Origin of the sequence: Ochrobactrum sp. XJ1, from assembly GCF_024701725.1 — a bacterium.
Taxonomy (GTDB): domain Bacteria; phylum Pseudomonadota; class Alphaproteobacteria; order Rhizobiales; family Rhizobiaceae; genus Brucella; species Brucella anthropi.
In genome coordinates, this window is record NZ_VDGD01000008.1 from 57,672 (window position 1) to 115,342 (window position 57,671).

A 57,671-nucleotide genomic window follows, 5' to 3' on the forward strand; every position below is an offset into this window, starting at 1 on the left:
GGACAGCCTTCTCGGTGGCGAGGGCGATGATAAACTGTATGGTGGCGCAAGCTCTGACCGGTTATTGGGCGGAACCGGTGCAGACACTCTCAGCGGTGGAACTGAAGCCGATACATTCATTTGGGACAATGCATCACTGCAATCCAACGATATTGATCACGTCACCGACTTTGATGTCCAAGGTGGCGATGTGCTTTTGTTCCGGGATACTGAGGTCATAACTGATTTCGCCAGCTTCGTCGCGGCGTCAGTTGATACACCAGACGGTGTTTTCGTCAGCATCGATGGCGCAACGAATGGGATTGTAATTGAAGGTGTCTTGCTGAGCGAGTTGACGTCCGACGACGTTTTGTTCAGCTGAATTGAACTGACATTATGCCGTCCGGCATATGTTTCACCACCAGCGTCAATCCAATAAAATGGACTGACGCTGGTGGTGACCATTTAAAGATGGTCGCGCGGAATAGTCTGGTTCCATTCGCGGATTTTGACTGTCCCGCCATTTTCCTTCGCCGTCAGTACGCCGGAAATGTAGAAACTCTCAGCATCTGAATGCATCTTCGTGGTGCTTTCGATGTCGATCATCCAGCCTTCACGACCCATCTGATAGGCCTGTGTCAGCACATAGGATGCCGATAGCGGGTCATTGTCATTGACGCGCAGCTCGCGCTTGAGGCTGTGGCTCAATTGCGTGCCGAGATCGTCAAAGCGCAAGATGCCTTCGCCGAACAGACCGCCGATGCCTTCCGTCACGTAGAGCGTTTCGCCGGTGACGTGATCCTGTTCGGTCCAGCGGCGCACGCTGCCCGGATCAAGCTGGGTCATCGGTGTTGCCGGGCCATGCGCTGGCTTCTGAAAGGAAACCTTCGCATCATCAGCAGACGGCAGGCGCACGGGCAGATCGAGAACCGATGTGGCGGTGTCGAGCGTCAGCATCACGCGCTTTGGCGATGGCCAGACCATCGGCCAGTAACCCGTTGCAACCGAAAGACGGATACGATGGCCCTTCTTGAAGCTGTAGCCACTATCGTTGAGCTTGATCGCGATTTCATAGGTCTTGCCCGGCACCAGCATTTCCGGCTTGTCATGGCCGTTGATGTGGTTGAGGTTGAAGACCTGATAGCTGACGCGAGTGATGCGGCCATCCGGCAGAACGTCGCTCAGACGCAGCGAAACCTGTGCAACCGGTTGATCAACGGTGAATGTCAGGCGGGCAACCGGCGCACCCAGAATTTCAAGATCTTCGGTCAGGACGGGTGTGTCGAAGTTGAGCGATCCGCCATCGTCAAGACGTTGATCGGTCGGATGCTCGCCGGGGCAACCCGTCGCCATCCATTCGCCGCCAGCCTTACCGTGGCTGTTTGGCGAGGAAATCGAAAGCACAGCCTTGGCGGCATCGGCCTTGCCCAGCGTGAAATCTGCACCAAGCGCGAAGGACTTAGGCGTGATTTCCGTCGACGGCCAGTTCTGTTCGCCAACCCAGCGTCCATTGGTGAAGTAGCGGGAGCCAGTCGGCTCGATGGTGTCGCAGACATAGGCGCGCAGCTTCGGCTCGTCCATGATGCCGGTGCCTTTGCCCTTGAGCCACTGGTCCCACCAGCGCACTGCTTCCTGCAGGAAGCCGATTGCCGGACCCGGCAGGCCGTCCTGCGGATAGACGTGACCCCAAGGGCCGATAATGCCGCGCGCAGGAACCTGCAGGTTTTCGAGCAGGCGCGGAACAGCATTGGTGTAACTGTCGGCCCATGCGCCAATGGCGAGAACCGGGCACTGGATTGCTGACCAGTCTTCGCAGACCGAGCCATGCTTCCAGTATTCATCGTAATGCTGGTGTTCAAGCCAGAGCGCCGGGAAGAATGGCAGGCGTTCCAGACGTTCAATCCATGCATCGCGCCAACCGGCACCCACAATCGCCGGATCGAGCGGACGCGACTGATAGGCGAGCATGATGGTGCCCCACCAGAGATTATCATTGAGCAGCAGGCCGCCCATGTAGTGGATGTCGTCGCGGAAACGGTCGTCGGTCGAATAGGCGGTGATGATCGCCTTCAATGCTGGTGGACGGCAGGCTGCGACCTGAAGGCCGTTGAAGCCCCCCCAGCTCTTGCCCATCATGCCGACATTGCCGCTGCACCATGGTTGCTCAGCGATCCAGGCGATGACTTCCAGCGCGTCATCCTGTTCCTGCTGGATGTATTCGTCAGCCATATGTCCATCGGATTCGCCCGTACCACGCATGTCGACACGGATCGCGGCATAGCCGTTCTGTGCGAAATAGCCATGCATTGGCTCATCGCGGCCACGGGTGCCATCACGCTTGCGGTATGGAATATATTCGAGCACGGCAGGAACGGGATTTGCCTCAGCGCCTTCAGGCAGCCACAGGCGCGCGCCAAGACGGGTGCCATCTTTCAGAGTGATCCACAGGTGCTCGGTGATATTGACGGTCATGATCGGTTCCAATTTCAATAAAGAGGAGCCGGTGCGGCATTAGCGCCGCATCGGTAGTTTAGCTGGCGGCGCGAGCCTTGAGTATGTCGTCCAGCCAGTCGCGGCGCAGCTCCGGAACGGATGTGATGAGCTGCTCCGTATAGGGCTCGTAAGGCGGTTCGAAGATTGCCTTCGTGGTGCCGGTTTCGACCACCTTGCCCTTCTGCATCACCATGGTGCGGTCGGCGAGCCGACGGACGACGCCAAGGTCGTGGGTGATGAAGAGATATGACACGTGCAATTCGTCCTGCAACTTGCGCAGAAGTCTGAGAATTTCCTCAGCCACGAGCGGGTCAAGCGCCGAGGTGACTTCATCGCAGATGATAAGATCAGGCTTTGCTGCCAGCGCGCGGGCGATACACACGCGTTGTTTCTGTCCGCCTGAAAGTGCGCCCGGAAGGCGGTTCGCAAAGTCGGCAGGCAGGCCGATCAGTTCAAGCAGACGCTGGACCTCGATCTCGCGCTGGTCCTCATTCATGCCGAAATAGAACTTCATCGGACGACCGATGATCTCACCAACGGTCTGGCGTGGGTTCAATGCCACGTCCGGAAGCTGGTAAACCAGCTGAATGCGGCGCAGTTCTTCGCGCGAGCGCTTTTTGTAGTTCGCTTCCAGCCGCTGCCCGGCAAGCGTGATGATACCGCTTGAGTGTGGCGGCAGGCCTGCAATAATGCGCGCAAGCGTTGATTTTCCGGAACCGGATTCACCCACGACCGCAAGCGTTTCGCTGCGACGGATGTAGCAACCCACATCGGTCAGGACGAGCTTCTTGCCGTAATAGGCGGTTGCGTTTTTCACTTCGAGCAGGATTTCGCCGGTCTTGTGTTCGGCCTGTTCGCCCGAAATGCTCGATTCACGCTCAGACACCAGACGCTGGGTATAGTCCTGCTTTGGCGCTTCGAGAATTTCTTCTGCAGAACCAAGCTCGACCATTTTGCCGTGACGCAGAACCATGATGCGGTCGGCAATTTGGGCCACGACTGCAAGGTCATGCGTGATGTAAAGAGCGGCAGTGTTGTAACGCTGGATCAGGCTGCGCAGGAGTGCCAGCACTTCGATCTGGGTCGTGACGTCCAGCGCGGTTGTCGGCTCGTCCAGCACCAGAATATCCGGGCGGCAGGACATGGCCATGGCGACCATGGCACGCTGCAACTGACCACCGGAAACCTGATGCGGATAGCGATCACCAAAAGTGTCGGCATCCGGAAGCTGCAATGTATGCAGCAGTTCCAGCATCCATGCCTTGGCTTCTGCCTTGGTCATCAGGCCATGATAGAGCGGGCCTTCCATGATCTGATCGCCAATGCGGTGCGCCGGATTAAACGACGCCGCCGCACTTTGTGCCACATAGGCGATGCGTGCGCCGCGCGCCTTTTCACGGGTCTCGCGGGTGCCATCCATCAGCGAAATATCGTCAACGACAACTGTGCCTTCAGCGATCCTGCAGCCGCCACGGCCATAGCCCATCGCGGCAAGGCCAATGGTGGATTTGCCTGCGCCGGACTCGCCAATAAGGCCAAGCACTTCGCCACGCTTCAGCGTCACATCGACATGATCGACAAGCGTTGCGTCATTGGGTGCTTTGACGACGAGGTCGGAGATTGAAAGAACGATATCCTTGCTCATCGATCAGCTCCCTGCGTGGTCGTGCGTCCGGCCAAAAGCCAGTCAACGACGAGGTTGACGCCAACGGTGAGGATGGCGATTGCAGCCGCCGGAAAAAGCGGTGCGTAGAGGCCGTAGAGAATAGCCTGCTGGTTGTCCTTCACCATGCCGCCCCAGTCCGCGAATGGCGGCTGAATGCCAAGGCCAAGGAACGACAGACCGGCCACGAAAAGGAAGGTGAAGCAAAAACGCAGGCCGAATTCCGCAATCAGCGGCGGCAGCGTATTCGGCAGGATTTCACGCCAGATCAGCCAGCCGAGACCTTCGCCACGAAGACGGGCGGTTTCAGCATATTCCAGCACATTGACGCCCTGCGCCACGATGCGTGCTAAGCGGAACACGCGGGTGGAATCAAGCAATGCGATGGTGATGATCAGAACCGGCAGTGACGAGCCGAGCGCCTGCAGGATGACGAGCGCCGAAATGAGCACGGGAATGCACATGACGGTATCGACGATGCGCGAAAGGATCGTATCGACCCAGCCGCCGAAGATGGCTGCAAGGAAGCCGAGCGGTACTCCAACGCTGAACGACAGGAGCGACGCTGCGAGCGAGACGCCGATCGACATCTGCGCACCGAAGAGCAAGCGCGAGAGCATGTCGCGACCATTCTGATCGAGACCGAACCAGAACTGTGCCGATGGCGGATCAAACGGTGCACCAACGATTTCTTCCTGACCATAAGGCGCGATTAGCGGGCCGAACAGAAACATCAGGAGGCAGAGCGTGACGATCGCAAGACCGACCCACGCCGTCAGGGGAATAGACTTTTTCATCGGGGGTGCCTCAGACGCGGATTGAGCGCGATGGCAGCGACATCGGCGATGATATTGAGAATGACATAGGCCGCGCCAAAGACGAGGGCCGCAGCCTGCACGAGCGGAAGGTCACGCTTGGAAACGGCGTCAACCATGAAGCGGCCAAGGCCGTTATAGTTGAAAACAGCTTCGACAAGCACCACACCGGTGATGAGGTATGCGATGTTGAACGCCACCACATTGACGATAGGCGCCGCCGCATTGGGCAACGCGTGCTTGGTCACAACGCGCTTGGTGCGAAGTCCTTTGAGATATGCCGTTTCGACATAGGCCTGATCCATCACCGACAAAACGGCCGTGCGGGTCATGCGCATCATCTGCGCGACCGTCACGAGAACCAGCGTCAGTGCGGGCAGGGCCGTGGCCTGAATCCATTCGAGGAAGGTCATGCCTTCATAGGTGTCGGCGAGGCTTGGCAGCAGGTTGAAGCGGATCGACAGGAACAGGATCAGCAACAGGCCGAGGAAATATTCGGGCAGAGAAACGAAAGCCAGCGCCACAATGTTGATAACACGGTCGAAAATACCGCCGCGTTTGACCGCGGTGACAAGGCCGAGAAGGATGGCGATTGGAACGCTGACGACCGCGGCAAAGGCTGCCAGTGCCATCGTATTCCAGAAACGTGGCCAAAGCAGTTCTGCAACCGGCTGCTGATTGGCAAGCGAGGTGCCAAGATCACCGGTCACGAAACCTGCAAGCCACGCGAAATAGCGTGCGAGGACCGGTTGATTGAGACCGAGGCTTTCGCGCAGCGTGGCAAGCGCTTCCGGCGTGGCATTCTGACCGAGAATGGCGGACGCCACATCACCCGGCAGGATCTGCGTGCCGGCGAAAATCAACGCCGACACGAGGAACAGCGTGAGGAGCCCGAGCCCCACACGCTTGAGAATTAGAACGAACATTATGCTTCCAGCCAGACTTTTTCGGCAAGGCGCGCACCCATCAGATTGAACATCGGATGCGTGGTGACGCCCTTGAGCTTCTTGGAGGTGGCGTCGAGATAGTCGCCGAACATTGGGATAAGCGCGCCGCCATCATTGCTGATCATGGCCTGCAGCTCGGCATAGATTTCCTTGCGCTTGGCCTGATCGAGCATTGCACGGGCTTCGAGCAATTTGGCGTCAAAGTCAGCGCTCTTCCAATGTGTATCGTTTTGCGAAGCGTTGGATGCATAAGCGACCGACAGGGCCTGATCAGCAGTCGGGCGACCACCACGATAAGACATGCAGAACGGTGCCTTCATCCAGACATTGTCCCAATATCCGTCGGCCGGCTCACGCTTGATATCGATCTCTATCCCTGACTTGGCTGCAGCAGTGCGGAAGATCGCGGCTGCATCGACGGCGCCAGTGAAGGCTGCGTCAGAAGCCGAAAGCTGGATTTTCAGTGAATCCATGCCAGCCTGCTTCAGATAGAACTTTGCCTTTTCCGGATCATAGGCACGCTGCGGCAGTGCAGCGTCGAAGAACGGGTCGGTGCTCGGGATCGGATTGTCGTTACCCAAGCGTCCGTAGCCGCGCAAGGCTGTCTTGAGCAGTTGCTCCCGGTCGATGGCGTGCTTGACGGCAAGGCGAACATTGTTGTCGGTGAACGGCGCCTGCGTGCAGTCCATCAGGAAGGAGAAATGCTGGCCGCCAGACGACTGGACGATGTTGAGGTTCGGATTGCGCTTGAGCAGATCGACCGTCTTGAAATCAAGCTGGTTGATAGCGTGAACCTGACCGGACATCATGGCGTTGGTACGGGCCGACACATCATTGATGACGATGACTTCAACTGCATCGACCCAGGCCGTATTGGGCTTCCAGTAGCTTTCATTACGCGTGAAACGCGAACGCACGCCCGGCTGGAAACGCTCGAAGACAAAAGGACCGGTGCCGACCGGCTTGTTGAAATCGGTCCAGTCCTTGGGAACCACGAGGAAGTGATAATCGGACAGGATGTAAGGCAGATCGGCGTTGCCGCTCGTCAGCGCAATCTTGACTGTAGCGGCATCAACCTTGACGACATCGGTAAATTCCGAAGCGAGCGAACGAGCACCGGATGTGGTTTCGCCGCGATGCAGGTTGATCGAATAGATGATATCGTCAGCGTCGAGCGTCTTGCCATTGTGGAAGGTCACGCCCTGACGAACCTTGAAGGTCCATTCCTTGGCGTCGGCAGACGGTTCCCAGCTTTCAAACAGCTCAGGCACAGCCTTGTTGTTGGCGTCGATTTCGACAAGGCCGTTCATCAGCATGTAAGCCTGATTGACCGGAACCCAATCCTTCAGCAGGCGCGGATCGAAATTGTCTGTGGTAGAGCCGCCTCCAATGCCGAGCTTGAGCACTCCGCCTTTCTTTGGTGTGCCATCACCTTCTGCGGCCATTGCAGAATTGATAAGGCCACTCATGCCACTTGCCGCAACAAGGCCAAAGCCGGCTGCGCCCGACATGAAAGAGCGGCGTGTCAATTGAAACTGGCTTTTTTGCTCAGGCATTCTGTACCCCTGTGTTTAAGTCATAGCTTATTGGCTTTTGCGGGTGGGGTAGCTCACCGGACCCCTTATTTTCAAGGGTTGATGTCGAATTTCTGGGTATGACTTTTGTGCATACCCCCATGCGAAATGTGTGTCTTGGCATTTGCGCGAACAGGAATAAAGGAGCGTTCAACAGTGATGGCAGGGGTGCTTTTCGTTCAGGAAAGCAATCCCCGCTTTTTCAGATTTTGATGATCCTGGAGATCGAAAATGGGTTTGCCGGATGTGATCGGCTTGGTGGGCGCGTTCTTTTACCTTCTGGGCTATGCGCTGATTCAATTGCGTATTTTTTCCGTCGATGATCCGGTCATTCCGTTGCTGAATGTTTTGGGCGGGGTCGCGCTGATCTATTCGCTTGCCTGGAATTTCAACCTCGGCTCCTTCATCTCACAGGTTGCCTGGCTGATAATCACCGTTATCGGATACATCCGTTTCCGCATGGTTGCGCGTCGCCGCGTCGCTCTTCCGCAGGAATGATATGTTTAACAGATCCGATCATCTTTATGTGATTGGATCTGTTCCATTGCTTGCTATCAGCCAGTCGGACACTTCCCGCACGATTTTGCGCTGGTGACGATCAGCTGGTCGCATGAGATAGAAATAGGCGTCCGACCGCATCATGTGGCTGTGCGCCGGGACCAATGTTCCGCTCGCAAGCTGCTCCTTGATAAGCCAAGTCCAGCCAAGCGTGATACCGATGCCCTGCGTTGCGGCGGCAACACAAAGACCATAGTCACCGAGCCGCCATTCCAGTGCACCGGCTGGACGAGAAAGTCTGGCATCATGCCACCATTCCGGCCAACCCTGCCACTCGCGCATTGTATCTTCGATGGCGAGCAGAACCGGTGCCTCCTGTTCCATGATGCCGGGCACGCCTGGCGCTGAGACGGGTACGACTTCCTCCCGGCCCAGCACGGTCAGATTGACCCCGATAGGCCGCTCCTTGCGATAGAATAGCGCAAGATCAAACTCGTCCAGGCGCAGATGTGCCACGTCATCCGTTACACGCAACCGGATTTCGATTCCGGGAATTTCCGCCTTCAGCCTGCCTATTCGCGATAGGAACCACTGGTCGGCAATCCCGCGTGAACAGGCGATCGTGATTTGTCGCGGCCCAATCCATGCCCGCAAGCCGTCTGTGACAGCGCTCAGATCGCCCAGAAGTCGGCTTACCTCCGAGGCATAGCTCTCCCCGATAGCAGTCAACTGCACGCCGACAGGCAGACGATTGAACAGTTTCGAGCCTATGAAGGCTTCCAGCTTGCCAATCTGCCGACTGACGGCGCTTTGGGTGAGGCCGAGCTCCAAACCTGCGCGAGAGAAACTCCCGAGCCGAGCCGCACTGTCGAAAACTACCAGCGCGTTGAGCGGCGGCATGGATTGACGACCGACTGCCAAAGTTTATTTCTCCCGTTTCTCAGAAGGCATGCATCTTTTTATGGTTTAGGTTTTCTGTATCGGGTCCTTGTCAGTCAAGCCCCTCCGATGGATTATCTCGTCACGGATTTTTTGCCGATGAATGCGAGTTCTAGAAATCCAATAGAAGTCAGTCGAACTTACGCGAAAAGCGAATAGTGTCACCCACTTCTTCAATCTGCCTGGAATGATTGAAAGCCGGAATGGTTTTCAGACTAAAGGTCGATCCAATTTTACTTGGCTAGTTTTACTTGGCTAGTTTGATTTGGCTAATTTGGTTTGGAAAGTAACCTAAGAAAAAAGCCGCCCCCGATGAGGGATGCGAGCAACCCGGCAGACATGGGCCACGGATAAGCGAGATTGCGCCCAAGCCAATCCGCAAAAACGAGCAGCAATGCGCCGAGCAGAGCGCTGGCGAGCAGGCGCATCGTCACGCTTCTGAACCCGAGCAGGGCAGCAAAATGCGGCACCATAAGACCGATGAAACTGACAGGCCCAATGGTGATCGTTGCCGCTGTTGTTCCAACACCTGCAAGAGCAAGAAGGATCGCGCGGCTTGACGAGACTTTGAGGCCAACAGCGCGCGCTGTCACATCGCCCAACGGAAAGAGGTCGAGTGGGCGCCTGAAAAGAAGAGCCGCAAGCAGAACGATAATCGCGCAGATGCAAACCAAAGCCGCGTCATTCCAGCCGATATTGCCCATTGAACCGGAAAACCAGTTCAGGAGGCCAGCCACACGCGGATTGCCGCTGGCAAGAAGCAGGATCATCAGCGCGTGGAACATGCTTCCCAAGCCTACGCCGACAAGAAGAACACGCTCTGGCTGGAACGCCATACGCCAGCCGATCCCGGCAATGGCGCTGAGCACCACCAAAGCGCCAATGGAGGCCACAACAAGCTTGGAAAAGCCACCCGCATCGCCAATGAAGAGCACTGCGATTGCAAGCCCGAAGCCCGCGCCATAACCAATGCCAAGCAAGTCGGGACTGGCCATCGGGTTTCGGAGCGTACCCTGTAGAACAAGGCCCGCAACCGCAAGACATATGCCTGCGCCGGCCGCCGTAAAAATACGTGGCACACGCCACCATGTTACGGCCTCTGGTGCGCCAAGGCTCCAGCCTTCAGGTGTTTTCGACACCAGCGCCGATATGATCATGCAAAGGGCAAGAGCGCATGAAAGCGCTAAAAGCAGGTGCAGCGGTTTCTTGATCTGCTCTCTCGCCGGGGTGATTGCCTGCGTTGAAGGCACAGCAGGCAGACGAACGCGGCTTGCCAGAATGACAAGAATTGGTCCTGTGAAAAGGCCTGCAGCGGCACCCGCGGGAATGTTGCCGACGAAAGGCGCTATGGCCCGCAGCAGCTGATCGATACCGACCAGCAGCAACGCACCAAGCAAGGCCGACCATAAGAGCCTGCGCCCATCCTGTCCGGGCGCAAAAGTGCGTGCAAGATTTGGTGCGGCAAGTCCGATCATACCAATCAGTCCAAGACTGCTGGTGATAACCGCAGCCATCGCCGCTGCGGCAGCAAGCAGAACCAGCCGCATCATTGCTGGCGAAATACCGAGTCCCTTTGCCTGATTATCGCCAAGCGAAAGAAGATTGAGCGGCCGTTGCAGGATGAAGATAAGCGCTGCAAGCGGCAGGAGACGCGGGAGAAGATAAAGGCAGACTTCCCAGCCACCTTGCTGCAGGGAACCTGCCTGCCAGGTCAGCAGGTTGATGAGGTAATCATGATTGAAGAGTACGAGCAGGCTGAAGATTGCATTGCAATAAAGCCCGACCATCAAGCCGGCCAGCACGACAGTTGTCGATGAAAACCGTCCGCGAGAGGCGATAAACAGCGAAAGGCTGAGTGCCAGTCCAGCACCGATGAGCGCGATGGCTTCGTTGCCCGCCATCCATAGGCCGGGTGCGAAAACCAGCGTGAAAGCCAGTGCAATCTGCGCGCCGGAGGCAACACCAAGAAGTCCGGGTTCAGCCAGCGGATTGCGCAGAACGGTTTGAAACACTGCGCCGCCAAGCCCGAGCGCACCACCCACAAGCAGGCCAACCGCAAGACGCGGCAGAAAGCTGTAATAACCGATCACATGGCGTGGATCGTCCAGATTGGGAGCTGCCACGATGCGCAGCCATTCCGAAGGCGCAGCAATGCTGAAAAAGCCCTGAACAATGAGCAACAATACAAATGCGACCGACAAACCCAGCATTGCCCAGCGCAGCGGGGAAGCTCGCGTGCGGCCGTGGGTTACTTCAACGCTGCTCACGCCATGTTCTCCAATGCCGAGGCGATGAGATCCGCCAGATGGGCCGCAGAAGGTACACCGCCAAAAGGATGGAATTGATTGAGCCATGCCACGCGCCCGTCGCGCACTGGTCGGAGCAATTTCCACATCGTGTTCTGTTGTAAGGAGCGTTCGGTCTGAACCCGCTGCGAAGGAATATCCACGACGAGAAACGCCGCATCAGCGCTTTCCATCAGCCGATCAAGTCCGACACGCGCCATGCCGGTTCCATTGACCGGGCCTTCCCAGACATTGGAAAGTCCGAGTTTTCGCAACACGGCATCGGGAAGCGTGCCTTCGCCATACATGGTCATTTCACGCCCGCCGATATCAGGCAGCATGATACCCACCGCATAATCATGCTTCGAGACAGTCTCGCGCGCCTTTGCAAAACGGCTTTCCGCGTCCTCAACCACAGAAGACGGCACGGAAGGCGAAACACCGCATAAGTCCGCGACGCGGTTCAGTATCTCGATCGCCAGCCGGTATCGTTCGACATTCGGCGTTGTGATGCTCGGCACCAGCTCGACACGCGCAACATCCGCGATGCGCGGCGTCATCACGAGATTATAGTCCGTTGCGATCACAAAATCGGGCTTCAGCGCTGCAAGGGCTTCAAGATTGATCTCCCAGAACGGCCCGACATCAACGACCGTTTCCGGTAAAACCGGTGCCGCCATGCGCTGACGATAGAACGCTGTATCGGAAAGCCCTACGGGAACAATACCGAATGAAAGCATGGCTTCTGCCGCTGCCCAGTCGATCGCCACCACACGTGGAGGAGATGCGGCGGCGGCTCTGAAACCAAAGCCAGAAAGCCCCGCGCAAAGCGCGAGGCCCGAACCGAACATTATCTGGCGACGTGTCAGCAAAACGCTCGCCTCAGAAACTGACCTTCACACGGCCTATGACCGAGCGGCGATCGCCTTCGTAGCAGCTGAACGCATCCTCGCAGGTGGTGAAATACTTCTTGTCAAACAGGTTTGTGGCATTCACCTGGAAGGTCATGTCCTTGTACTTGTAGCTCACACCGGCATCGACGAGTGTTCGGCCATCGACCTTGATCGTATTGGCTTTGTCGCCATAGCTTGCACCCACATAACGCACGCCGCTACCAAGGCTGAGGCCTTCAAGCATGCCGCTGTTGAACGTGTAATTGAGCCATGCCGAAGCCTGGTGTTCCGGCACCATCGTCACCTGCTTGCCGATAAACGCCGCAGCATCTTCGGTGATTTCCGCCTTGGTATAGGTGTAGGAACCGACGAAATCCCAGCCATAGCTCAGATCGACCTTGCCTTCGAGTTCCAGCCCGCGCGAATGCACCTCGCCCGTCGCCTGTGGCCCATCGATATAGCTGTAGGAAACGACATTCGATTTCACGATGTCGAACCACGCCAGCGTGAACAGCGCGTCGATTTCCTTTGGCTGATATTTTACGCCGACTTCCCACTGACGGCCTTCCGACGGATCGAAAGTGTTGCCGCTGTTATCCGCGCCGAGATTGGGCACAAAGGATTCCGAATAGCTGACATAGGGCGCGATGCCCCATGGCGTCACATAGGTGATACCCGCGCGACCGCTGAATTTCCCAATGCTCTGATCTGTATCACTGGAATCGAGACGATTATGGCTGTTGAGGTCCAGCCAGTCATAGCGCCCGCCCAAAGTGACAATCCAGTTGTCGTTGAACTTGATCTGATCCTGCGCATAAAGCCCGGTCTGATTGTATTTCTGGCGATAGCTTTGCGTTACCGTCGTCGGAACAGAAATCGGAATACCATAAGACGGATTGAACGGGTTCAGCGTTGGGGCCGGATCACGATACTGCGTCACATCGGAATCCGAATAGGAGTAATCAAGGCCGAACAGTGCCTGATGGGAGATGTTGCCGGTTTCAAATTCCGCAATGGCCTGATTGTCGACCACCAGCCCGCTCATATTCTCATCGAAGCGACGCGCCTGACGCGTGATCCCGGTCGGCCCGAGCCCAAGCGCCAGCACATTGTCGAGCAGGAAGCTGACCTGTCCGTAGCGAAGGTTCTGCTTCACCGTCCAGGTGTCGTTGATATGATGTTCAAACTCATAGCCGATGCTGCCCTGCTTCTGGACGCTGCGGTTGAAATCAGGATCACCAACCAGAATATTGGGGTAATTCGGATAAAGGCTGCTGATCGTCGCAGGCAGCACGCTGCCGCCACTATCGTCGCGCAGCAACTGGCCCGAAACCGTCAACGACGTATCCGCATCGGGTGCCCAGGTGAGCGAAGGCGCGATCATGTAGCGATCGTCCTTGACCTCGTCGCCATTGGAATATTCGAACTGCGTGTTGCCCTTGCGAACCACGCCGACCAGACGATAGAGCAGTGTCTTGTCTTCATTGACCGGCCCGGTCAGGTCGACGCCAATCTGCTTGCGATTGAAACTGCCATATTCGACCGATGCTTCATGCGAAGCTTCAGCCTGCGGCTTCTTGGTAACGCGATTGACCAGACCGCCAGCATCGCTCTGTCCGTAAAGCGACGAAACAGGACCACGCAGCACTTCGATGGAATCCAGTTCGTACGGATCGGTACGGAAGAAGGTGTAGGAATTGGAGAGCTGACGCAGGCCGTTCTGATAGGAACTGGTCGACTGCGCGTTGAAACCGCGCATGAAAATCCAGTCATAGCCTTTTGGGTCCGGACCGTAGGTTTCAATGCTTACGCCGGGGACATAACGCAGCATTTCCGTGACGCTTTGCGCATTCTGCATCTCGATCTGCTTGCGGCTGACAACAGATACTGACTGCGGCACCTCGATAAGCGGCGTATTGGTCTTGGTGGCTCCGCCAGAGCTTTCAACGACAACGCTCCTCGACGTGTCGCTGCCACTATTGCCTTCAACGGTAATCGTATCGAGGAGCAAAGACCCATCAGGAGCAACCGCGCCAGCATCGACTGATTGCTGCGCCGATATCGTGACGGTATTGCCGCGCAAACTATATGTGAGGCCAGAACCGGAGAGAATCCGGCCTAGTGCTTCCGAACGTGTCAGCGAACCTTGTGCACCGCCGGAGTTCTTGCCGCGCACAATATTTGCGTCAAAGAACAGCTGAACGCCGGTTTTGTTTGAGTATTGCACCAGCGCTTTGGACAACGGCTGTGCTGCAATATCAAACGACGTGCGCTGCGCCTGGCTGTTGGCAGCGGCTTGCGCCCAAACCGTACTTGGCGCGAATGCCGCGACCGCAACCAGCGCACTTGCCGCGAGCAGATGCGCTGACAGCCCGGTTTTAAGAAGAGCCTGAGAACCTTGGCCACGACCAGTCTGAGTTCGGCTCTTCATATCGACGCGCATAGTTTAATCCCCGATGTCTGATGCCCCTGCTTTTGGCAGGATTTTCCTGTTACTTCATGGCTGCCACGCAGCCCCTCAGAGGATTAGACACCTCGGAAACGCGATCTAATGATCGGTAGCTTAAAAAAATTTGATTTTTTTAATCCAGTTATTATCGCCGTGTAACGACGGTCACCCAGCCGGAACCGTTCAGGACCCTGACCGGCAAGGTTTCGGCAATGGTTGCAAGAGCCGCTTCGGCATCACGCGTATCAAAAATTGCCGTAACCGGCATATTGCCGATTTCTGTGTCGGTGAGGAAAATCCTGCCGCGACGATAGCGTTCCAGCTCGCTCAGTACTCGGCTGAGCGGAACGTCCTCAAAGATAATCCTGTCATTGCGCCAGGCTTCAACCGTCTGCTGGTCGGCCCGTTGCGGCAAAGCCGCTTCATCACCGCTATAAGTTATCTGCCAGCCCTCATCAAGGCGCACCGGATCGCTTTGACCAAAAGCCACTGAAACTGCATGCTCAACCACTGAAACAGTGACCGCCCGATCGATCAGTTTCACGTCAAAAGCAGTCCCGAGCGCGGTGATCGTGCCGCCATTGGCGCTAACCACAAAGGGGCGCGACGGATCGGAGGCGACCTGAAAGAACCCCTGCCCTTCATGGAGCACAAGGTTGCGCCCGTTGCCCGAAAAATCGAGGGAAAGCGCCGAATAGCTGCCAAGCTCGACAGTGCTTCCATCGGCAAGCGTAAAGCTGCGACGTTCACCGACACCCGTTTGATAAGTCGCAAACAGACCGGGACGCGACAAGAGATAAGCGCCAGGCAGAAAAACGAGAGCGGTAAGGCCACCCAGAACAACGCCGCGCCGGCCCACACGACCGTCCGATTTATGGCCCGATTGGCGGAAGCGGTCATATTCAGGCTTCACGGCATCGAAGCGTTGCCACAGCGTCTGCGCACGCTCATAGGCCACTCGATGCGCAGGGTCAGATGCAATCCAGGCTGAAAACGCACGCCGGTCATCGGCGCTGACGGTTTTGTCCTGTAACAGCACAAACCATTCCAGCGCCTTCATGTAAACCGGATCGGTTTCAAACTCCTTCATGGGCGTCTTGATGTTCCCGCTTATAATTACTCTGAAAGCCGCCTGTCGAGTTCAGCCAGCGCTGACACGATCTGCGTTATAACCGTATTTCGGGAAATTCCCATACGCTCGGCAACTTCGTCATAACTCAACCCCTCGATCCGGTTGAGAACAAAGGCTTCGCGCCGACGCGGCGGAAGCTGCGCAACGGATTGTAAAAGACGATGAAGCTCGCTGCGATAAAGCACCGTCATTTCCGGCGATGGTCTCGCATCGGCAAAGCGCTCGGGCTCATCGACCTCGATTTCGACATCCGCCCTGCGGCGGGCATCGCGTAAGTGATTGAGCGCGAGATTGCGCGCTGTGCGCTTTACATAAGCAGGACCTGGCGCCTGTGCCGTATCTTCATAGCGGGAAAGCAGGTTCAGGAAGGCTTGCTGAACGACATCTTCAGCCGTGGCGGTATTTCCGACAATACGACGCACAAAAGCCCGCAGACTGATCTGCTCGCTTTCATAGAGTTCTGCCAGATCCCACAACCGGGAAGTCATTTGTTCGCGTGCTCCGAACTAAACATATGCTCCAGCATCTGCGGACGAACAGACACTCATTCACGCCATAAAGGTCCGGAAAATATCGCGCAATCACAATGATTTAGAAGAATTCCAGGCAGAGAAAACAAACATGTATCAAATACTCATCTTTTATCGTTTTAAAACATTGGCTTCGGCAGGGACCTCGCGCCCGCTTTCATTGGAAACAAGAGGGCGGCGCCGGAAACTTTGTTGTCCGGATGTACCTAAAATATCACATCATTTGCAGATCAATGAGCCGGCATCGCGATGATATAATGATGCTTCCATCCTCAAGCCGGTTGGGGCATTCTCGGCAAGCTGGTGAGAAGTTTTCTCGTATAGGCATGCTGCGGATCGGCCAGAATATCCCGCGTATTGCCCTGCTCCACAATCCGGCCTTTTTCCAGAACGATCAACCGCTCGCACAACAGCGCGACCAGCGCAATGTCGTGCGACACCACCACGAAAGTGGTTTGCTCTGAAAGAGACCGCATGAGATCGATAATGCGGGCGCGCGTCGTCAGATCAAGCGCGCTGACCACCTCGTCGGCGATGACGAGCTCGGGTTTAGAGACAATTGCCCGAGCGATGGCTATACGCTGGCGCTGGCCACCTGAAAACTCGTGCGGATAGCGGCGGGCGGCATCCGCTGGCAAATCGACGGAATCGAGCGCCTGCGCAACTGCCTGCGCAATATCGGTCTCGATTTTCAAAGATCGCAGCGGCTCGGCAATGATGTCGAAGACACGCTGGCGCGGATCGAGCGATGAATAGGGATCTTGAAACACCGCCTGCACCGAACGGCGAAAATCTCGCATGAAACCGCGATTGCCAATATCCAGAGGCTTGCCGCGAAACGAAACGTTCCCCGAAGATGGGCGCTGCAGTCCAAGCAGCAGTTTCAACATGGTCGTTTTGCCGGAACCGGACTCACCGACAATGCCCAGATTGCTTCCGGTCTCAAGTTTCAGATCGACATCATGCAAAACCGTCTTACCGCCGGCATAGGCAAAGGAAACGCCCGAAAGGTCCATCAAAGTCATCGCGCAACCTCCAGAGCGGCATCGAACGCCCGTGCAGCGGCCACGAGCCCCTGCGTATAGGGCTGCTGCGGATCGGTGAAAAGCGCCGCAACCGGCCCTTCTTCTATAAGTTTTCCGTGTCGCAGGACCAGCGCGCGTTCGGTGACGGCCGCAACCACCGGCAAATCGTGACTGATGAACAGAAGCCCCATTCCCCCGTCCCGCACCAGTTGCTCCAGCAGCTTCAAAATCTCGGCCTGCGTGGTGACATCGAGCGCCGTCGTCGGCTCGTCCGCGATCAAAAGCTTGGGGCGACAGGCGAGAGCCATTGCGATAGCCGCACGCTGGCGTTGACCACCCGATATTTCATGGGGCCAGGATCGGGCAATGCGCTCCGGGTCTGGCAGGGATACGCGTTCCAGAAGTGAGTGGACCTCAGCACTGACTTCAGTTTTCCCGGTTCGGTGACCATCCCGAAGCGCACGGCGACGGACGACCAAACCGACTTGTTTGCCAATCCGCATCAGCGGGTCGAGCGCCGTCATCGGTTCCTGAAAAACCGTTGCAATGCTCTGCCCGCGCAATGGCACCAGCTCACGGTCTCGCGCCCCTATCACTTGGTGGCCGTCGAGCGTGATCGATCCGCTTGCCCGCATGCCGTCCGGCAACAGTCCCATGATAGCAAGAGCCGTCAACGACTTGCCTGAACCGGATTCACCGATCAGACCGACCCGTTCACCCTGTCCAACCGATAGCGAGACGCCGGAAACCAGAGACCTGCCTGCCGTTTCTATCTGGAGGTTCTCCACATTCAGCAAAATGCTCAACGTTGTCTCCTCCGTGTTGGGTCGGCCACGTCACGCAGCCCGTCGGCAAACAGATTGAGCCCGATCACCAATGAGACAAGCGCCAGACCGGGTGCTATGGCACCGAACGGCGCCGTATAAACCGACGCTTGCGCCTCCTGCAGAAGCCGTCCCCAGGATGAATTGGGCGGTGGAGCGCCAAGACCAAGATAGGAAAGCGATGCTTCCGCGATCACCGCCAGACCGAACTGAAGCGCAAAATTGACAATCAGCGTCGGCCAGATGTTCGGCAGCACATGGATGCGGACCAACCCGAGCCGTGATGTGCCGGAAATGCGCGATGCCGTAATGTAATCCATCGCCAGAACCCGCTTTGCGAGGATGCGGGTCAGACGTGCCACGATGGCCGATCCGGCGATACCGATGGCCACGATGGCGGTCGTCAGGCTTGCACCGTCGCTGGAAGCCACGATCAACATGGCCAGCAACAGGGTTGGGAAGGCAATGAGAATATCGAGCGTTGCCGCCAGCACGTCATCAAGCGTCTGCGTTGCAAACGCCGCAAGCACACCCAGCGTGACGCCAATCACTGCGCTGAGCGCGATGGCTCCACAGCCGACGATAAGCGCAATGCGCGAACCGATCATGATTTGTGTCATCAAATCGCGTCCCAGACGATCCGTACCGGCCCAATGCAGCCAGGACGGAGCCTCCAGTCGTCCACCGACCATTTCGCCGGCACCGTAAGGTGTCCAGACCAGCGAGAGAAGAGCGACAGCCAGATGCAACCCCAGCAGCAATCCACCCACAATAAGGGGCCATGGCAGTCGGTAAGCCGGCTTTTCATCCCTGACGGCAGGCGTCATATCAGCAGGCTCCGTCATGCACGACCTCCCGCAGACCGCTGGCGCAAGCGCGGGTCGATCAGTCGTTGCAGGAGATCTGCGGCAAAGCCGACCAGCAGCACCAGAAGCGTCGATACAAACAGAACACCCTGAACATTGGGATAGTCGCGCTGCTCTATGCCGAGCAGAAGCATCGAACCGAGACCCGGCAACGAGAAGACACGTTCGACCACCACAGCACCAAGCAAAGTCGAGGCAAGCTCGATACCGAGGATCGAGATCACCGGCACCGCGCCGTTGCGAATACCGTGACGGACAAGAGCCTGCGAGAATGTCGCGCCAAGCGCCCGTGCGGTACGAAGATAGTCGCTGCCAAGCACGTCCTGCGTGGCCGAACGGACATAACGGATCAACGATGCCGACATGACGATGGCAATGGTTGTGACCGGCAATACCAGCGATTGAAAAGCAGCCGGCGCCGACTGCCATCCTCGTGATGGGAACCCACCCGAAGGAAACAACCGCAGCTTAACTGCAAAAAACCAGACCAGCAGAATGCCTATCCAGAACACCGGCACGGCGATGCCGAGCTGGGAGATGACGGATATCACCGTTCCATACCAGCGGTTCTGGCGCACGACCGACAGAATGCCGAGTGGCACCGCGATCATGATCGCAACGACGAATGCCATCAGCGTCAAGGGCACGGTCACAATCAACCGCTTGCCGATTTCGGCAAGAACCGGTGCTCCACTCACAAAGGAATTACCAAGATCGAAGCGCAGGAGGCTACCGATAAAACGCAGAAACTGCTCGTAGAGAGGCAGGTCCGAACCGACCTGCTTGCGCGCGGCCTCGATCTGCGCCGCATCCGCGCCGACAGAAACAAGCGCATTTGCGGGATCGCCCGGCAGAAGGCGCAACAGCAGAAACAACACGATCGATGCGATGAAAACCGACAGAACCAATATGGCTGAACGGCGTATGATATAGGCGAAAATAGCGTTTACCTCTCCGATGTCAGGGCAGCGCTCGGACCCTCATGCAAATGCGACAACGCCGCCGGAAATTAATTCAGGCGGCGCAGTCTGTCGAGCTGATGTTCTCGATATCGACAGGCGGTTATTATTCCGCTTTCACAATGTCATAGGCGGAAAACTGGGAGTTCAGGCCGTTGATCGGGTAGCCGCTCACTGATTTTTTCGAAACAACGATCTGCGGATAGAGGTAGAACCAGTTGCTGGCCGCATCTTCGGCAATGATCTTGTTCGCCTCGGTCAGCTTGGCCGTCTGTTCATCCGTCGTAGCACTTGCTTCCGCTTCCTTGATGAGCTCGACAACCTTCGGATTGTTATAACCCCAATAGAAATCGGGATTGCCATAGAACACGATATCGCGATGGTTCACATGCTCCTGCAAGGTGGCCTGGAATTCGTGTGCCTTATAGACCTTCGTGTACCACTCATTGGCAGTGATGACGTTGATCTTGACGGTTACGCCGACCTTGGCCAGCTCGCTCTGGATGAACTGCGCGGCAATCGGGTGTGGATCGTAATTCGGCGTATCGATAGTGAAGGTGAAGCCATCCGGGTAACCAGCTTCCTTGAGAAGTTCCTTGGCACTTTCAGGATCATAGGCGTCGACTTTGGTGAGATCGACATACCACGGATCGGTCGGCGGTACGAATGAGCCGATCAGCGTGCCATAATCGCCCCACACAGCCTTCAAAAGCTTCTGGTCGTCGATTGCACGGGCGAGCGCCTTGCGCACTTTGACATTGTCGAATGGCGCAATACGGTCGTTATAGGCCAGCAGTAGCTTGGTGGTCGACTGCCCTTCGCTGACGGTGAAATCGGGATTGTCCTTGAACTGGGCTAGTGAATCCGGGCTTTGAACCGACGTGATGATATCAACCGAACCGGTCAGCAAAGCATTGTTCAGCGCGCTTGCATCGGTGAAATACTGGAAGACCACCTCGCCGTTTTTCGGCTTGGCGCCCCAATATTTATCGAAGCGCTTCATCGACAGGGACGACCCACGACGCCAGTCTTCCAGCTCGTAAGGTCCGGTTCCGTCTTCCTTCGACTGCAGATCCTTCGCTTCGTCGTTCACCACCCATACATAGCTTAGATTGTACGGCAGCGAGATTGAGCGCGAAGACAGCTTGACGATAACGGTTTCATCATCCGGAGTCTCAACGGCCGAAATAGTCTTGAGGCTGCTTTTGCGTGAGCTCTTCGATTCCGGCGCGGCAACGCGCTCGATGGAGAATTTGACGTCCTTGGAAGTCAACGGCGCTCCAGAGTGAAAAGTCACGCCCGGCTGCAGCTTGAACGTATATGTCAGCCCGTCGTCGCTGACGCTGTAATCCTTCGACAGGACCGGCTCGACCTTGCCGTCATCAGCAAGCCGGAACAGGGCCTCATAGACATTGCCGTTGAAGGCTTCGTTGATGCCCTGCCCCGCACCGGCGGTATTGTCGAGGTTTTGCGGTTCGTAGAGCGAGCCGATATTGATTGTCGCGTCCGGGTCGCTTTCCTGCGCCAACGCCTGGCTGAACGATCCGATACCGAGCGTCACGGCCAATGCCGCGCTCAAGCTCCAGTAAGCCAATCCAGATTTGCGATCACGAATGTTGAAGCCGCCCATATTATTCTCCTGCGTGGAAAGCGCCCTATCAGGCTCTCCGTTAGCAACGCTTATACCGCGACCGCGAGAGCATCGGTAAGCGGTGGCACCATGAGATAGCGAGAATTATTAGAAATTTATTCCATAAAGAGTCAATCTATTGGACAAACCATCCGGACTGCAGCACAAGCCGTCCGATATAAGGCGCACTGACAAAGCATAACCTCAAGAGATCAGCCATGACTTATATGGATCGGAACCGCGTACAGGATCTGCTCACTGCAGAAGGACTGGATGCACTGGTGCTTTTTCAGCCGGAAAACTTTCGCTATGCCACCGGAATTGCTGCGGGCGTGGCGACAATGTGGGGGCGCGCCGGTTCGGCCATAGCGCTGGTTCCAGCGGATGCCTCGACACGTGCTGGCGCCATTGTCAGCGATCAGGCGCTGACAGCAGCACGCGCAACGGCTGATGAGATCGACTTCCGCTCGCATCGAATCTGGATCGACGCCGTCGCGGTTCGCGACGCCCACTCGATAGAAGACCTCAACGCTGCCTATCGCAACAGTGGTAATATCGGTCCCCGCCCGGAAACCTTCGACCAGAAAGCAGCCTTTCAACTGCTTGCAGATATGATTGCCGAACGTGGCCTCGCTCAAGCCAGCCTCGGCGTCGACCTTGAATTCATGCCTGTGGCTGATTTTGTGCTGTTGAAAGAAATTCTGCCTTTTGCCCAATGGCGCGATGCTTCCAGCATCGTAAGGCGGTTGCGCCTGATAAAGAGCCCCCGCGAGATTGAATATCTACGCAATGCCGCCCGTTATGCGGAAAGCGGGTTGCAGAATATGGCGACTGCGGCGCGGTCGGGCTCCACAGCCGCCGAGCTTTCCGATGCCTGGCTGACCGGAGCGACCAATGCTGCCAAAGCAAACGGCCAGAGCCTGTCCGGCCATTGGGCCTATATTTCGGTCGGGCCGAACCTTCAAAACCCTGCCGCACAACTGGCGCAAGGCGACCTCATCAAGGCCGATGTCGGCACGCTTGTGAATGGTTATTCTTCGGATGGCGCACGCACCTTCGTCTATGGCAAGCCTGCTCCTCTTGCTGAGCAGATTTACAAAGCGCTCCAGGAGACCTTTCAAGCCGGAACAGCCCTGCTGAAACCCGGCAACACATTCGGTCAGGTTCACGAAGCGATGCTCTCCACCATGCGTCGTCATGGCTTCAGCGAATATTATCGCGGGCATTTCGGGCACTCGGTCGGCTCGGCGCTCGGGATCGAGGAATGGCCTTTCATCTCGCATGGCAACGACATGGCCATCAAACCGAACATGGTGCTGGCCGTGGAGGCGCCGTTTTACGCAAACGGACTAGGAGCCCTGATGATCGAAGAACAATTCCTCATTACCGCCGATGGCGTTGAGACCATGAACGTTCTTTCACAAGAGCTTGTCTCGATAGGCTGAATAGAGCGAGGTAGTTGCTGCCCCCGCTCAAACTCTTTCAATATCGAGATTATACTCCCCATCGCTTTGATGGCGGTGCATTTTTCTTTTAATCTTTCCAGAGTGCGAGAATGAGACTCCCATATCGTTGATGGAGATAGGGAGTCTCATGCTGCGAAGGTTATCGTCGAAGCCAGCACCTACCACTTCACCTTGAAGCCAACACTCCCCTTGACGGCATAGCTGTTGGCGAAGTGATTGAGGGAAGTGTTGATAGAGCCGTCGCCGTAGACAGCATACTTGTTGTCTGCCCAGGCATAGGTGCCGCCAGCGCCGATCCCAGCCCAGGTCCGGTCATTGTCGGTTTCGAAGTCGATGCCGGACACGTTGACCGTCGTCCCGCCAAGGAATGCCTGATAGACATTGGCAATGCCATAGACGCTGGTATTGACCATCAGTTCATCATTGCCTTTCCAGTCCGAGCGATAATCCGCTGCGAGGCCCAGGCGTCCCAAAAGACTGTCACCATCATGCAAACTGACGCGACTGCCCCATGTATCGCTGAATTCATCTGCATCAATGGATGACCACATCAGCTGTGCTTGCGGCGTGAGTGCCCAGCTGCCCTGCATCGGGATACGCTGCCCGGCTTCGATGCTCAGTGCATAGCCAGTCGCCTTGCGTCCATCGGCAAGGCCGGTATTGGCGGTCCAGGAGTTGAGGTCGTTGTCGAACCACGTCACCTGACCCTGACCGTCAACATAGAAGCCGTTATTGCCGTACCAGGTCGCGGTCGCTCCAAGGCTCCATGCATCCGTGCTGATATCACCATCGCCATGGAAGGAAGAGACATCGCCGCGGGCATGGCCGTATTGTCCGGTGATGCCGCCAATCAGCTTGCCATTCTCGCCCTCATAGAACTGGCCATCGACACCGGCCTGCATGATGACAGTATTGATATCCTGCTTCATCTGCGACGTTGACGTGTCTGGCTCAAGACGATTGTGCCCGCCTTCGACGCGTGCCCAGACACCATATTCATTCACCGTTGCGCCGTTGTCTGAACCATTGCCGTTCTCACCAGTCCAGTAACGACTGCCGACACGCTGCTGGAGGGTGGGCAATTTGTTGAGAGCCAGCATGTTTTGAACGTAGCCCTCGTAAACAGGAACACCAGCGCTGTAACGGGGTCTCGGGTTGGAGCCGGAATTGGGTCCTTCGACATGGCTGACGAGATACCAGTCACCGTCCGCTGGCGTCCTCTTGCTGCCCTGCTGCAATGTGTAGGCATAAGCGCCGCCGACAACTGCCTGCTGACCATCCTTGGTCTTGTAGCTGTTTGCCAGCGAGAAAGAGCCATTCGATGAGCCTGACACATCGACGACCTTGATGCCGTTGACAGTCTGTGCGCCGGAACCACCTGCATTGTTCACATATAGCTTTGTCGACCCCGATGTATCACCATCGACCTTCAGCATGTCGGTTTTGGAATCATCGCCACCCAGAACCGTATTGACGGTCATCATGCCGCCATTGCCGGTGTAATTGCCAGCAATGTTGAGCACGGTTCCGCCTGTTCCGCCGAAATTGACGTTCCCGGTGTTGCCAAGGCTGGCAAGCGAAGTGGAGTAACCACCAAGATCAAGTGTGCCGTTGCTGGCAACTTCATAGCCCGAAGATGATGCGTTGAAAGCGCCTTGTGCGCCCTGTTTCAAAGTGCCGCCGGAAACCACCGTCTGGCCTGTGTAACTATTGACGCCAGCCAATGTGAGTGTGCCGGAACCAGTTTTGGTCAAAGCGCCGGAGCCATCGACCACACCGGAGAACAGCGTATCGAAACTCTGGTCAAGGGTGAGATTGCCGCCGCCCATAGCGACATCGCCCGCACCGGCAAGACCACCTGTCGTCGTATTGAAATTCGCGAGATCGACCTTCGCACCTTCATTGACGGTCAACAGACCTGAACCGAAAGCATGATCGGCAGTTCCAGCTTGAACAGTCCCTTTCTCAATGGTCAGGCCACCGGTAAAATTGTTATTGCCGGACAACACCAAAGTGCCATCGCCTTGCTTGCGAAGATACCCATTGCCCGACAACTGTTGCGTAACGGTGAACGTGTTGCCAGCATCCGCGATATCAAGCCCGCCGCCATGCTCACCCAAATTCAGCGACCGGGTGGTGGAGGTGAAGCTCGTACCTGTCACCTGCAGCGTGCCGCCATCAAGTGTCAGACCGCCAGCAGCAGCACCAAGGCTCGCATCCGAAGAAACGGAAAGCACACCATCGGCAATGGTAAAACCTTGAGTAAAATTGCCTGTTCCGGTCAGTGTCCAGGTACCGGAACCGTCTTTGCGATTGGATTGAAATCCTTGATACTGCGTACCAATCAAAGATACGTCGAAACTGCCGTCATCTGAACCGCCAAGCACAAAGGTATTTCCCTGTGTGCCACCTGCCACCACAACGTTTCCTGTGATGGACGAGCCATCATGGATCTCAAATGTGTTATTGCTACCGAGAACATCGACTGCATTGGCGTCGGCCCCGCCTGCGGAAATTGTGCCTTCATTGACAATATGTGAGTTCGATCCGACCCGGACACCGGAACCCGAAACTCCAACTGTGCTGTGTTGAGAAGCGGGGCCACCCACACCACCGTTGATCTGTCCGCGGTTTACAAGCCTACCTTGACTGACATAGACGCCACTACCGCCGCTACCACCAGAGGAACCGGGCCAATAATCGCTGTAGCTATATGAAACGGCACCACCATCGCCTCCTTTTACAGAGCCCTGATTGATAAGCACCCCGCCTTGAACGACGATACCGTCTCCCCCAGCGCCACCGCCAGCCTTCACCGAGCCTTTAACGCTTCCTCCATTGCCGCCATCGCCTCCGACAACCGTTGTCGCATTTGATGTCATCAGGGTTGCGCCACGCAATAGTACACCGGCGCCGCCACCACCACCTGCTCCGTTAGCAGTGCCATAAATACCGGCGCCACCATTGCCTCCGGTTCCTCCCGCAATCGTCGAATTGGCTGCAAGCGAGAAGGAGCCACTACCCGAGAGAAACAGACCAGCGCCACCACCACCGCCGCCCGAAGCCTGACTATCAATACCCTGACTGCCGGCCCCGCCAATTATATATACAGTATCCATTCCAAGAGCCGTCTGGCCGACACTCCCTCCTGCGCCACCCGCATAAATCTGATCGTTAATAATAGCGAAGGCACCGTCTCCACCAACGCCATCCATTGATGGATCCCCGCCCAGAGTATTGGTGGCGCCTATACTACCGCCAGCTCCCCCGCCTCCATAGCCGTTGCCTCGACCACCAGTGGCCGTTATGACATTCGATGTATCGTCCGCAAAATTTGTCGTTCCCGCCCCTCCGGCATTCCCCGGCAGATCGTCGGCGTGAGCGATACTGACACCGCCAATGAGAGGCGTAACCGTCAGTGGAAACACAACGGAAATGGTCAGAGCCAAATATGATGTACTATTTAAGAAGAAAGTATATAATTTGCTCATAATATTTCCAGAGAAAATAATTGATTTTCTATCAATGTATATGAATTAAATCCGCCATTCCAATAAAAAACAATTCTATTATAAAACTTAAATTACTAATAATTATATCAATTATATTGAATAAATAAATTGAAATGGAATCGATATAATCATAAATATTGCGATTGAATCGGTATATTCTCACTGGAGACAAGTTCTACCAACACGTTCCTTGCGTTCCGCTCAAGCAGCTGTGATCGGTTATCGTCGCTGAGGCCGTCGTGCCGCCTGTCTTAGACAAACAGCATCTATTCAATCCATTCCGGCGCGAGCAGGAAGGTCGCCCGACGATGCGACTACTGGCAAACGTCTCGTTACAAAATTGAAGAACCGGAAGCGTTGGAAGCCGAAAATGCCCGGCTCAAACTCCTTTTAAAGGAGCTGAGAAACCAACCTCGGAGAATTGTAGTGGCCATCGCCAACTTCTTTTCGAAGACGATGGCCGGGCGTAGTGTCCTGATCTTTCAGCTTACCAACGGATTTCGTCGCCATTATAGGACAGGAAGGCCCCGGTTTTGGGAGAACCGGCGATTACCGCTTTCAATCCACACGCGCTGTTCTCCGCATTCACGACTGCTCCTTCACCGCCCATATCCGTCTTTACCCAGCCGGGGTGAAGTGCAATCACCTTTATGCCTTCGGCCCGAAGATCCAAGGCCAGTTGGGCGGTCGCCATGTTCAATCCGGCTTTGGAGCACCGATAGGCATAGTCGTCGTCGTCATCGTCCAGCAGACCCTCTGAGATCGAGCCGGCCCGGCTGCTGATATTGGCAATCATCGGCTCCGTGCCACGCGCCAGGCAGTTCCGCAATGCGCGCGCTACCAGAACAGGGCCGAGCATATTTGTCCTGACGACTGCCATGAAATCATCCGGATCGAGCGGCGCAAGGCCAACAATGCGACTGCGAACAGCCGCATTGTTGATGACAAGGTCCAGAGAACGCATGGCCAGACGATCACCAAGCGCTGCCACCGAAACCGGGTCAGCCGTATCGAGCGTCTGAAACTCGATACCGGCGGCGCATGGCGTCTCAGGCGGGCGGCGACCGCAGGCGACCACACGCCAGCCATCCTTGGCATATTGCCGTGCCAGTTCGCGGCCAAGACCGCGCGTGGCTCCGGTAATGAGGACGGTCCTGTGCCCGTTGTCAGCCAATCGCCGCGCTCCTCGTTTCAATATTTCCGTCCTGCCGTGCAATGAGGGCGTAGACCTCGCCGGAATATTTGACGCGACGCTCCTGGGTTTTGAAATCGATATGAGTAATGCCGAACGGTGTCGTGTAACCAAAGGCCCATTCAAAATTGTCTGTCAGTGTCCAGGCGAAGTAACCCCTCACCGGCACGCCCTCATCAATGGCTTTGGCCACCTGCTCCAGATGATCGACATAATATTTCGCTCGCAGATCGTCCCAGACATGCCCGTCCGGCCCCACATCTTCCGGCCGCGTTGCCACGCCGCTTTCGGAAATATAGATTTCCTTTGGCGCATAGCCGTCATTTACATAATGAAGAATGTCATAGATGCAGCGCGGCCAGACTTCATAACCAACTGCGGAATAGGTGCCTTCCGGCTGTACGCGACGATAGTTGAGCGGCGGCAGTTCGTCACCTGCCGCGATCACAGACCGGCGATAGATGTTAACGCCCAGATAATCGAGCGGCTCCGCAATCGTCTTGTTGTCTTCCGGATGGATGGGCGGCAGGAGATCGCCGTAAAGCTCCAACATGTCCTGCGGATAGGCGCCCTTGAAAACGGCATCTAGGAACCAGCGGTTCTGTGCACCATCGAAACGTTTCGCTGCCGCAACGTCGCGCGGATCGTCGCTGGCCGGTTCCGCCACGTTGAGATCGAACACAATGCCAACGGAGACATCCGCGCGTTCTGCACGAATGGCCTGAACAGCCTTGCCGTGGCCAAGCAGTGCATGATGGCTTGACGTGACCCCGCCCTTTACGCCGTCAGCCAAGCCCGGCGCATCTTCGGCGCTGGCATGGCCTGACCAGCAGAAGGTCCATGGTTCATTGAGCGTCGTCCACTTCTTGACACGATCACCGAAACTGCGAACGGCAACCGAGGCATATTCGGCCAGCGCATCCGCAGTCTCCCGAACATACCAGCCGCCCTTGTCCTGCAAGACCTGCGGCAGATCCCAATGATAGAGCGTCGCATAGGGTTCGATGCCCGCCTCCAGCAGATCGTCTATGAGGCGGTCGTAAAAGCCTATTCCCTTGGAATTGACCGCACCGTACCCCCCCGGCAAAATCCGGGTCCAGGCGAGGGAAAAGCGATAGGCTTTGAGGTCCATCGCTTTCAGCACCGCAATATCCTCGCGCCAGCGATGGTAGTGATCGCAAGCAACGTCACCGCTGGACTGGTCGATGATGGCGCCCGGCTTTTTGCAGAACCGGTCCCAGATGCTCTCGCTCTTGCCGTCTTCATAAGGGGCGCCTTCGATCTGATAGGCCGAGGTCGCGGCACCAAAGGCAAAGTCATTCGGAAAGACCAGTCCGGAGGCGCGCTGCTGCAGGTCTTGGCGGGCTTTAACGATGTTTGTTGGCATCATATTTTCTCTCGATTGTGCTGACGAGACTGGCCGCAGCCAGCGTGAGGAGGATGTAGAAGATCGCAGCCGAATTATACGGCGCGAACGGCAGGAAGCTTGCTGACTGGAACTCGCGCATGCGCTGCGTGATATCCCGAATGGACAGGATCGACAGAAGCGACGTGTCCTTGAGAATAGCGATCAGCTCGTTGCCGAGCGGCGGAATGATGATACGGAAAGCCTGCGGCAGGATCACCAGACGGGCAGTCTGCCAGCCGTTGAGACCAAGGCTGCGCGCCGCCTCGATTTGTCCCCGCGGAATGGCGTTGATGCCAGAGCGGAAAATTTCCGCCAGATAGGCCGAGTAGGCCAGCGCCATCGCCGCCACACCGCGAGCCATATTCGGCGGATCGATCACGCCCTGCGTGGCGTCCTTCAGTGCGCCACTCAAGGGCAGGCCGACATAGAGTACGATGACGAGCATGGGAATGCCCCGGATCGTATCCACGATGAATTCTGAGCCGATGGAGAGAGGATGACGGCGATGGATATGACCGCAAGCCGTCAGCAATCCGAGCGCAATGGCCAGAACGACGAAGGCAATGCCCGCCGACTTGTCGCGGTCGTTCAACGCTTCCGTCTGCCACAGGACAGGCACGTTCGCCGGGACTGAAGCCGCCGGAAGCAGAACCGCGCTGACATCCGCCTTCTTGCCAAGGGCGGCGAGCGCTTCAGGCGGACCGCGAAATGTGCGCAATGGCACTTCGTTTTCGGGACCATCGGGAAACTGGCCGTATCGCACCGTACCGATCATGCTCGATGGCGTGCCGGTTACCACGCCGATCTTGCCATCGAGGGTGCCGGCGAGCGTATAGGCCTGGCGCGGCTGAAACAGAAACCAGGCAGCCATGCAGGCCATCAGCAACGTCAGGCCGATGAAGATAAAGTCTCCCCGGCTGCTATATTGAAGCTTTTGCAGGCCAACCCAAAGTAGGGCCAGAAGCGCGGCAATGATATAAGCCGAAATGGCAGCCCGAATGGTCGTTGCAACCCCGGCGGCGAATGCCACATGCGCTGCAAAGAGGACAAGAAATAATCCAAGCCCGTTGATCGTTGCCAGCAGGATGAAACCCGCCTTGCGCGATCCCGACAATCCGTTCCCGGATCGCCCCGTCAGGCTCAGGAGCAGACCCAGAACGGTCGCACCGAGATAGCTCAACAGGATGATGAACCCGTACCGATCCGTCGCTAGTGCCGCGGCCTCGGTAAGTCGCCGCGGTGTGACGCCTTTCACCACGAGATCGGACGTGAACGGATCGACCCCATTGGCCACAACCGAGTGCAGATAGGGATACACAACAGGTGTTGCCACGAGCGCGGCAGCCGACAGGAGATTGAGCACCGCGCAAGGAATCCCCCAGCGCGTATTGTTCCTGCACATGAACAACATCGTGGCAAGACCGGAGGCAAAGGCTGCGCAAAGCAGCACAAAACCCGGCACGAAAGCTGATGATCCCGGCTCGACGCCCAGGATAGCCAGAAGCGAACGCTGGTAGTCGTTTGAACTGGCAAAGAGATAGACGACAAATGGCAGTGCGGCGAGCACGATCATGTTGCTCGGACGCAAGCGCATCAAAAAATACATTTGAACCGTCTCCCGACCCTCTGGATGCGATGTTCCAGAGGCGTTGCGTGTGGGCCAAGGCCAACGGAGTTGGAGTCGTTGGAACTGCTCTATCTGTTTTGGCTATCCCGAAAACCGCCATGCGTTCTTCGGGATAGGTTCACTTTCTTGGTTTTGCGCATCATCTCGGCAGCATGTGCTTTACTTTCGCAGGTTCACCGCCAGAAATGTTCCGGACTATTTTGCGCCCCAATATTTGCTGATGAGAGCATCGAGCGTGCCGTCTTCCTTGATGGCCTTGATCCCTTCATTGAAGGCGGCAGCGGTTTCATCGCCCTTGCGGAAGACCAGCCCCAGCGGATCGGATTGCAGGTCGCGAATTGGAACGACGAGCTCGCCTGCGAATTCCTTTTCATAGGCGGGTGCATTGGCGCCGTTGATCACCACGCCGTCGACGTCCTTGTTCTTGAGCGCTATGACGGAGGCGCTGAAGCTGTCATAGGCAACGACATTATCCTTGCCGACAATACCCTCGGCTACCTGAGCGTCAGTCGTATTCGCCTGCGCCGACAGCTTTTTGCCTTTCGACTTGAAGTCATCAAGTGTCAGCCCATCATCTTCGGCACGCATCAAAACGGCCTGGCTGTTGATGATGTAAGGCTCGGAGAAATCCATCGCCTTCTTGCGTTCATCGGTAATCGAAACTCCGGATGCAACGAGATCGAAATTGCCCTGCTCCAGAGCCGCGAAAATGCCATCCCAGCCCGTGGTCACGAATTCCGCCTTGCAGTTGATCTTGGCGCAGATTGCATTCACCACGTCGACATCGAAACCGACGATCTGCCCCGTAGCCGGATCGACGCTTTCCATCGGCGGCGAGGTCGTGTCGGAACCGACCTTGAGCATTTTTCCCTCAAGATCGGCCGCATGTGCGGCGACAGAGGACATCAGCGCGAGCGCCAAAGTCAGGATTGTCTTTTTCATGTGTACTCCTCCCATTAGAACACTTTCGACGAATGCACGAAGCGGTTGCGCCTCTGAAACAGCATTGAAAGCTGTTCGCCGGAGCGGTTCCCGCCACCCCGTGAGAAGGCCAAACCGCTCTAGGAATTAAGCTTCCCGCCCAGATCGTCGGGCTGGCGCGCGACGAGCTCCGGACGAAAAACCTCCCTCAATTGCACAGGGTCTTCCCCTCCCATACGCCGCAACAGAAATTCCCCCAGCCGTTGCCCCAACACTTCGATCGGCTGATAGAGGGTCGTGACCGGCGGAGTGAAATAGGCGCTGACATTGATGTCGTCATAGGCGATGACGTCGATGTCCTGCCCGACTTCCAGCCCCAGCGACCGCAATGCGGACAACACACCGAGCGTTGTCGATTCATTGACACAGACCAGCGCCGTCGGTGGATCACACTCTTCCCGGAGAGCCAGCGCAGAATCGCGTCCGAAGCGTGTGGACAAGTCGCCGCCGATAACCAGATCGGTACATGGCGCAGCACCTGCCTCCGTGAAGGCACGCGTAAAACCATCGATCCTGTCGAGAGCATAGGAAAAACGCGCATCCGCATTCACCAGACCGATGCGCCGGTGCCCGCCAGCGATCAGTCGTGCAGTTGCGGCATGTGCGGCCCATTCATTGTCCACGTCGACATGGGCGTAAACGAGCGATTTGCGGCATCTCCCCAGGGACACGAAAGGAAAGTCAGCCTCGACCAGCATGTCGATGCGCGCATCGTCGGCCAGAACGCCTGAAAAGATCAGACCATCGGCGAGGCTTTGATCGACGATGCGGCGCGTGATGGCACAGGCATCGTCAAAACTGCGATAGCCATAGACGGAAAGCTGATAATCGCTATCGTCTAGAATCTGGCTGAGACCGCTAAGAATCTGCGTATATTCGACACCGTCCCATTCATACCCCGCCACCGAATTCATCGGCATCAATACGGCGGCTTGATAGGTCTTGCCGGTACGCAACGCCATGCCGCGGGCATTGGCCTGATAGCCAAGCTCGTCTGCAGCGGAGAGAATAATCTTGCGCGTCTCTTCCGTCACGACCGGCGAACCGTGCAATGCCTTCGAAATCGTCGCAATCGAATAGCCCGTGTGTTCCGCGAGCGTTTTGATCGTCGGTCGCACACGCGTTTTTATTCGGTCAATCGACCTCGACATTTCAAGCTCCCACAATCGTCATACCAAAACGGTAACAACATATAAAAACGTTTTCAAGAAAAATAAAAACGTTTTTATATCGGAGAATGTCTTGTGCCTGGCAAACAATCGGGGTGTCATTCAATTTGATTGAATCAGATCGGATTATTGGGTCGGTTTCGGCTGGGGCGGAAAAAAACTTTAACGAAATAGTCCAATGATTTTCGACATCTATGATTGATTGGATATTGATAGATGCCATCCCGAGAGAACAAGAGGCTGTTTGAGATAATTTTCACGCCCGCAAATTCAATGGCTCACGTTTAGAAAATGCGAGCGGATCAAGAACCGCCGGCCTTAGCCATGCCCAGTTTGGCCAACGCAAAGAGATACTCGGCTTTGCCCCACGTTGGCCAGATATATCTTTTCATCATACGACACACTACCGCAGACTTGGGTGTGTGTTCGCAAGACAGCGGGCGCATAATATGAGAACGGGAGGCTCTTCAGAAACAGTAAGGTGACTATCATGAAACCGTACTCACTATTCGTTGTTGCTGGATTGGCGTTAATGAATGCCACAATTGCTTATGCGGGTTCAAACACAGCATTACAAAGCACGTCCACATTACCATCGACTGATCCAGCAGAGACAATCGTCCATGTGGCAACGTCAGCGCAGCTGAAAGCCGCTAAGCCACTAGTCTGTCGATACAAGACTTGGCAAGATTGCATAGCAGCCTGCGGAACCTCGCTGTGCATATATTGCTCAGGCAATGGAAAATATGCCTGCGAAAAGGAGAAATGAGACGTGGTGCATGGGTGCGAACGGAATTGGGACGTACACAGCTCAGCATACGATCGAGCGCCCGGCAGCCAAGGACGACTTCCGTTCGCTAATTGGGGTCGGTTCCAGCAGAGGGTGAAATGATACGTATAGCTGTCTCAATTGAACCCGTTCGGATTTTCCAAACGTAAGTCATTGAATTTACTGACGTGAAAATTGTCCCAAACAGCCTCTTGGTCTCTCGGGATAGCATCTATCAATATCCAGCCACTTCATAAACGACAGAAATCATTGGACTATTTCGTTAGAGTATTTTTCGCCTCGCCGGAGCTGACGTCAGTATGCAACGAACGCCCGAGACGCTCGACTTCAAAAAAACGAAACTCCGTAGCAACCTTCACTGGAAAAATAATTGCAACAGAATATGTAGGCGCTTCGGCATTCTAATAGACGCAGACCAAACTCTAACTGTAACTCCATAATTTAGACTGCTGATTTGTTCTATAATGTTTCACTATACATCACCGCCTCATGTTGACAAAAAAACTGTGTAATATTTTATTCATCCTGTTTCGATCTGTGAGAACCGATCAACACAAAGGGAGGACAGAATGGATATCAGGCCGTCTATCTTTGCCTGGACTTTGACTTGTTCGCTGGCAGTATCTGGCGTTGCATTTTCTCAAGAAACGCGCACGAAAGTCATTTTAGACGCGGATATGGTAGAGCTATTCGATGATGGCACCGCCATGCTTCTGCTGGAGCGCGCTCCCAACATCGACCTGCTGGGCGTAACCGTCGTTTCAGGAAACACGCCCATGCCAGCCGGTGTCGCCGCGGGCGCGCGACAACTGGAGGCGCTCGGCTCTGAGGTGCCAATCTACGAAGGCAGCCGTTACGGCATTCGCAACTGGCGAGGAAACAAAGCCACTCCGGAGGTGCTGGCAGCCGAACTGCAAATCAGCCCGATCACCGGTTGGGGCGGTTATCTGCGGCCGGATGCGGGCAATGAGATCGATGCCGATCCGACGGCAAAATGGTCCGACGTCTACAAGCATAGATATGGCGAGGCCCCATCCTATAAACGGGTGTATGGCCTGGATAATCCGGACTCGGATGGCAACAGAGACGCTGTGGATTTTCTCGTCGACACCGTCAACAAGTATCCCGGCCAGGTCAAGCTGGTGGCAATTGGTCCACTCACCAATATTGCACGCGCCATCCTGAAGGATCCGAGCTTTCCATCGAAGGTCGCTGAAATCGTCTATATGGGCGGCGCCTTCTACGTTCCGGGGAATTCGTCGGCATCGGCAGAGTTCAACTGGTGGGCAGACCCTGAAGCCGCCAAGATCAGTGTCAGGTCGAAATGGGGCGATCCGAATTCCGAATCCTTCAAGGCATATGGCAATCAGGTGATCTCCGGTCTGGAAGCCAATGAACATACGGGAGGAATGCCGGAGGACCTCTATCGGAAAATGGTCGACAACAGCCCTCCCGGCATTCAGAAACTCTGGCTTGCACGCGAAGAACAGATCAAGGCGCAAGGCGGAACCACATTCGGACCCGATAACGTCTGGGACCTGTTTGCGGCCGCCTATGTCATCGACCCGTCGATTGTCCTAGCCTGGAACAACGCCCCTCGCCCCAAGGATGGCGCAGCTGTACCTGCCACCGGCGTCTATGTCGACGTGAACACCGAGATGGGTCTCGACTATGGCCGAAGCCTTGCTTTCACCAACAATGATATAGGAGGCAATGCGGAGGCAAAACCGGGACCGGTCGGCACTCAGAAAGCCGCCATTCAGAACTACATCGATGAAGACAAATTCTGGAAAGAGATCGTCGTTCCGCTAACCACCGCTTCGAAGAATTAAAGCATGATCCGACCGATGCGAAACGCGGGTCGAAAAGATTTCTGCTTGTTTGGATAGTCTGCCTGCTCACAGGATTGCAGGCATCATAGAAGCAATCGAGGCGGCGGGAGCTAAACTGCGTCACCTGCCGCCTCATAAATTGGGTACGACTCGGCAAAACCTGACACCGAGGTTCCGGTGCCAGGCCTTCACTCATCCAAAAACACGTGTCAGATCAGAATCTGAAGAAGTCACCCATGCATTTTGCCACTTCACGCTTGATGCAGTTATTATATTCGTGGGGCACCTCTCTCAACGGATAGCAAATGGTTCGCGCCTTTTGCCGGCACTCTTGTTGATTGCTACCATCGGCAATCTGCGTAAGCGAATGATTACGGGGCGACATGCTCATCGCTTGAACGCTCTGATTACTCATTTCTACCGCGAAAGCTCCGCCAGCTCCCCAAAGGATGGAAGCAATAACCAATGGCATCAATGCAAATTTATTCATTGCAATCTCCCTTTTAAAAATTCCATCATTACAATGGCATTAAATAATTCTGCAATTATACTATCATAGATTGATGATCATCAATTAGCTTAAAATGATTTATAAATAAATTTATATATATAAAAGATTATATACTCGTTCTATCTTTATTAATTCCTCCTCTTTTTATTTGACTTATATTGAACAAGTACATCTATCTTGAATAGAGCAATAATTTTCTAGTTTATTATATACTGAAAATTAGCTGCACCAATATCAGTTTGCATCTCAGCGGCCCCATTTTTTGCCTCACCGAACGTGTCATGGCTTATGCAAAAGCAGCCGACCGCCTGCCTAAGAACACGTTTGGCACCGGCATGTCCGCTCCGGTGCTGGCTATGTCTTCAGGAAAGAACGAAGAACTGATCAAATTGGCAGCCTCAGAACATCAAAAATTGCAGCTCCTGAAACGCCAAAATGACGACGACGCGATCCCGAGCAATCTGTTTGCAGTGAACCAATAATCGATCTTCCAAACTCCCTATAAACAGGGCTATGATAGCCACTGTTTCTCGGATTGGGCATGTCGGCAAGCCATAATGAATCAGATCTCTTTTTCGACAGATATGATCGAAGATCAATTACGTAACGATTTTTGGCGTGAAGTTCTGAAGCCAATGTATGAAATCACATTGGATAGAGAAATACGAAATTATCAGCTTTTTGGCTTCGCAAGGGGCAGTGCGATCAGCTCTTCCCTTCAAATCGGCTCGACCCGTTTCAATACCCAAAACTATCTACGCACGCCTAAGATCATCGCGCATGGAGGTCTCGACCAATATATTCTCCAGCTCATAACCGCTGGGGATTTACGCGGCGATTTCAACGGCGTCGACGTCTGGGCCAAGCCTGGCGATATCGTCATCATAGATTTCACACAAACAGTTCAAAGCACGGCATATGAAGGAAGTCGCATCACCGTGATGCTTGCGCGCGACGAGCTGGAAAAGGTGGTTGGGTGGCGAAATCTGCACGGCGTCGTTCTGCGTGCCCATGAACCAATGACGCGTCTCCTGTTTGCTTATTTACGAGGACTGCACGACGTAGCCAGCAAATTGAGTGCGTCAGAGGTCTATTCGGCGCAAGAAGCGATGCTTTCTCTGCTGAATGCCAGCATCAAGGGCGACGCCATCGAAAATGCAGCCGTGAACCTCACGATGCGTAAATGCATCCTCGCTCACATCAATGAACACCTGAACAATCCCTCGCTCAGCCCCCAATCCATCATGCGAAACTTTCGCGTTTCGCGCTCACACCTCTATCGCGCCTTTGAACCCGATGGAGGCGTCGCCAAGGTCATTCGCGATAAGCGGCTCGACAGCGCATACCAAACGCTGGTGAGGCAGACAGGACCGTCGGCCTCGCTGAAAAGAATAGCCTATCAATGCGGTTTTAATGACGGCACACAATTTACGAAGGCATTCAAGGCGCGATTTGGATTGGTACCGAAGGACGTGGCGAAGTTCGGCGCACCATTGCTGACAAGCGCTCCCTACAATTTTTCCTACGCTCAACACTTGTCGGCCCAGGCAAAGAGAGCAGGGCTGACGAACGGACAGCCTATGCAGCTTGAAAGCATGAGCTTGGCATAACGGATCTCTTCGCAGCCAGAGATAGCAATGGCCATACGCAATGAAGCCGTTCCGCCAGCTTCTTCTCTTGCATAGCACTCCTGCGAGCATCGTCTTACCGAACACGCATAACCAATCAATCCTGTCGGCCACTTTCTATGATGTCGAGTCGCATAGGTAATATATTGAAAAAATTAGCGGTTATGGAAAATACTAAAGCTAAATCCGCCTTAGATTTCGTCTGGCTGACAATGGTTTTCGCTGTTCTGGGAAGGGTATGTGGCGCGTCGCGATGCGTTGATCTGACAGCGCAGGAGCAATCTCCTTGACGATTCCGATGCTAACCCGATTTGGTTAAGAAATCTATCCCCCAGAGATGAAAAGCCCCCACAGACTGAAAGATGGGAGGCGCTGGTTTGCACCATCGTGGGAGAAAGGCCGTGGTCATTGAAACCAGTGATCGGAAGCCGAAAAACGAGCTCGACATCAAAATTGGAACCGAGCCGCAACGAATCCGGCCTCTAACTTTCAGAAAAAAATTCACCGCCCCTCCCCTCTTCGAGCTTCCGTCGTTAGATCGCCGGAGCCACCGGCGCACCTTCTATCGTTCCGCAATTGCGCGTTTCGTATTCGCTCCGTCTCATCTGCAGGAGGTCATGTGAAGCGGGCCGGAATAAAGCCGTTAGCGAAATCATCCCGTCATAAAATGAGTATGTCACCTTTCTTGTACTTTCCAACGGCGGTTATCGGCCTGGTCAAAAACCATTCAGGACAAACCTCAGCACGGGAAAAGCGCAGAAGACATGCTTCGCTCCGAACAACATACGCGTTGGTAACGCCCCATATTTCCGTTCTGTATAACCTGTCTCTTCTCGAGCTAGGATCCGACCGAGTAGAACCACTCCGTCCGACGGGTTCAAGCAGTGCCAATTTATCATTTCGGCGTCGGAATGATGCTTGATAAACTATACCTTCAGAGAATCAGCCCGGCGCTTCCAGCAACAGGAAAGCCGCCTCATTCCCATGTGGAAACAGACTCTTCTCAATTGAAATTTCCAGATGGGGGAGACCTTTGAATCATAGACTGCCGTCTAAAATCAATATTATCATACAAAAACAAATAGATAGTCTATTTTCAGCCGAATCGATAAAATTTTGTTTAGTTTTACTCTTGGCGCTAACTCTTTGTTAATTCGGTCGCCTCTTGCGATAGAATAAGAATCGGACATAATGACGGTATTTAGGCGGTATTAGTTCCAGTGCCGTCACTAGGGATCCCAAGTAAATGAATATCGCAAATCCAGCAGCAGCTTTGTCGTTTGACGACATGATACTATCGCAAGGGCGCGAGATTTCTCGCAAGCTCAATCTGCTGCGTCACGAAAACTTTCCGCCAGATGCGCGCAAGAATATGCTGCGCCAGTTTTCGATGGCCGAGGCTGCGTACTTCCTTGGTGTCTCCCCCAGCAATCTCAAGAAACTACATCTGGAAGGTAAAGGTGTCGAGCCGACCATTCTGACAGGTGGCCGTCGCGCCTATAGTGTCGAACAGATTCAGGAGCTGCGCCAGTGGCTTGACCAGAATGGTCGCGCTGAGGTGAAGCGCTACGTTCCGCATCGTCGCGGCAATGAGAAGCTTCAGGTCATCGGCGTCGTCAATTTCAAGGGCGGCTCGGGCAAGACGACAACGGCTGCACATCTGGCGCAACACATGGCCCTGACCGGTCATCGCGTACTTGCAATCGATCTCGACCCGCAGGCTTCGCTATCGGCTCTGCATGGCATTCAGCCGGAGCTCGATGAGTTTCCGTCGCTCTATGAAGCCATTCGTTACGATTCCGAAAGGAAGTCTATCCGTGAGGTCATTCGCCGGACGAATTTCCCCGGCCTCGATATTATTCCAGCCATGCTGGAGCTGCAGGAATATGAGTATGATACCCCGCTTGCCATGCAGAATGGCGGCGAGGGCAAGACTTTCTGGAACCGCATCGCGCAGGCTCTCGCCGATGTGGATGGTGACTATGATGTGGTAGTCATCGACTGCCCTCCCCAGCTCGGCTATCTGACGCTGACGGCGCTATCTGCCGCAACATCCGTCCTGATTACCGTTCACCCGCAGATGCTCGACCTGATGTCCATGTCGCAATTCCTCCTGATGCTCGGCGACATTCTGAAGACCGTTCGTCAGGCAGGTGGTGCGGTGCAACTCGACTGGTTCCGCTATCTGATTACCCGTTACGAGCCGACCGACGTTCCGCAAGCGCAGATGGTCGGTTTTATGCAGAGCATGCTCGCCTCGCACATGCTGAAGCACCAGATGTTGAAATCAACCGCGATTTCGGATGCTGGTCTGACCAAGCAGACGCTTTACGAGGTCGAGCGTTCATCAATGAATCGCGGCACCTATGATCGCGCCATGGAAGCCATGGAAGCGGTAAACGCTGAAATTCGCGGCCTCATTCACGAGGCATGGGCGCGCTAGACTGCCGTCTAAAGCGGCGAATATTGAATAAAATCAGGTCTCTGACCGGTTTGAGGACATGAGAATGGCAAGAAAGAACATCTTCGAAAGCGTTATGCGGGACGAACCGGCGGCCGAACAAGCCTCACAGTCGGTCGAAAACGTATCGCGCCGGTTCGGTGCCGCCAAGTCTCTGTCCGCTTCGATTGACGAGCTGGCAAAGCAGGCAGCCCAGAAGCTTGATGGCGAAGCCATTATCGAGCTTGATCCCGCCAATCTTGATGTCTCCTTCGTGGCGGACCGTCTGCCTGAAACGGATGACGAAGAATATCGGGAACTTCTGGAAGCCATTCGCGAGCGTGGTCAGGACAGTCCTATTCTCGTTCGTCCACATCCCGAGACCAGCGACCGCTATATGATCGTTTTCGGTCATCGGCGCGCGCGGGTTGCCAGAGAGCTTGGCATCAAGGTCAAGGCGGTTATCAAGCCTCTCGCCGATCTGGAACATATTCTGAGCCAGGGCCAGGAAAACTCGGCGCGCGCCAATTTGAGCTTCATCGAGCGTGTTTTCTTTGCGGCACGTCTGGAAGCGCTTGGCTTTGAGCGTGAAGCCATACAGGCAGCATTGACGGTCGATTACCAGACCTTGTCGAAGATGCTGACCATTCCGAAGGCTATTCCGGAACATATTCTTCTGGCTATCGGTCCGGCCAAGGGCATTGGCCGTGACCGCTGGTTGGAACTGCGTAAACTGATCGAGATCCCGGGCAGAAAAGATGCTGCAGAAGAGCTTCTGGTGACATCAGCGTTTGAAAACGCGTCGTCCGTCGAGCGTTTTGAGCAGCTTTACGGCTATCTAAAAGGCGGCAAGCAGAAGAAGCCTGTTACTAAGGCGGCTCTGCGTCCTGGCACCAGCTGGACAGCTTCTGACAAGACGGTCAGCGCAGTTATCAAACAGAATGGCAAATCGGCTACATTGGCGCTCAGTGCAGCCAACGGGCCTCGTTTTGCCGATTGGCTTTCTCGTAATCTGGATGAACTTTATGCATCGTTCCAGAACGAGGAGAAGTAAGTAAGCGTAACGAACGGCGGCGGTTGCCACGGTTCGACTGTGTAAAGCATGTCTCCCGAAAGTGGGAACCGGTTTCGGGGCGAAGACATGCGTAAAACAAAGAAATAGAGCATTTCCAGTGCGTTCAAACAAACAGGAAATGCTCCAGCGTTCAATAGTAAGTGTGTTTGCGTCGAAACTGTTCAGGAAGAGGAACGAGACAGCAAAAGAAAAAGGCCCCCAAACGTCGCCGTGTGGAAGCCCTTCTCATTGGTTTAGCAGCTAGAGAATCGCAAATCCACGAATCACTGTCAAGTGTAATTAGCGTCATTTCGGCGGGTGGATTTCTTTTGCCTTGTGGAAGGTGAAAGAAAATGGAGATTCAATTGGCCTCGACGCCGTTTGGCAGTCGACGGATGACGCTTGCCTTGTTGGCAAGTCAACAGAACACACAGCAAATCGCACCGGGAACGGTTGCCGATAAGTGGCAACTCCATCGCTGGCTGTGCGAAGCAAAGACGCAGTTCGGCCTGAATGATCGTTCTCTGGCGGTTCTTTCAGCCCTGTTGTCATTCTATCCGGAAACGGAACTGAATGCGCAGAACAGCCTGATCGTGTTCCCGTCCAACAAGCAACTGGCATTGCGAGCCCATGGCATGGCCGATGCAACCTTGCGCCGTCATCTGGCAGCGCTGGTCGATAGCGGTTTCATCCATCGTCAGGACAGCCCGAATGGTAAGCGCTATGCACGTCGTGCCAAAAGTGGAGACGTGCAGATAGCATTCGGCTTTTCACTGACACCGCTGCTGGCACGTGCTTGTGAACTGGAAGCGGCTGCAGAGCAGGTGAGGGTGGAAAAGACCGCGTTGCGTGAAATGCGCGAACGCCTGACATTGCTGCGCCGCGACATTACCAAGCTTGTTGAATTCGCCGCACTGGAAGAACTGGCCGGAGACTGGGAAGACATCCATCATCGTTTCCGCCTGATTGTCGACAGCATTCCTCGTCGTGCAGACTATGAAGAACTGGCGGCTCTGGTCGAATCCATGCAGTACATTCGTGCGGAAATCGATAACGCGTTGAAAATTCATGAGAATGTTCAAAATTTGCGCGCCAATGAATCTCAAAATGAGCGGCAGCAAATTGAATCGAATCCAGATTCCCATTTTGAAAAGGCAACGCCTGAATTTATCGACCAGCGCGTCAATGAAATCACCAGTGCTCCGTTTGAACCCACGGTTTCGCTCGACATGGTGCTCCGTTCCTGTCCCGAGATCACAGCCTATGCGATTTCATCCATCCGACATTGGCAGGATTTGGCCAATACAGCAGAGAAAGTACGCTCTTTCCTCGGGATCGATGGAAAGCTCTACGATCTCGCAAAGAAAACGCTGGGAACTCACAATGCATCGATCGTGATCGCTTATATCCTGCAGCGCTATGAGCAAATCCAGTCTGCTGGCGGCTATTTGCGAATTCTGACGGAAAAGGCTGCCAACGGCTCGTTCTCGATCAGACCAATGCTTATGGCTGCCCTGAATGGACAAAGTCGTTAACCATAAAGCCCAGTCAGCGTGACAAAACCAAACGGCTATTTAGGTTTCGTATCGTTCATGAAGTTCAAGGAGATCAAGCTATCCAGTATAGGCCGCAAAACAGTCAAGGAAGATAAAACTACGGCCGGAGCGGATTGTTCGGCTGCCTTTTTCACTGATCTCACGGGTTGCATGGCCACTGATATTGGCGCTTCACAACGGCAATTGAGGTTAAGACTATATAGCTCGCGAAAGACTGGCGCTTTGAAGCTTTATGTGGCTGCTAGGTCTGGTCTTAGTCCAGTGCCTGAAAGCGGCGACGGCGTGAACGGCGGCGAGGGCGTAATGTGTTCAAGTCTTGTTTTTGATCGACCTTATGACGCGGGGGAGGCGAAAGAAGGCGCATGATGAAGAGGATGCAACACCCGATGGTGAATATCCAGAATATCTCATCGGTGAGATCGTTGATCATGATGCAATCCAGAGCAAACCGCTTGTCCGTTTCCGTGACGCACGAAACAATATTCCGAGATAAATACCGTCTTGCGAAACCAGGGCCAAGTCACGAAGGCGTGCTTTATCGCCGCGCCGTTGGTATCGCGACACCGCACTCCTGTGGATGGCTGGCAGGCGCTGGTCGCGAACTCAGCACCGATCTGCGATAGGTTAGTCATGCTGCCTTTTTCAATCCATTGTTCCGGCCCGATCCTTGCGGCTGAATTCCCAGACAGGCAAAACATCCTGAGCTGGTCTCTGACACGTCCGGGGTTCGTTTCGGCGTGCTCCGTCGCCTGGCTGGAAGTACGCAATGACGATCTGACGTTGGAAGTGGACCCGGTGCTTATGCTGCAGGAGAAACTGGCCGAAGCCGGTTACGGCGGAGCGGTGCAGATGATGACATCGCGTAGCGTACAGAAGCACCATGTTGCGACGCGACGCTCCGGCGAAACGCATGCCGCCTGTCTTGCCACTATCGGCCTGTCGAATGCGGGAAGGGTGGGGGAACTCACACAGATGAAGATGCCCGTTGGAACGATCAATCTTCTGGTCCATATCGACAAACCATTGTCGGTCGCAGCCCATATAGAGGCAATGTCGATTGCTGCCGAGGCCCGCACCGCTGCCATTATCGAACTCGGCCTAATTGTCGGCGGTAGAGCCGCAACAGGGACTGGAACGGATTGCATCGCCGTTTCCGCTCCACACGGGCAGGCGGGAGAGGCAGCATCATATGCGGGTTTGCATACGGATATCGGCGCCGCCCTCGGTGGTGCGGTTTATGACGCGGTGTCCGAAGGCGGCAGGCTCTGGATGAAAGAGCAGGGTTTTTGACCGATCAGGCTTCGGCTGCTGCGCCTTTCGGCTTCAGGCGCAGGATAAGCGGAACCAGAACAAGGGCAACGATCGGGAAGACGAGCCAGTTGATGGTTTCCCAGCCTGACGAATGCAGCAGCGACCCTGCAAAGAACGAAGCGCAGGCCACTGTACCAAACATGATGAAATCATTGGCGCCCTGCGCCTTGCCGCGTTCAGCCGGCGTGTGGCAGTCGGTCACCATGGCAGTCGCGCCAATAAAGCCGAAATTCCAGCCGATACCGAGGAAGATCAGCGCACCCCAGAAATGACCGACATCAAAGCCGCCCAATGCAATAATGGCGGAGAACGCGATCAACACCAGCCCGAGCGCGGTGATCTTTTCCTTGCCGAAACGGGTGATGAGCTTTCCGGTGAAGAAGCTTGGCGCGAACATGGCGAGCACATGCCATTGGATGCCAAGGGCCGCATGATCGACGGAATGGCCATGGCCGACCATGGCGATGGGCGCTGCCGTCATCACGAAAGTCATCAGCGCATAGGAACAGACGCCAGCAGCCACGGAAAGGATGAAGCGCGGTGAACGGAGAATTTCGCCCAGCGGGCGGCCTGTGTCATGGATAGCGTTCGGATCTTTCCGGACCTTCGGTGCGCGCAGCATGAAAAGGACGGGGAGGGCGAGAAGCCCGAGAACAGCCTGACTGAGGAAACTGCCTGCAAACATCGCATCCGGAATGGTATCGCGTGTCCAGATGACAAGCTGTGGCCCGACGATTGCCGCAACGAGCCCACCCACCATGACCCATGAGATGGCGCGCGCCTTCATGTCGCCCGTTGCCGCATCGGTCGCGGCAAAGCGATAGCTCTGGACATAAGAGGCGTAGAAACCGGCAGTCAGCGTTCCGAGACAGAAGATGAGGAAGGAGGCGGCAAAAATACCTGCGGCTGCGATCACACCCGCCGCAGCGCCGACAAGCGCACCCAGCATATAGGCATTGCGGCGTCCGAACTGGCGCATGAAGAAAGCGGCAGGCAGTGTGCCAAGCGCAAGGCCGAGATTGAACAGGCTGACGGGCAGCGTGACGAGTGCCGGATCGGAAGACAGTTTCTGGCCTACCAGACCGCCAAGCGAAATCACGATAGGCGGGCTGGAAGCGCCCAGTGCCTGTGCAATCGTCAGGATAACAATATTGCGTCGTGCAGCCGTCGCGTCGGTCATAACCAACCCCTCAATCGATAAACCGGGATGGTTTTATCGGAAAGCGCATTTACCGGCAAAATTATTCTACAGCTGGTTAGAACATTTTTTGACTGAGTCAGCTATTCCGTTTCAAACGATGAGATGGATGTGACGACACATCCGGGTTTGGGAGGATATTTGGCAATTAGCCCATAATATTATTCGTCCAGTGCTCCGATAGAGACATTGCAGGCGGTATTGACGCCATGATCGTCAGCGTATTGAAAGTAAATTGTACCATTCATCGTGGGCAGAGGGCCGCTATGTGGCGGTTTTGATCGCCCAACATAATCTGATGAGAAGCCAGCTTCATATGTGCCATCCGGCTTTGTAACTATAGTGCTTTCGTCAATACCGAACTGCGCAGTTAAAAGCTCTGTCGAACTATCGGAATATATATTTACCTCTCCGGAAAAACCTTGTCCGTTATTGGTTAGTGTCACCAAAACATACTCGTGATCATCGCCATTCATGACCAAGAATCCGGGTTTCAACGAGATTTCAATAGCCATTCTTCACCTATATACTTGTTGAAGAGCGAATATATCTCAAATCTGGAATGAAATTATACTGACAGAGTAGGCAGAGTTGGGCTGCTGGTCTATCAGTTTGAATAATCATCGCATCAGCGATGCGCGTCTTCACTCATACAAAACCTGAGCGGACAACGGAGACGCAACCATGCAGGCCCGCGATGTATGTGGGAATCCAATTTGGACAGCCCGATGTCGTCCGGCTGTCATCTAGTGCTTCTAATTTGCAACTCCACAATTCGATAGGGAGCCAGCAATGTCAGAGAATCTTTCCCAGCAAAGTCTGTTCAAGACCAGCCAGTTGGAAGAAGCAGATGCCGATCCGCGCAATCCGTCCGATAATCCAACCATGGGCGAAATCATCAGCCGGCGCTTTTCCCGCCGTGGCTTTCTGCGTGGATCGCTCGCTGTCTCGGCCATTGCGGCAACGGTCAGCCCGCTCGCCCTGTTGAGCGCCGGTGATGCGCGCGCTGCATCCGGTTCGGCCTTTTCCTTCAAGGAAGTCGAAGCCGGTGTGGATGCCCATCACCATGTCGCGGAAGGCTATGACGCCGATGTGCTTTTGCGCTGGGGCGACAAGCTTTTCGCCGATGCGCCGGAATTCGATCCAACCAAACAGTCAGCCGAAGCGCAGGCGCGCCAGTTCGGCTACAACAATGATTATGTCGGCTATATCGCCATCGAGGAATCGCCGGAACATGGCTTCCTCGTGGTCAATCACGAATATACCAATCCGCACCTGATGTTCCCCGGCCTCGTCAAGATCGTCGACGGCAAGGTGGAGCAGGCTCCGCTTTCGAAGGAACAGGTGGATATCGAAATGGCCGCCCATGGCGGCACGATTGTCGAAATCCGCAAGCAGGACGGCAAGTGGCAACCGGTGCTCGACGGTGCAAACAATCGCCGCATCACCTCCAATACCGAGATGGCGCTGAGCGGTCCCGCCGCCGGTCATGATCGTGTCAAGACCAATGCCGATCCTTCCGGCACCAAGGTTTTCGGCACGGTCAACAATTGTGCAGGCGGCGTCACGCCCTGGGGCACCTACATCATGGCCGAGGAAAACATCCATGGCTATTTCATCGGCGAACTGCCGGAAGGTCACGCGGAAACGGCCAATTACAAGCGCATGGGCATTCCCGAAGGTTCATACGAATGGGGACGTTTCTACGACCGTTTCGATGTTTCCAAGGAACCGAACGAACCGAACCGTTTTGGCTGGATCGTTGAGGTCGATGTGTCCGATCCGAACTCCGTGCCGAAGAAGCGGACCGCGCTTGGCCGTTTCAAGCATGAGGGTGCCGAATCCATCGTCAACAAGGACGGGCGCGTGGTCTTCTATCTGGGCGACGACGAACGCTTCGACTATGTCTACAAGTTTGTGACGGCGGGCAAGTTCAACCCGGATGATCGCGCTGCCAATATGGACCTGCTGGATGAAGGCACGCTTCACGTGGCCAAATTCCATGAAGATGGCAAGGTCGAGTGGATGCCGCTGGTATTCGGTCAGGGGCCGCTGACCGAGCAGAACGGCTTCAAAAGTCAGGCCGATGTGCTGATCGAAACCCGGCGTGCCGGTGATCTTCTTGGCGCGACCAAGATGGACCGCCCGGAAGACGTGCAGCCGAACCCGGTCAATGGCCGCGTTTATGTCATGCTCACCAACAATACCAAGCGCAAGGACGATCAGGTGGATGCCGCCAATCCGCGCGCCAAGAACGCCTTTGGCCATATCATCGAGATCGAGGAAGATGGTCAGGATTTTGCCGCCACGACAGGCAAGTGGGAAGTGCTGCTGAAATGCGGCGATCCTTCCGTGGCCGAAGTTGGTGCCAGCTTCTCCACCGACACGACACGCAATGGCTGGTTCGGTATGCCGGACAACGCCGCCGTCGACAGTGCCGGTCGGCTTTGGGTCGCAACCGATGGCAACAGCAACAAGGGTACCGGTCGCACGGACGGACTTTGGGCGGTCGATACGGAAGGCGATGCGCGCGCGACCTCGAAACTGTTCTACCGCGTGCCGGTGGGTGCCGAAATGTGCGGTCCGCTGTTTGCACCCGATGATGAGACGGCTTTCGTCGCCGTGCAGCATCCGGGCGACGGCGGCGAGGATTGGGACGGTCATGGCCGTCCGTCCTATTACGAGGACCTGTCCACCCGCTGGCCGGATTTCAAGGACGATATGCCGGTTCGGCCTGCCGTGGTGGCAATCACCAAGCAGGGTGGCGGCAAGATCGCGGTGTAATGACTTGATGAGACAGTTGGCCCCCGGTGAAAGTTGGGGGCCTTCGTCAAAGCTTCATGGAAGCGTCAAGCCAGCGATACAAAGCCAGCCTAATTGCGTCCCTGTATTTGAATTCCAACGGGGACTTATCATGATATCGCGTCTCGTCGCTTCGACCATGCTTGCCGGTGCCGTCGCATTGGCTTTTCCGGCCTCCGCTGAAGAAAAGGCTTTTCCTGCAACGCTCAAGGCCCATGCCATCCTGCCCGCGAACACGATCATCGCTGCACCGGATGATGCGGCGGATCACCTGAAGACGTCGGGCAAGTTCACCACCGCCGACCGCAAGCGTGCCGAGGGCATCGGCACTGTTGAAGGCAAGGACGGCGTGCGCAAGACCGGCCTGTCTGTGCCGTTCGACGGCCAGCCGGTGCAGGGCTTTTCCGGCATCAAGACCATGGAAGACGGCAGCTTCTGGTCACTGTCCGACAATGGGTTTGGCTCCAAGCTTAACTCGCCGGATGCCATGCTGATGCTGCACAATGTCAAGTTCGACTGGGACAAGGGTACGGTGGAGCGCGTGAAGACCGTGTTCCTCAGCGATCCGGACAAGAAGGCTCCGTTTCCCATCGTCATGGAAGGCGCTGAAAAGCGCTATCTGACCGGCTCCGATTTCGACGTGGAATCTATCCAGCCGGTTGCGGATGGCTTCTGGGTCGGCGAGGAATTCGGTCCTTTCCTGTTGAAATTCGACATAGACGGCAAGCTGACCGACGTTATTCCGACGGTTGTCGGTGAGACACAAGTCGTATCACCGGACAATCCAAAGCTCGCTCTGCCCGCCAATCCGAGCCTCAAGCTCCCGACTTACAATCTGAAGCGCTCGGGGGGCTTCGAGGGGCTGGCGATGTCGAAGGACGGCTCGAAGCTCTACGGTCTTCTGGAAGGCCCGCTTTTTGTCGATGGCGCGCCGGAAAAGACCGAAAGCGGCAGGACCGGGCTGCGGGTCATCGAATTCAACGTTGCCGACAAGAAGTGGACGGGCCGCTCCTGGCTCTATCCGCTGGCCGAGGGTGGTGAAGCCATCGGCGATTTCAACATGCTGGATGAAACCACAGCGCTGGTCATCGAGCGTGACAACGGCGTCGGCACGGCGGACAAGGCCTGCGCCGATCCAAAGAAACCGCAGGCCGATTGCTTCGATGTGCCGTCGAAGGTCAAGCGCATCTACAAGATCGCTTTCGACGACAGCAATGTCGGCAAGGAAGTGCGCAAGATCGGCTATATTGATCTGCTCGCCATCGCCGACCCGGAAAACAAGCGCCGTCAGGGTGGGCGTGAAGGCATTTACGATATGCCGTTCCTGACCATCGAGAATGTGGATCGTGTGGACGACACGCATATCGTGGTCGGCAACGACAACAATCTGCCGTTCTCGGCTGGTCGCTTTCTCGACAAGGTCGATGACAATGAATTCGTCTTGCTGGAAGTGGGTGAGTTCCTGAAAGCCGAATAAAATATCTGCTCCAGAGACTGCGGAGAATATAATTCTCCGCAGTCTTCTAAGCAAAATAGTCTAGAATAATATAATTCAATTATTTTTCTATGGTTGCTTTAAACTTTCCATCGGATAGTTCAAGCTTATCAGGGTGGAATTGAATGTCCATCTTGTTCGACTTTATCTCTGTATTGTCTATTTTGATGGAAACGTTGCCTGACGCTTTCATATGGTTGTCTGTTACTTTTTCAAGTTTGTCTGCATTGATTGTAAAGCCGGGATCTGTGACCTGTTTTGGGGCTGCATTCGCTGCAAAGGATCCACTAGCAAGAATTAGTGAAGTAAAAATAGCGTAGCCGTAAATTTGCATGGTCTATCTCCAATTAAATAAGAAAAGAATATTAGGCGGAAAATATATACTTCCAGAATCAAGGCCTAATTAAGTCGTGCTTATAATAAGATTCGACGAGGTGACGTTTGACCCAACCTGTGCATCACGACCTGCCTGGCATGGAAATTTCAGCCGGTCGCGATTATGTTGGCTCAACTTTGTTTCGCGTATTCCCTATGCTGGAGCTGCAGGAAATACGCCGATATTTATGGAGACGGTGTTGAAGATTTTCATTTTCGGCAGTGTGAATGTGGATGTCAGCGCGCGGATGGCCGCACTGCCGCGTCCGGGGCAGACCGTGAATGCATCGGGCTATGGTATCGGCCTCGGTGGCAAGGGTGCCAATCAGGCGGTTGCGGTCGCCAAGATGGGCGGTGATATCCGCTTCGTCGGTGCTGTCGGCAACGATGCCTTCGGCGAACTGGCCTTGAAGCAGATGCAGGAATTCGGCCTTAACACCGAAAGCGTGCGCGTGATTGACGGCGTCGATACGGGCATGGCGATCATTCAGGTTGAAGAAGCCGGGCAGAACACGATTGCTGTTTGTGCCGGAGCCAATGCGTACTGGTCGGCTGCCGACATCAATGCCTATGCTGCCGATATTGCCAGGGCGAAGATTACGCTGTTGCAGCGCGAAGTTCCGCATGAGGCCAATCTGGCCGTGGCAAAAGCCGCGCGTGCGGCAGGCGGTAGTGTTTTGCTTGATCCGGCACCGGTGGGCGATGCAAGCCGTATGGCGGACCTGATTTCACTCAGCGACATCATCTCTCCCAACGAAACAGAAGCTGCTGAAATTACCGGTATCGAGCCGACCGATCTTGCTTCAGCGGAAGCCGCTGCGCGCAATCTTCTGGAGCGCGGGCCGAAGACGGTCATCGTCAAGCTTGGAAGCCGTGGTGCATTGCTGGTGACGGCGGACGAGGTCAAACACTTCGCACCGTTCAAGGTGGAAGTGGTGGATACGGTCGCAGCCGGTGACAGTTTCAACGGCGGTTTTGCAGTCGCTTTCTCGGAGGGCCAACCCTTGCATGATTGCGTGCGGTATGGTTCGGCTGCAGGTGCGATTGCAGTCACAAGAGCGGGCGCGGGGGCAGCTGCACCGACCGCCGAGGAAGTGGCGGCACTTCTGCAAATTAACGCCGAATGAAAATTCGGGGCATTTTGCGCCAGTTTCGCTCATTTTGAGCAGAAAACTGCGCAAAAACCTCCTGTCAAACATGGCGAAGAAGCCGCGAGAATAAGGTACTCGCGGCTTTTTTGTGGCTGAATTATGTCTCAGAGCATGATCCCGAAAAGTGGATACCGGTTTTCGGATAAGATCATGCTCAGAAAAAATCAGAGCGTTGCGAGGCGCTCGGTCAGCAGGCTGAAGAAGCCGTCTGCGTCCACATCCTTGATGAAGAGCGCATTCTTCGGTCGGTCGGTTACCTCCCACCAGTCGACGACTGTCTCGCCGATCGTCAGTTCCGAATTAATTTCGATTTCCACATTGCACTCGCGTCCGGAATAGAGTTCCGGCTTGATGAGATAGGCGATGACGTTCGGGTCGTGCAACGGGCCGCCGTCGGTGCCGTATTTGGCTTCGTCATAGCGCTCGAAGAATTCGAGCCATGCTGCAACCACTTCGCCGACATGCGTGCCAATGCCGCGAATGGCGGCGATGCGCTTTTCGGTGGTGAGCACCTTGTGTGTCACATCGAGCGGCATCATGGTGATCTTGATGCCGGATTTGAACACAACCGCAGCGGCATGCGGATCGACATAGATGTTGAATTCCGCCGACGGCGTGATGTTGCCGCCTTCGAAATAGCCGCCGCCCATCAGCACGATTTCCTTGACGCGCTCAGCAATCTTCGGCTCGCGGATCAGTGCGGATGCGATGTTGGTCAGCGGTCCCAGCGGGCAAAGCGTGACGGTGCCCGGTTCTTCCTTCATCAGCGTTTCGATGATGAAATCGACGCCGTGCTGTGTCTGCAGCGGCATGGTCGGCTTGGGCAGGTCGTAACCGTCGAGACCGGTCTTGCCGTGGACGTTTTCAGCCGTCACAAGCGGGCGCACCAGAGGACGGATGGAGCCTGCAAAAACCTTGGTTTCCGGCTTTTTGGCCACTTCACAGATTGTGCGGGCGTTGATTTCGGTGCGCGCCAGTGGGCCGTTGCCTGCCACTGCGGTGATGCCGAGAATGTCGAGTTCCGGGCTTGCCAAGGCCAGAAGAATGGCGACTGCATCGTCCTGACCGGGATCGGTATCGATAATGATTTTACGGGCCATGATGGTTTCCTGATGAGGGGATTTAGAGAGCGTTGCGCGTGGCACTGACCGTCTGGTCGACAAGCGCGCCGAAGGAGATTTTCGCCGGGCGGCGCATATAGGTGACGATGTCGTCGGCCAGCAGCGGCTTCGACCATCGTTCGGCGATGATGGCGGACCCGCGCTGGATGGCGATCATGCTCAGAATCTGCGCGGCATTGCAGTCGACGTCGTGGCCAATGCCGCAGACGATTTCGAGCGTGCGGTCGAAATCGCCTTCGCCGAACCAGAGCGCAATCACCTGTGCGGCTGCATTCGGATAGACGTGAATCCAGTTATATTCGGCATATTCCACATCGCATTTCGTCCATGCGTCCTGCCAGTTGCCGGCAGAACGGCAGGCGTCGAGTGCGAAGGCCAGAACTGCACCATATTCGGTGTCGGTTGAGAAAAGCGCTGCTGTCGAGACGAGCAATTCGCGCGTGTCGCTGACCGCAAAGGCGCGCGCCGCCATGACAGCATTGAAGACTTCGCCCAAAATACCGTTTCCGGCATGGGAGATTTCGGCGTCCATCCAGGCGAGGCGGGCAGCTTCGCGAGCGCGCCCCGGTACAACCATGCCACAGATTGTGCCGCGCATTTGTGCGCCGATCCATTCATCGAACGGATTGTCGGACCTGCCGGTTTCAGGCGCGGTGAGACCGCGCCGCATATTGGAAAGCGCGATTGCCTCCGCCGACCAGCCAAGCGGGATCAGCGACGTCCAGCGCTCGGCAATGTCGGCGCTGGTCACAGCAGACCCCTTGTCGCCGAAGGCTTCGAGAAATGCGATCTCGAAAGTGATGTCGTCATTATAGGTGTTTGGCTCGCGCACATAATCGTGGATCGGTCCGAAGACCTCGGCGATGTTTTCCGCCGTGTAGCCTTCGAGCGCCGTGCCAGCCGCAGCGCCCACGAGCTGCGCCATCCAGGCGGCAGCGGTGCGGTCGCGGAAATCATCGGACTGGACAGCATAGAGCACATCGTCAGGCCATTGAACGGCAGCGTCGAATTCGTCCCACGACCCATAGCGCACCGTCTTTTGCGACGGATGGTCCGGATCGGGCCGTGCAGCGCGCATGAGGACACGCAGGCGCATGTCGATGCGATACAGCGTTTCAAAGTCACCGCGTTCAAGTGCGGTCAGCCCGTCGCGAAGAAGCTCCTCATAGGGAGCAAGAACGAAGCCCTTGTTTTCCAGCGATTGCAGCGCACCGGCCATCAGACATTCAGGTGCTGCCGATCCCGGCACATTGCTTTTCCAGAACATGGCCATGAGATCGTCCTGCGCCTTCATGACGGCGCTTGCATCCCAGGTCTGTTCTTCCGCTGTGCGCACCACCGGTTTGGTGTCGCGCAGCAGATCGCGGGTCAATTCCCAAGCTTTCATTTCATTCTCATTTTTATGCATTTCAGGAGTTTTTCAATTGCTTTGCGCGCTGCTGACGGCGCGCCGCGTGGATCGTCAGCACAACGACCGGGACGAGATAAGGGATCATCTGCATCAGTTCGAATGGCAGGCCGAGGCTCTGAAGCGTGATGGCGAAAGATTCAGCCGCCGCGAGAACCAGGCTTGCCACAAGCGTGCCCCAGGCGGTTCCCTGTCCCATGACTTCCGCCGCAATGGCGATGAAACCGCGACCTGCAGTCATGTTCTGGGCAAACCATGTGACATAACCGAGCGACAGATAGGCACCGGCTGCACCGCCGAAGAGACCGGACAGAACAAGCGCCATCATCTGTACCCGGCCCGTATGGATACCGGCGGCGCGTGCCGATTTCGGATCGACGCCGGTGGCGCGCAGATGCAGGCCGAAGCGTGTGCGCATCATCAGGAGGCTGACCGCCGGGACAGCGAGAAGGGCGGCAAAGGTCAATATGTGGATATTGCCGATGAAAGGCACGGGGAGGCTTGGCAGAGCGCCGCTTTTCAACGCGCCCGACATGCCCTTGTCGCCCGTTGCAAGAAAAAGCCCGAGCGTCGTTGCCGCTGCAGCCGCGATGTTGAGTGCAATGCCGGTCATGATGAGATCAGTGCCAAGCCGGTTGACCGAAAGCGACATCAACCAGCCGAGAGCTGCACCTGTGATGAGCGCGGCCAGCAGGCCGACAGCCGGGCTGCCGGTGGCGGCACTGGCCAGAACGGCAATGAGCGCCGCCGACAGCATCATGCCTTCCATGCCGATATTGAGAACGCCTGCGCGGTCGGAAATCATCACGCCGAGTGCTGCCAGCAACAACGGTGTCGCCACGCGCAGGATGGTGCCGATGAAGGATGGATCGAGAATTTGTGCGAGAACCATGCTCATGGTTGTACTCCGGCCTGCACTACCGCTTGTTCTCCTTCGCGATTGCGAAGGTTGCGGATCAGCCGCAATACGGTCGGATGATTGTGAATGACGCTTGCCGTCGCGCCCACCATGATGGCGGCGGTCACAAGCCCCACCACTTCGGTCGGGATGTTCATGTTGCGGGCCAGAAGATCGCCGCCGATCTGCACGAAGCCAAGGAAAAGTGCGGACGGAATAAGCAGGAACGGATTTTCGCGCGCCAGAATGGCGACGACAAGGCCGGTCCAGCCATAGCCGGGCAGATCGAGCCAGGCAAAGCGGGCATGAAGGCCGAGCACTTCCAGCGCACCGGCCATGCCCGCCACCAGTCCGCCGACAATCTGGGCACGCATGATGATGCCCTTGAGTGGCAGGCCAAGATGATTGGCAAAGCCCGGACTGGAGCCTGCGATACGGATATTGAGGCCCGAGCGCGTCCAGTAAAGCCAGATGCCGCCAGCGATACAGGCCAGAATGGCAATGATCGAACCGCTGTTGAGACGCGTACCGGCGAGCAGACGGTCAAGCTTGGCATCCGGCGGAATCCTGAGCGACATCATCCCGCCCGCAGCCGGGTCGCGGATGACATAGTTGAGGACGAACAGGCCGAGAAACAGGAAGGCGTAGTTCAAAACGAGTGACGTCACCATTTCCGATGCGCCGAAACGCAGCCGCAGTGCTGCCGGAATGGTGCAGGCGAAACTGCCCGCAACCGCGCCGCAGAGGATCGCGACCGGCAGCGAGAACCAGCCAAGCGAAGGGAGCAGAACAGCGCCCGCCACAGCGCCGAGCGCGCCGAGGAAGAAGCCGCTTTCCGCGCCGAGATTGAACAGGCCGGAGCGGAACATGATGGTGATCGCAAGGCCGGTCAGCATGATCGGCGTTGCCGCTTCCACCACATTGCCCATATGGCGAATGCTGCCGAATGGTCCGAGGAAAAACGTCTTAAGAACCCCGGCGGGATTGTCCTGCATCAGCGCCAGCGGCACCAGAAGCACGGCCATGATGACGGCGATGACAAGCACGGTCAGGAAGAATGGAATGAGATAGGAAATCAGTCTGCGCATTACGCTGCAACTCTCTGCTTGAGCATGATCTCATCCAAAAACCGCGTTACACTTTTTGGAATCATGCTCGTGTCCCCAGCATATAAGGTCCAAGGACAGCCGGTGTGATGTCTGGCCCGTTTTCCATAACGGCAACGATGCGTCCGTTAAAAAGAACGATGATGCGGTCGCTGAGGCGCAGCAATTCATCGAGATCGGCGCTGACGAGCAGCACGGCGCAGCCGCCTTGCGCCACTTCGTCGATACGGCGATGCAGGAAGGCTGCCGCCGAAACGTCGATGCCGCGTGTTGGCTGGTCGGCGATCAGGAATTTCGGATTGGTGGCAAGTTCGCGCGCGGCGATGAGCTTTTGCGCATTGCCGCCGGAAAGGGAATCGAGCCGTTCGGTGATTGCGCCTGCGCGCACCGAATATTGCTTTATCATCCCGCTGACACGGGCCTTGATCGCATTCCAGCGCAGGAATGGCCCCCAGAAGATCTGCTTGTCGGCGGTAATTGATCCAGTTCCGGCGATCGCGTTTTCAGCGAGAGACAGGCCGGGTGCGCCACCTTGCGAAAAGCGGTCGGCTGGCAGATAGCCAAGACCTTGTCTACGCCAGCTTGCCGTATCAGCGCGCAGCATATCCTCACCGTTGAGGCTGATCGTGCCGCTGGCCGCTTCGGCAAGGCCGGAAAGCACCGATACGAGGCCGCGTTGGCCGCTGCCATCGACACCGGCGACGCCGACGATCTCGCCTGCACCGACGGTCAGGTTCACATCCTTGATGCGGTCTGCCGGGTCGGCTGCTTTTGTCGTAACGCCCTTCATGTCGAGAACGGTTTTCATTGCGCCGTGCTTGTGGGCGCGCTCCGGAATGTCGACCGCATGGCCCATCACCATCTGCATGATGGCATCGTCCGGCACGTCGGCAAGCTTTTCCGTGCCCGCAACCGCGCCCGCACGCAGCACGGTTACGCTTTCGGCCAGCTCGCGCACTTCGTTCAGCTTGTGGGAAATGAAGAGGATGGTAATGCCTTCGTCGCGCAGCGCCTTCAGCTTGCGCATCAGCTCCTCGATCTCCGGCGGAGAGAGAACAGCTGTCGGCTCGTCGAGGATCAGGAGCCTCGTGCGGCGCGCCAGCGCTTTCAGGATTTCAACCTTCTGCTGGGCGGCGACGGAAAGCGCGCCCGTGATCGCTTCGGGGTCAGCGTGCAGATCATATTGCTGCATCAGCGCTTCGACCATTTTGCGCGCGCTCACACGGTCGATCAGCCCTGCCTTCACCGGCTCATGGCCGAGAATGATGTTTTCGGTAACCGTCAGGGTCGGCACGAGCGAGAAATGCTGGTGCACCATACCGATGCCTTGTGCCGCAGCATCTTCCGGCGACCAGGACGCAATGTGCTGTCCATCGACGATGATTTCGCCTGCCGTGGCATTTTCGATGCCGAACAGGATTTTCATGAGCGTGGATTTGCCCGCACCGTTCTCGCCGCAAATGGCATGGATGGAGCCTGCGCGGATCGAAAAAGACACGTCGCGAAGCGCCTGCGTGCCGTTCGGATAGACCTTGCTCACATCGCGGAAGGCGACGATTGGGCGGAAGGCGACGATAGCATCGCCGCCTTCAATATTTTCAGCTGGATTTTCCACGATCAGGGACGAACCTTGTTGCGGATCGCGTTAAGATCCTCGGTGCTCATGCCGAATGCGGTCGGAACCGTGATCTTGCCTTCGGAAATCTCGTCGGAAGCCTTCTTGATGGCATCCTTCATTTCCTGGGTGGCCATGGAAGCCATGTTGCCGTCCTGCACGATGCCGACAGCGCCTTCCTTGAGGCCAAGCGCTTCCGCCTTGCCGAACGGCAGGTCGCCTGCCTTGAAACGTTCATAAGCTTGCAGAAGGCTTACATCGACATTCTTCAGAACGGAGCTGACGACCTGCTTGGCAATGGCCGGATCGCTATCCTTGAAGATCGCTTCCTGATCGGAATCGACGCCCAGAACATATTTGCCGGTTTCCTTGGCAGCCGAAAGCTGGCCGAGGCCGGTCTGCGAGGCGACGACGAAGCCGAGCGACACGTCGGAACGATACTGCGCGAGACCGAGTTCCTTACCCTTTGCGGCATCCATGAAGGATCCGGCATAGGAAATCGCGATCTTGGCATCAGGCATGAC

General features: G+C 55.8%; 46 protein-coding genes (2 of these 46 cut by a window edge). 13 read left to right on the forward strand and 33 right to left on the reverse strand.

The window, feature by feature from the left end; all coding sequences use genetic code 11:
* Nucleotides 1-361 carry the end of a calcium-binding protein gene (locus FG152_RS15520; RefSeq protein ID WP_036580864.1) on the forward strand. It extends 1,196 nt beyond the left edge of the window, so 361 of the gene's 1,557 nt are visible here — the last part of the coding sequence; the start codon falls outside the window, past its left edge; it ends in the stop codon at nt 359-361.
* A gap of 83 nt (nt 362-444) precedes the next feature.
* Here FG152_RS15520 and FG152_RS15525 read toward each other — a convergent pair whose 3' ends face one another.
* From FG152_RS15525 to FG152_RS15545, 5 genes are read right to left on the reverse strand one after another with little or no spacing between them, the layout of a single operon-like run.
* Nucleotides 445-2,451: a CocE/NonD family hydrolase gene (locus FG152_RS15525; RefSeq protein ID WP_105529405.1), complete on the reverse strand. Its 2,007-nt coding sequence runs from the start codon at nt 2,449-2,451 to the stop codon at nt 445-447.
* 58 nt (nt 2,452-2,509) lie between these two features.
* Complete coding sequence (locus FG152_RS15530; protein WP_010660507.1) at nt 2,510-4,117, reverse strand: ABC transporter ATP-binding protein; 1,608 nt, start codon at nt 4,115-4,117, stop codon at nt 2,510-2,512.
* On the reverse strand, nt 4,114-4,932 hold the full coding sequence (locus FG152_RS15535; RefSeq protein WP_010660508.1) for an ABC transporter permease: 819 nt from the start codon (nt 4,930-4,932) through the stop codon (nt 4,114-4,116). Before FG152_RS15535 ends, FG152_RS15530 begins: the two co-directional genes overlap by 4 nt.
* Nucleotides 4,929-5,876 (reverse strand): ABC transporter permease, encoded by a 948-nt coding sequence (locus tag FG152_RS15540; protein WP_010660509.1) that lies wholly within the window; start codon nt 5,874-5,876, stop codon nt 4,929-4,931. Before FG152_RS15540 ends, FG152_RS15535 begins: the two co-directional genes overlap by 4 nt.
* Complete coding sequence (locus FG152_RS15545) at nt 5,876-7,453, reverse strand: ABC transporter substrate-binding protein (RefSeq protein WP_010660510.1); 1,578 nt, start codon at nt 7,451-7,453, stop codon at nt 5,876-5,878. The genes FG152_RS15540 and FG152_RS15545 overlap by 1 nt, the downstream gene beginning before the upstream one ends.
* 249 nt (nt 7,454-7,702) lie before the next feature.
* Between FG152_RS15545 and FG152_RS15550 the strand changes: the two genes are divergently transcribed.
* Nucleotides 7,703-7,969 carry a CBU_0592 family membrane protein gene (locus FG152_RS15550; protein ID WP_010660511.1) on the forward strand — a complete coding sequence of 89 codons (267 nt, stop codon included), beginning with the start codon at nt 7,703-7,705 and terminating at the stop codon, nt 7,967-7,969.
* Nucleotides 7,970-7,993: 24 nt separating this feature from the next.
* Here the strand turns inward: FG152_RS15550 and FG152_RS15555 are convergent, their stop codons facing one another.
* From FG152_RS15555 to FG152_RS15605, 11 genes are all read right to left on the reverse strand, one after another.
* Nucleotides 7,994-8,890: a LysR family transcriptional regulator gene (locus FG152_RS15555; RefSeq protein ID WP_010660512.1), complete on the reverse strand. Its 897-nt coding sequence runs from the start codon at nt 8,888-8,890 to the stop codon at nt 7,994-7,996.
* Nucleotides 8,891-9,177: 287 nt separating this feature from the next.
* A complete protein-coding gene (fhuB, locus tag FG152_RS15560) occupies nt 9,178-11,175 on the reverse strand; it encodes a Fe(3+)-hydroxamate ABC transporter permease FhuB (RefSeq protein ID WP_010660513.1) in 1,998 nt (665 codons plus the stop codon).
* Complete coding sequence (locus FG152_RS15565) at nt 11,172-12,065, reverse strand: ABC transporter substrate-binding protein (RefSeq protein WP_226622698.1); 894 nt, start codon at nt 12,063-12,065, stop codon at nt 11,172-11,174. The genes fhuB and FG152_RS15565 overlap by 4 nt, the downstream gene beginning before the upstream one ends.
* A 10-nt stretch (nt 12,066-12,075) precedes the next feature.
* A complete protein-coding gene (locus FG152_RS15570; protein WP_010660515.1) occupies nt 12,076-14,529 on the reverse strand; it encodes a TonB-dependent siderophore receptor in 2,454 nt (817 codons plus the stop codon).
* A gap of 151 nt (nt 14,530-14,680) precedes the next feature.
* The gene (locus FG152_RS15575) at nt 14,681-15,625 is read right to left on the reverse strand and encodes a FecR family protein (protein ID WP_010660516.1); all 945 of its coding nucleotides are present in this window, start codon (nt 15,623-15,625) and stop codon (nt 14,681-14,683) included.
* A 26-nt stretch (nt 15,626-15,651) separates the two neighbouring features.
* Entirely contained in the window at nt 15,652-16,155 is a 504-nt protein-coding gene (locus FG152_RS15580) for an RNA polymerase sigma factor (protein WP_010660517.1), read from the reverse strand.
* A 314-nt stretch (nt 16,156-16,469) separates the two neighbouring features.
* On the reverse strand, nt 16,470-17,222 hold the full coding sequence (locus tag FG152_RS15585; protein WP_010660518.1) for an ABC transporter ATP-binding protein: 753 nt from the start codon (nt 17,220-17,222) through the stop codon (nt 16,470-16,472).
* The gene (locus tag FG152_RS15590) at nt 17,219-18,028 is read right to left on the reverse strand and encodes an ATP-binding cassette domain-containing protein (RefSeq protein WP_010660519.1); all 810 of its coding nucleotides are present in this window, start codon (nt 18,026-18,028) and stop codon (nt 17,219-17,221) included. The genes FG152_RS15585 and FG152_RS15590 overlap by 4 nt, the downstream gene beginning before the upstream one ends.
* Nucleotides 18,025-18,891: an ABC transporter permease gene (locus FG152_RS15595; protein WP_010660520.1), complete on the reverse strand. Its 867-nt coding sequence runs from the start codon at nt 18,889-18,891 to the stop codon at nt 18,025-18,027. Before FG152_RS15595 ends, FG152_RS15590 begins: the two co-directional genes overlap by 4 nt.
* Nucleotides 18,888-19,820, reverse strand: a complete 933-nt coding sequence (locus FG152_RS15600; protein WP_010660521.1) for an ABC transporter permease — start codon at nt 19,818-19,820, stop codon at nt 18,888-18,890. Before FG152_RS15600 ends, FG152_RS15595 begins: the two co-directional genes overlap by 4 nt.
* Nucleotides 19,821-19,977: 157 nt before the next feature.
* Nucleotides 19,978-21,501, reverse strand: a complete 1,524-nt coding sequence (locus FG152_RS15605) for an ABC transporter substrate-binding protein (RefSeq protein WP_105529155.1) — start codon at nt 21,499-21,501, stop codon at nt 19,978-19,980.
* 218 nt (nt 21,502-21,719) lie between these two features.
* Between FG152_RS15605 and FG152_RS15610 the strand changes: the two genes are divergently transcribed.
* A complete protein-coding gene (locus tag FG152_RS15610) occupies nt 21,720-22,946 on the forward strand; it encodes a M24 family metallopeptidase (protein ID WP_010660523.1) in 1,227 nt (408 codons plus the stop codon).
* A 179-nt stretch (nt 22,947-23,125) separates the two neighbouring features.
* Here FG152_RS15610 and FG152_RS15615 read toward each other — a convergent pair whose 3' ends face one another.
* The 6 genes from FG152_RS15615 to FG152_RS15640 all read right to left on the reverse strand — a co-directional run bounded on the left by FG152_RS15615 (nt 23,126) and on the right by FG152_RS15640 (nt 32,838).
* On the reverse strand, nt 23,126-26,458 hold the full coding sequence (locus FG152_RS15615; protein ID WP_036563834.1) for an autotransporter family protein: 3,333 nt from the start codon (nt 26,456-26,458) through the stop codon (nt 23,126-23,128).
* Between the two features lie 508 nt (nt 26,459-26,966).
* Nucleotides 26,967-27,653, reverse strand: coding sequence for an SDR family oxidoreductase (locus FG152_RS15620; RefSeq protein WP_010660525.1), 687 nt, complete (start codon nt 27,651-27,653; stop codon nt 26,967-26,969).
* Nucleotides 27,646-29,061: a GH1 family beta-glucosidase gene (locus tag FG152_RS15625; RefSeq protein WP_235691806.1), complete on the reverse strand. Its 1,416-nt coding sequence runs from the start codon at nt 29,059-29,061 to the stop codon at nt 27,646-27,648. Before FG152_RS15625 ends, FG152_RS15620 begins: the two co-directional genes overlap by 8 nt.
* The gene (locus FG152_RS15630) at nt 29,039-30,685 is read right to left on the reverse strand and encodes an amino acid ABC transporter permease (RefSeq protein WP_010660527.1); all 1,647 of its coding nucleotides are present in this window, start codon (nt 30,683-30,685) and stop codon (nt 29,039-29,041) included. Before FG152_RS15630 ends, FG152_RS15625 begins: the two co-directional genes overlap by 23 nt.
* Before the next feature lie 216 nt (nt 30,686-30,901).
* Entirely contained in the window at nt 30,902-31,648 is a 747-nt protein-coding gene (locus FG152_RS15635; RefSeq protein WP_010660528.1) for a transporter substrate-binding domain-containing protein, read from the reverse strand.
* Nucleotides 31,649-31,767: 119 nt separating this feature from the next.
* Nucleotides 31,768-32,838 (reverse strand): LacI family DNA-binding transcriptional regulator, encoded by a 1,071-nt coding sequence (locus FG152_RS15640; protein ID WP_010660529.1) that lies wholly within the window; start codon nt 32,836-32,838, stop codon nt 31,768-31,770.
* Between the two features lie 1,377 nt (nt 32,839-34,215).
* On the opposite strand from FG152_RS15640, the gene FG152_RS15645 reads away from it, so the two are divergent.
* Nucleotides 34,216-35,478, forward strand: coding sequence for a nucleoside hydrolase (locus FG152_RS15645; protein WP_010660532.1), 1,263 nt, complete (start codon nt 34,216-34,218; stop codon nt 35,476-35,478).
* Nucleotides 35,479-35,692: 214 nt separating this feature from the next.
* Here FG152_RS15645 and FG152_RS15650 read toward each other — a convergent pair whose 3' ends face one another.
* Nucleotides 35,693-35,968: a hypothetical protein gene (locus FG152_RS15650; RefSeq protein ID WP_010660533.1), complete on the reverse strand. Its 276-nt coding sequence runs from the start codon at nt 35,966-35,968 to the stop codon at nt 35,693-35,695.
* A 302-nt stretch (nt 35,969-36,270) separates the two neighbouring features.
* On the opposite strand from FG152_RS15650, the gene FG152_RS15655 reads away from it, so the two are divergent.
* The 5 genes from FG152_RS15655 to repC all read left to right on the forward strand — a co-directional run bounded on the left by FG152_RS15655 (nt 36,271) and on the right by repC (nt 42,646).
* Nucleotides 36,271-36,471 (forward strand): hypothetical protein, encoded by a 201-nt coding sequence (locus FG152_RS15655; RefSeq protein WP_146113249.1) that lies wholly within the window; start codon nt 36,271-36,273, stop codon nt 36,469-36,471.
* 72 nt (nt 36,472-36,543) lie between these two features.
* Nucleotides 36,544-37,599, forward strand: coding sequence for a helix-turn-helix domain-containing protein (locus FG152_RS15660; protein WP_459560325.1), 1,056 nt, complete (start codon nt 36,544-36,546; stop codon nt 37,597-37,599).
* Nucleotides 37,600-38,863: 1,264 nt separating this feature from the next.
* Nucleotides 38,864-40,060, forward strand: coding sequence for a plasmid partitioning protein RepA (gene repA / locus FG152_RS15665; RefSeq protein WP_010660537.1), 1,197 nt, complete (start codon nt 38,864-38,866; stop codon nt 40,058-40,060).
* A gap of 64 nt (nt 40,061-40,124) precedes the next feature.
* Nucleotides 40,125-41,111 carry a plasmid partitioning protein RepB gene (gene repB / locus FG152_RS15670; RefSeq protein WP_010660538.1) on the forward strand — a complete coding sequence of 329 codons (987 nt, stop codon included), beginning with the start codon at nt 40,125-40,127 and terminating at the stop codon, nt 41,109-41,111.
* Between the two features lie 353 nt (nt 41,112-41,464).
* On the forward strand, nt 41,465-42,646 hold the full coding sequence (gene repC, locus FG152_RS15675; protein ID WP_010660539.1) for a plasmid replication protein RepC: 1,182 nt from the start codon (nt 41,465-41,467) through the stop codon (nt 42,644-42,646).
* 274 nt (nt 42,647-42,920) lie between these two features.
* Here the strand turns inward: repC and FG152_RS15680 are convergent, their stop codons facing one another.
* Nucleotides 42,921-43,097 carry a hypothetical protein gene (locus tag FG152_RS15680; RefSeq protein ID WP_158304336.1) on the reverse strand — a complete coding sequence of 59 codons (177 nt, stop codon included), beginning with the start codon at nt 43,095-43,097 and terminating at the stop codon, nt 42,921-42,923.
* 200 nt (nt 43,098-43,297) lie between these two features.
* Between FG152_RS15680 and FG152_RS15685 the strand changes: the two genes are divergently transcribed.
* The gene (locus FG152_RS15685; RefSeq protein WP_010660540.1) at nt 43,298-43,957 is read left to right on the forward strand and encodes an adenosylcobinamide amidohydrolase; all 660 of its coding nucleotides are present in this window, start codon (nt 43,298-43,300) and stop codon (nt 43,955-43,957) included.
* Between the two features lie 4 nt (nt 43,958-43,961).
* Here the strand turns inward: FG152_RS15685 and FG152_RS15690 are convergent, their stop codons facing one another.
* Together FG152_RS15690 and FG152_RS15695 are read right to left on the reverse strand one after the other, a co-directional pair.
* The gene (locus FG152_RS15690) at nt 43,962-45,158 is read right to left on the reverse strand and encodes an MFS transporter (RefSeq protein WP_010660541.1); all 1,197 of its coding nucleotides are present in this window, start codon (nt 45,156-45,158) and stop codon (nt 43,962-43,964) included.
* 179 nt (nt 45,159-45,337) lie between these two features.
* Nucleotides 45,338-45,691, reverse strand: a complete 354-nt coding sequence (locus FG152_RS15695; protein ID WP_010660542.1) for a hypothetical protein — start codon at nt 45,689-45,691, stop codon at nt 45,338-45,340.
* A gap of 277 nt (nt 45,692-45,968) precedes the next feature.
* Between FG152_RS15695 and FG152_RS15700 the strand changes: the two genes are divergently transcribed.
* Together FG152_RS15700 and FG152_RS15705 are read left to right on the forward strand one after the other, a co-directional pair.
* A complete protein-coding gene (locus tag FG152_RS15700; protein ID WP_010660543.1) occupies nt 45,969-47,960 on the forward strand; it encodes a PhoX family protein in 1,992 nt (663 codons plus the stop codon).
* 130 nt (nt 47,961-48,090) lie between these two features.
* Nucleotides 48,091-49,455, forward strand: coding sequence for an esterase-like activity of phytase family protein (locus FG152_RS15705; protein ID WP_498987101.1), 1,365 nt, complete (start codon nt 48,091-48,093; stop codon nt 49,453-49,455).
* A gap of 79 nt (nt 49,456-49,534) precedes the next feature.
* Here FG152_RS15705 and FG152_RS15710 read toward each other — a convergent pair whose 3' ends face one another.
* Nucleotides 49,535-49,807: a hypothetical protein gene (locus FG152_RS15710; protein WP_010660545.1), complete on the reverse strand. Its 273-nt coding sequence runs from the start codon at nt 49,805-49,807 to the stop codon at nt 49,535-49,537.
* A gap of 229 nt (nt 49,808-50,036) precedes the next feature.
* Here FG152_RS15710 and rbsK point away from each other — a divergent pair, with 229 nt between their 5' ends.
* Nucleotides 50,037-50,975, forward strand: a complete 939-nt coding sequence (rbsK, locus tag FG152_RS15715) for a ribokinase (protein ID WP_010660546.1) — start codon at nt 50,037-50,039, stop codon at nt 50,973-50,975.
* Nucleotides 50,976-51,163: 188 nt separating this feature from the next.
* Here rbsK and FG152_RS15720 read toward each other — a convergent pair whose 3' ends face one another.
* The 6 genes from FG152_RS15720 to FG152_RS15745 all read right to left on the reverse strand — a co-directional run.
* A complete protein-coding gene (locus FG152_RS15720; RefSeq protein ID WP_029376159.1) occupies nt 51,164-52,099 on the reverse strand; it encodes a nucleoside hydrolase in 936 nt (311 codons plus the stop codon).
* 22 nt (nt 52,100-52,121) lie between these two features.
* The gene (locus FG152_RS15725) at nt 52,122-53,507 is read right to left on the reverse strand and encodes an ADP-ribosylglycohydrolase family protein (protein WP_029376160.1); all 1,386 of its coding nucleotides are present in this window, start codon (nt 53,505-53,507) and stop codon (nt 52,122-52,124) included.
* 22 nt (nt 53,508-53,529) lie between these two features.
* Entirely contained in the window at nt 53,530-54,426 is an 897-nt protein-coding gene (locus FG152_RS15730; protein ID WP_010660549.1) for an ABC transporter permease, read from the reverse strand.
* The gene (locus FG152_RS15735) at nt 54,423-55,514 is read right to left on the reverse strand and encodes an ABC transporter permease (RefSeq protein WP_010660550.1); all 1,092 of its coding nucleotides are present in this window, start codon (nt 55,512-55,514) and stop codon (nt 54,423-54,425) included. The genes FG152_RS15730 and FG152_RS15735 overlap by 4 nt, the downstream gene beginning before the upstream one ends.
* Before the next feature lie 61 nt (nt 55,515-55,575).
* The gene (locus tag FG152_RS15740) at nt 55,576-57,147 is read right to left on the reverse strand and encodes an ABC transporter ATP-binding protein (protein ID WP_010660551.1); all 1,572 of its coding nucleotides are present in this window, start codon (nt 57,145-57,147) and stop codon (nt 55,576-55,578) included.
* A gap of 2 nt (nt 57,148-57,149) precedes the next feature.
* Nucleotides 57,150-57,671 carry the 3' portion of a BMP family ABC transporter substrate-binding protein gene (locus FG152_RS15745; RefSeq protein ID WP_010660552.1) on the reverse strand. 585 nt of this gene lie beyond the right edge of the window, so only the last 522 of its 1,107 coding nucleotides appear in the window; its start codon lies off the right edge, out of view; the stop codon is at nt 57,150-57,152.

Excerpts from the sequence above, each read along its gene's own strand:
- FG152_RS15525 (WP_105529405.1), bottom strand. The coding sequence starts at position 2,451 with ATGACCGTCAATATCACCGAGCACCTGTGGATCACTCTGAAAGATGGC.
- FG152_RS15530 (WP_010660507.1), bottom strand. The coding sequence starts at position 4,117 with ATGAGCAAGGATATCGTTCTTTCAATCTCCGACCTCGTCGTCAAAGCA.
- FG152_RS15535 (WP_010660508.1), bottom strand. The coding sequence starts at position 4,932 with ATGAAAAAGTCTATTCCCCTGACGGCGTGGGTCGGTCTTGCGATCGTC.
- FG152_RS15540 (WP_010660509.1), bottom strand. The coding sequence starts at position 5,876 with ATGTTCGTTCTAATTCTCAAGCGTGTGGGGCTCGGGCTCCTCACGCTG.
- FG152_RS15545 (WP_010660510.1), bottom strand. The coding sequence starts at position 7,453 with ATGCCTGAGCAAAAAAGCCAGTTTCAATTGACACGCCGCTCTTTCATG.
- FG152_RS15550 (WP_010660511.1), top strand. The coding sequence starts at position 7,703 with ATGGGTTTGCCGGATGTGATCGGCTTGGTGGGCGCGTTCTTTTACCTT.
- FG152_RS15570 (WP_010660515.1), bottom strand. The coding sequence starts at position 14,529 with ATGCGCGTCGATATGAAGAGCCGAACTCAGACTGGTCGTGGCCAAGGT.
- FG152_RS15575 (WP_010660516.1), bottom strand. The coding sequence starts at position 15,625 with ATGAAGGAGTTTGAAACCGATCCGGTTTACATGAAGGCGCTGGAATGG.
- FG152_RS15580 (WP_010660517.1), bottom strand. The coding sequence starts at position 16,155 with ATGACTTCCCGGTTGTGGGATCTGGCAGAACTCTATGAAAGCGAGCAG.
- FG152_RS15585 (WP_010660518.1), bottom strand. The coding sequence starts at position 17,222 with ATGACTTTGATGGACCTTTCGGGCGTTTCCTTTGCCTATGCCGGCGGT.
- FG152_RS15595 (WP_010660520.1), bottom strand. The coding sequence starts at position 18,891 with ATGACGGAGCCTGCTGATATGACGCCTGCCGTCAGGGATGAAAAGCCG.
- FG152_RS15605 (WP_105529155.1), bottom strand. The coding sequence starts at position 21,501 with ATGGGCGGCTTCAACATTCGTGATCGCAAATCTGGATTGGCTTACTGG.
- FG152_RS15610 (WP_010660523.1), top strand. The coding sequence starts at position 21,720 with ATGACTTATATGGATCGGAACCGCGTACAGGATCTGCTCACTGCAGAA.
- FG152_RS15615 (WP_036563834.1), bottom strand. The coding sequence starts at position 26,458 with ATGAGCAAATTATATACTTTCTTCTTAAATAGTACATCATATTTGGCT.
- FG152_RS15625 (WP_235691806.1), bottom strand. The coding sequence starts at position 29,061 with ATGATGCCAACAAACATCGTTAAAGCCCGCCAAGACCTGCAGCAGCGC.
- FG152_RS15630 (WP_010660527.1), bottom strand. The coding sequence starts at position 30,685 with ATGTATTTTTTGATGCGCTTGCGTCCGAGCAACATGATCGTGCTCGCC.
- FG152_RS15635 (WP_010660528.1), bottom strand. The coding sequence starts at position 31,648 with ATGAAAAAGACAATCCTGACTTTGGCGCTCGCGCTGATGTCCTCTGTC.
- FG152_RS15640 (WP_010660529.1), bottom strand. The coding sequence starts at position 32,838 with ATGTCGAGGTCGATTGACCGAATAAAAACGCGTGTGCGACCGACGATC.
- FG152_RS15645 (WP_010660532.1), top strand. The coding sequence starts at position 34,216 with ATGGATATCAGGCCGTCTATCTTTGCCTGGACTTTGACTTGTTCGCTG.
- FG152_RS15650 (WP_010660533.1), bottom strand. The coding sequence starts at position 35,968 with ATGAATAAATTTGCATTGATGCCATTGGTTATTGCTTCCATCCTTTGG.
- FG152_RS15655 (WP_146113249.1), top strand. The coding sequence starts at position 36,271 with ATGGCTTATGCAAAAGCAGCCGACCGCCTGCCTAAGAACACGTTTGGC.
- repA (WP_010660537.1), top strand. The coding sequence starts at position 38,864 with ATGAATATCGCAAATCCAGCAGCAGCTTTGTCGTTTGACGACATGATA.
- repB (WP_010660538.1), top strand. The coding sequence starts at position 40,125 with ATGGCAAGAAAGAACATCTTCGAAAGCGTTATGCGGGACGAACCGGCG.
- repC (WP_010660539.1), top strand. The coding sequence starts at position 41,465 with ATGGAGATTCAATTGGCCTCGACGCCGTTTGGCAGTCGACGGATGACG.
- FG152_RS15680 (WP_158304336.1), bottom strand. The coding sequence starts at position 43,097 with ATGATCAACGATCTCACCGATGAGATATTCTGGATATTCACCATCGGG.
- FG152_RS15685 (WP_010660540.1), top strand. The coding sequence starts at position 43,298 with ATGCTGCCTTTTTCAATCCATTGTTCCGGCCCGATCCTTGCGGCTGAA.
- FG152_RS15690 (WP_010660541.1), bottom strand. The coding sequence starts at position 45,158 with ATGACCGACGCGACGGCTGCACGACGCAATATTGTTATCCTGACGATT.
- FG152_RS15695 (WP_010660542.1), bottom strand. The coding sequence starts at position 45,691 with ATGGCTATTGAAATCTCGTTGAAACCCGGATTCTTGGTCATGAATGGC.
- FG152_RS15700 (WP_010660543.1), top strand. The coding sequence starts at position 45,969 with ATGTCAGAGAATCTTTCCCAGCAAAGTCTGTTCAAGACCAGCCAGTTG.
- FG152_RS15705 (WP_498987101.1), top strand. The coding sequence starts at position 48,091 with ATGATATCGCGTCTCGTCGCTTCGACCATGCTTGCCGGTGCCGTCGCA.
- FG152_RS15710 (WP_010660545.1), bottom strand. The coding sequence starts at position 49,807 with ATGCAAATTTACGGCTACGCTATTTTTACTTCACTAATTCTTGCTAGT.
- rbsK (WP_010660546.1), top strand. The coding sequence starts at position 50,037 with ATGGAGACGGTGTTGAAGATTTTCATTTTCGGCAGTGTGAATGTGGAT.
- FG152_RS15720 (WP_029376159.1), bottom strand. The coding sequence starts at position 52,099 with ATGGCCCGTAAAATCATTATCGATACCGATCCCGGTCAGGACGATGCA.
- FG152_RS15725 (WP_029376160.1), bottom strand. The coding sequence starts at position 53,507 with ATGAAAGCTTGGGAATTGACCCGCGATCTGCTGCGCGACACCAAACCG.
- FG152_RS15730 (WP_010660549.1), bottom strand. The coding sequence starts at position 54,426 with ATGAGCATGGTTCTCGCACAAATTCTCGATCCATCCTTCATCGGCACC.
- FG152_RS15735 (WP_010660550.1), bottom strand. The coding sequence starts at position 55,514 with ATGCGCAGACTGATTTCCTATCTCATTCCATTCTTCCTGACCGTGCTT.